Here is a 55,638-nt window from a genome sequence, read left to right as displayed (position 1 = left end):
GCCGCGCGGCGATCGCCGCCGGGTCGGGGCCGGTCACCGCGAACGCCTCCAGCGTCAGCGCGGGCAGACCCGCCGCCGTCGGATGCGGGGTGGCGCCCCAGTCGAGGAGGAACGGGGTGGTGGTGCCGCCCGCGCACGGCGGCGTCAGCTCCCAGGAGATCCGACGGCCGTCCGGGGTGCGGCGGCCCATCGCCGCCGCGTCGCCCGGGTCGTACCCGGCCGCCCGCGCCCGCGCCACCCGGTCCGGCAGGCCCGTGGCCCGTACCGCCCAGGTGACCAGCCGTGGGCCGGTCAGCGCGTCGATGCCGAACCAGCGGGGACCGTCCGGCTCCGGCTGCTCCGGGTCCGGGCCGATCAGCTCCAGATACGCCCCGGCGCCGAACGGGCCGTCCAGCGCCAGCAGGCAGTTACGGGTGCCCCGGCCCGGATGGCTGCCGCCGGTCACCGGCCGCACCCCGGTCAACTCCGCCAACTCCCCGGCGGCGGCCGCCAGATCCGGCGCCGCGTACACCAGGTGGTCGAGGACGGCCGGTGCCGTGGCGGCGCTCATCGCGCGCCCGCCGCGGCCGTCACCAGCCGGGTGGCCAGCGACGGCGTCGCGGCCCAGTGGACGTGCAGATACGACGCGTGCACCCCGCCCGCCACGAAGCCCTCCATCCGCCGCGCGGGGTGCGTGACGCCCCACGCCGGGGACGCGCCCGCGCCCGGCTCCACGGCGGTGCGGTGGAACTCGTGGCCGCGCACCCGGGTGCCCGCCGTGGCCAGCGCGTTGTCCGCCAGCGCCACCGCCTCCCGGTAACCGAGCGTCAGCCGGTCCGTCATCCGGGCGTCGGCGGGCAGCACCCCGCACATCGGCCGCCCGTCCAGCGACCGGGACAGATACAGCAGCCCGGCGCACTCCGCCGAGACCGGCGCGCCCGACGCCGCCAGTGCGGCCACCGCCGCCCGCAGCGGCGCGTTCGCCGACAGGTCCGGGGCGTGCACCTCCGGGAAGCCACCGCCGATCACCAGCCCCCGGACGCCCTCCGGCAGCCGCTCGTCGTGCAGCGGATCGAACGGCACGACGTCGGCGCCCGCCGCCCGCAGCAACTCGGTGTGTTCCGCGTACGAGAAGGTGAACGCGGCGCCACCGGCCACCGCGATCACCGGCCGGCCCGCGGCCGGGCCCCCGGCCGCGGCGACCTCCTCCGCCGGGTCCCACACCGCGTCCGGCAGCTCGCCCGCGCTGCGCGCCAGCGCCAGCAACGCCTCCAGGTCGCACCCCGCGCGCACCCGCGCGGCCAGCTCCCGTACCGACTCCACCGCCTCCGTACGGCGTTCGGCGACCGGCACCAGGCCCAGGTGGCGGGAGGGCACGTGGACCGTGCCGGTACGGCGCAGCGCGCCCAGCACCGGGACGCCGGACGACTCCATCGCCTCCCGCAGCAGCGCCTCGTGCCGGTCCGAGCCGACCTTGTTGAGGATCACCCCGGCCAGCCGCACGCCGGGGTCCCAGGACGCGAAGCCGTGCACCAGCGCGGCCACCGACCGGGACTGCGACGACGCGTCGACCACCAGCACCACCGGCGCCCGCAGCACCTTGGCGATCTGCGCCGTCGACGCCAGCTCGCCCTGCCCGGACGCGCCGTCGAACAGCCCCATCACGCCCTCGACCACGGCGAGGTCGCAGCCCCGCGCGCCGTGCCGGAACAGCGGCGCGATCCGCTCCGTCCCGCACAGGTAGGCGTCGAGGTTGCGGCCCGGGCGGCCGGTGGCCAGCGCGTGGTAGCCCGGGTCGATGTAGTCCGGGCCGACCTTGTGCGGGGAGACCGCGAGGCCCGCCTCGGCGAACGCGGCCATCAGGCCCGTCGCCACCGTCGTCTTGCCCGCCCCGGACGCGGGCGCGGCGATCACCAGCCGGGGGATCATCCCGCCGCTCATGCCGCGCTCACCATTCGATGCCCCGCTGGCCCTTCTGGCCGGTGTCCATCGGGTGCTTCACCTTCGACATGTCGGTGACCAGATCCGCGAAGTCCACCAGCGCCTGCGGCGCGTTCCGCCCGGTGATCACCACATGCTGGGTGCCGGGCCGGTCGCGCAGCGCGGCGATCACGTCCTCGGTGTCGATCCACCCCCAGTGCAGCGGATAGGCGAACTCGTCCAGCACCAGCAGCTGGTACGTCTCGGCGGCCAGATCCCGCTTGACCTGCTCCCAGCCCTCGCGCGCCGCCTCCTCGCTGGAGGCCATATCGCGCTGGACCCAGGACCAGCCCTCGCCCATCTTGTGCCAGGCGACGGTGCCGCCCTCGCCGGTCTCCCCGAGCACCTTCAGCGCCCGCTCCTCGCCGACCTTCCACTTCGCCGACTTCACGAACTGGAACACCCCGACCGGCCAGCCCTGGTTCCAGGCCCGCAGCGCGAGCCCGAACGCCGCCGTCGACTTGCCCTTGCCGACGCCGGTGTGGACGAAGACCAGCGGCCGGTTGCGGCGCTGGCGGGTGGTGAGCCCGTCGTTCGGTACGACGGACGGCTGTCCCTGCGGCATTACGCGACCTTCCTGGAATCCTGGATGTGGTGTGCGGCGGACGCTCCCCGCCCGCCGCGGAGGTCCCGGACGAGCCCCGAGACGCTGTCCGCGCGCAGCTCGTCGAGGGTGACGGCGGCGCCGCCCAGCTCCCGGGCGAGCGCCCCGGCGAGCCCCAGCCGCACCGGACCGCTCTCGCAGTCGACGACGACCGACGCGACGCCCTCGGCGCCCAGCAGCCGCCCGGCGCGCGCCGCCCGTTCCAGCGGCGACGGCGCCCCGGAGCCGGTCGCCCGGCCGTCCGTGACGACCACCAGCAGCGGCCGCCGCGAGGCGTCCCGCAGCCGCTCCACCCGCAGCACCTCATGGGCCTTGAGCAGCCCCTCGGCGAGCGGGGTGCGGCCACCGGTCGGCAGCGACGCCAGCCGCGCCGCCCCGGCCTCCACCGACGAGGTCGGCGGCAGCGCCAGCTCCGCCTCCCGCCCCCGGAACGTGATCATGCCGATCTTGTCGCGCCGCTGGTACGCGTCGAGCAGCAGCGACAGCACCGCGCCCTTGACCGCACTCATCCGCTTCCGCGCCGCCATCGACCCGGAGGCGTCCACCACGAACAGCACGAGGTTGCCCTCCCGCCCCTCGCGGACCGCCTCCCGCAGATCGTCGCGGCGCACCACCAGGCCCGGGCCGCGCCGCCCGCGCGCCCGCTGGTGCGGCGCGGCCGCGTGCAGCGTCGCCGCCAGATGCAGCTTGCCGAGCGCGCCGCGCGGCCGCCGCGCCCCGGTCGTCCGGCCGTGCGCGGTCCGCGCCCGCGACCGGCGGCCGTCCACGCCCGCGCCCAGCCCCGGCACGTCCAGCCGCCGGGTGGCGAACGGCTCGCCCGCGGCGACCGCCGCCTGCTGCGCCGCCGGGGCCCCGGCCGGACGCCCGTCGGGCTCGCCGCCCGGCTCCCCGCCGTCGCCGTCCCGGCCCGGCGCGGGCTCCGTCTCCTGCTCGCGCGGCCCCGGCACGGTCTCCTCCCGGGGCGGCGGCGCGCCACCACCATCGGGACCGCCGCCGTCCGGGCCACCGCCGTCCGGGCCACCGCCGTCCGGCCCGCCCTCCGGGCCGTCCGGCCCTTCCGGGCCCGACGGGGGTTCGTCGTCCTGCGGGCCGGGCGGCTCCGGGTCGTCCTCCGGGGCGGACTCCTCCAGGATCCGGTCCAGCTTCTCCTCGTCCAGGCCCGGCGCGTCGAACGGCGCCCGCCGCCTGCGGTGCGGCAGCGCCAGCAGCGCCGCCTGCCGCACGTCCTCGGTGGCCACCTCGGTCCGCCCGGCCCACGCGGCCAGCGTCGTCGCCGTCCGCGCCATGACCAGGTCCGCGCGCATCCCGTCGACCTCGAACCCCGCGCAGACCGAGGCGATCTGCCGCAGCACCCCGTCGCCGAGCCGCACCGACGGCAGCAGCGCCCGCGCGGCGGCGATCCGCCCCCGCAGCGCCGTCTCGTCCGCCGCCCAGCGCGCCGCGAACGCCGCCGGAGCGTCGTCGAACGCCAGCCGCCGCCGGACCACCTCCACCCGCCGCTCCGGATCCCGGTCCGCCGCGACTTCCACGGTCAGCCCGAACCGGTCGAGGAGCTGCGGCCGCAGCTCGCCCTCCTCCGGGTTCATCGTCCCGACCAGCAGGAACCGCGCCGCATGCCGGACGGAGACGCCCTCCCGCTCGACGTAGGACGCGCCCATCGCGGCGGCGTCCAGCAGCAGATCGATCAGATGGTCGTGGAGGAGGTTGACCTCGTCGACGTAGAGCAGTCCGCGGTGCGCCCGGGCGAGCAGGCCCGGCTCGAAGGACTTCACGCCCTCGGCCAGCGCCCGCTCGATGTCCAGGGCGCCGACCAGCCGATCCTCGGAGGCGCCCACCGGCAGCTCCACCATGCGGGCGGGCCGGTGCGCCGCCTCCGCCGCGCCGTGCGGCCCGTCCGGGCACCCGGGGTCCGGCGCGGCCGGATCGCAGCTGAACCGGCAGCCACCGACGACCGCCACCTCCGGCAGCAGCTCCGCCAGCGCCCGCACCGCGGTGCTCTTGGCGGTGCCCTTCTCGCCGCGGACGAGGACGCCGCCCACCGCCGGGCTGACGGCGTTCAGCAGCAGCGCCAGCCGCAGGTCGTCCATTCCGACGACGGCGGTGAACGGATAGCGGGCGCTCATGTGGCGATCACTCCTTCGTAACGACCCAGGTCATCTGGCTTGCGGCCGTCCCCGGCCGACCGGTCCGTGCCCTCGGGCACCCTTGCGTGGCGTCCTACGGATCCGCGCGCCCTCACGGCGCCCCCGGCGGGACGAACGGCAGCCCCGGCGGGACGCCCTCCTCGATCAGCCGCAGCAGCGCACCGGTGTCGGCGTGCTCCTCGATCAGATCGCCGAGCCGGTCCAGCTGCTCCTCGCGCAGCGCGCCGAAACCGGTGTCCGGCGCCGGGACGAACGCCCGCCCCGCGTCGGCCGCCACCCGGCTCAGGAACGCCCGCCGGAACGCGTCGCTCTCCAGCGACCCGTGCCAGTGCGTCCCCCACACCGCGCCCGACCGGCAGCCGTCCAGCGGCCGCCCGTCGGCGTCGGTGAAGAACGGCTCCCCGCCGCCGACCTCGGCTACACCGTGGTGGATCTCGTACCCCTCGGCCGGTGCGCCGAGCGCCGTGCCGACGGGCCGGGCCAGCGTCTTCTCCGCCGCGAACCGCACCCGTACGGGAAGCAGCCCCAGGCCCGGCACGGTGCCCGCCCGCGACTCCACCTCGTCGTCGATCACCTCGCCGAGCATCTGGAACCCGCCGCAGATCCCCAGCACCGGACGGCCCTCGGCGGCCCGCCGGGCGACCGCGTCGGCCAGCCCCCGCTCCCGCAACCAGGCCAGCGCCCGCACCGTGCCGCGGGTGCCCGGCAGCACCACCAGATCCGCGTCCGCCAGCTCCTCGGCGCGGTCCACGAACCGCACCACCACGCCCGGTTCGGCGGCCAGCGCGTCCACGTCCGTGAAGTTCGACATCAGCGGCACCGCCGCGACCGCCACCCGCAGCACATCGGCGCCGTGCGGCGGCGCCACCACGCTCTCGCGGACCGCGCCGCGCAGCGACACCCGCAGCCCGTCCTCCTCGTCGATGCCCAGCCCGTGCGCGAACGGCAGCACGCCCAGCGACGGCCGCCCGGTCAGCTCCCGCAGCATGTCCAGGCCCGGCTCCAGCAGCGCCACATCGCCGCGGAACTTGTTGACGAGATACCCGGCGACCAGCGCCTGGTCCTCCTTCGACAGCAGCGCCGTGGTCCCGAAGAACGACGCGAACACGCCGCCCCGGTCGATGTCGCCGACCACCACCACCGGCAGCCGCCCGGCCCGCGCGATGCCCATGTTGACGATGTCGGTCCGCCGCAGGTTGATCTCCGCCGGGGAGCCCGCGCCCTCGCAGATCACCACGTCATGGGCGCGCCGCAGCTCCGCCAGACAGTCGGTGACGGTGGCCAGCAGCTCCGCGCGCCCGCCGGGCCGCGCCCCGCTCCCGGGGCGCCCGAAGTACCCCTGCGCGCTCATCTCGCCGACCGGTTTGCCGAGCAGCACCACCTGGCTGCTGCGGTCCCCGCCGGGCTTGAGCAGCACCGGGTTCATCAGCGCGGACGGCTCCACCCGGGCGGCCGCCGCCTGCATCGCCTGCGCCCGGCCGATCTCCGCGCCGTCCCGCGTCACGAACGAGTTCAGCGACATGTTCTGCGCCTTGAACGGCGCGACGTTCACGCCCTGCCGCACCAGCCAGCGGCAGATCCCCGCGGTCACCACGCTCTTGCCCGCGTCGGAGGTGGTCCCCGCGATCAGCAGCCCGCCGCCCGTCACCGGATCCTGCCCTTCCGCCGGGCGAGGGCCGGACGCACCGCGCCCGCCAGCAGCCGCCCGGCCACCGTCGTCGTCAACGCCAGCACGCTCACTCGGCGCGAGAGCCGCACCGCCCGCGCGATGTCCTCCGTCGCCACCGGCCGCCCCGCTTCGTTCAGCCGCGGCCGGTGCTCGACGCGCCCGCCGTACGCCAGCGTCCCGCCGAGCCGTACGCCCAGCGCCCCCGCGAACGCGGCCTCCACCGGGCCCGCGTTGGGGCTCGGATGCGCTCCGCCGTCGCGCCGCCAGGCCCGCGCGGCGCCGCGCGGGTCCGGGGCGGCGAACACGGTGAGCGCGGCGGTCAGCCGGGAGGCGGGCCACCCGGCCACATCGTCCAGCCGCGCCGACGCCCAGCCGAACCGGCGGTAGCGGGGCGACTTGTGACCCACCATCGCGTCGAGGGTGTTCACCGCCCGGAACGCGACCAGGCCCGGGACACCGCCGACGGCGCCCCACACCAGCGCGCCCACCACGGCGTCCGAGGTGTTCTCCGCGACCGACTCGACGACCGCCCGCGCCATCTGCGGCCCGTCCAGCGCCTGCGGATCCCGGCCGCACAGATGCGGCAGCCGCCGCCGCGCCCGCGCCAGGTCCCCGGCGGCCAGCGCATCGCCGACGGCCCGCGCCTCCCGGCCCAGCGAGGTGCCGCCCAGCACCGACCAGACGGTCGCGGCGGTCAGCGCGGTGGTGGCGGCGGTACGGGCGGCGGAGGGGACGGGCGCGGGGCCGCGCACCGCGCGCCGCAGCAGGGCGGCACCAGCGGTGGCACCGCCCGCGCAGAGCAGGGCGTGCACGGCGCCGTGGCCGCGGTGGTCGCGCCAGAGCCGGGCCTCGACGGCCGTCGAGGCGCGCCCGAAGGCGGCCACCGGATGGCCGCGCCGCGGGTCGGCGGCGAGCAGATCACCGAGAAAGCCCAGGGCCGCACCGCACGCGTAGGTGGCGTGTTCGGCACGCATCGGATCAGACCGCCGTCACGCCTCGACGGATCACCGAAGGCACACGGGAGACTCTGAGCGGGCTGCCGGGCATGGGGTATGTCCTCACTCAGGGTCCGCGCCCTGGTTCGACGTGACGGCGACAGGAGTCTCCTGGCTCCCCGGATCGGCGTTTCCCCCGGCCTTCCAGCCCTGGCGTGCGCCCGTCGGGCGTGCACGAGGCGGACCGTGGCCTTCGTCGGAGGAACGCTCCCCGGTGACAGTGGCGGGACCGCGCCGGATTCGCACCGGACTTCCTCTGCTGTCGCCGATTGGCGTGGGAAGTCCACCACGCCCCGCCAACCCCGTCAACTCGCCCGTGACCTGCGACGCCGCGGTACCGCACGGCCTGTGGCCCACACCACAGGGCCCTCACAACGCACGGCGCCCGGTCACCGCGGAGCTGCGGTGACCGGGCGCCGTGCGCGTACTGCCGGACGGGTCAGGCGGCGACGATCAGATAGAGGCCGTACGCCACCGCGGCCGCGCAGACCGCGTACGCGGCGAGGCCGCCGATCCGCGCGCCGGTGCTCGGGGCGCCCGCCGTGGCGGCCGCGCCCTCCTGCCGGAGGCGGGCCGTGCCGACGATGCCGACCGTGAACAGGCCCACGATCCCGACCGTCACCACCAGGGTGACGCCGAAGACCTGGCCGAGAGCTGCCCAGTCGATGCTCATGCTGCGGTTCCTCAGAGTCGGGCGGTCAGCCGGCGGCTGTCGCGGTCGTGGCGCGCGGGGCGCTCGCGGCGAGGGCGGCCTCCTCGCCCTCGGCGGGCGCGAGCGACCCGGCCGGGGGAGGGGCGACCGTCTGGAGGGCCGCGGTGACCACACCGGGCGGCTCCGTGGCCTCGGCCTCGTTGACGTTGGTGTGGTCGATGGGCTTGCGGCGGGACGCGGCCCAGATGGCGCCGCAGATGCCGAGCGCGAGGACGGCGACGGCGGTGATGCCCCAGTCGCCCTGGTCGGCCAGGAGCGCGGCACCGGCGGAGACCAGGCCCGCGGCCGGGAGCGTCAGGCACCAGGCGACGACCATCCGCACCGCCGTCGACCAGCGCACCACGCCGCCCTTGCGGCCCAGACCCGAACCCATCACCGAACCCGAGCAGACCTGGGTGGTGGAGAGCGCGAAACCGAGGTGCGAGGAGGCCAGGATGGTGGCCGCGGCGCTGGTCTGGGCGGCGAAGCCCTGCGGCGGCTGGATGTCGGTGATGCCCTTGCCCATCGTGCGGATGATCCGCCAGCCGCCCAGGTAGGTGCCGAGGGCGATGGCCAGACCGGCCGAGGCGATGACCCACAGCGGCGGGTCGGCGTGCGGGGCGACCACACCGCCGGTGATCAGCGCGAGGGTGATCACGCCCATCGTCTTCTGCGCGTCGTTGGTGCCGTGCGCCAGCGAGACCAGCGCCGCCGAGGCGATCTGCCCGGCGCGGTACCCCTTGGCCGTCTCCTGCTCGTCACGGCCCCGGGACAGCCGGTACGTCAGCCGGGTCGCGGCCATCGACGCGATACCGGCGACCACCGGGGCGGCCACGGCCGGGATGAGGACCTTCATCACCACGGCGCCGCCGTGCACACCGTTGGTGCCCACGGACACCAGCGTGGCGCCGATCAGACCGCCGAACAGGGCGTGGGAGGAGCTGGAGGGGAGGCCGGCGAGCCAGGTGAGGAGGTTCCAGACGATCGCGCCGACCAGACCGGCGAAGATCACTTCAGGTCTGATACCGGCGCTTTCGTCGATGATCCCGCCGGAGATGGTCTTGGCGACCTCCACGGACAGGAACGCGCCGACGAGGTTGAGGACCGCCGACATCGCCACCGCGATTTTGGGCTGTAGCGCGCCGGTGGAGATGGTGGTGGCCATGGCGTTGGCCGTGTCGTGGAAGCCGTTCGTAAAGTCGAACACCAAGGCCGTGACGATCACGATCCCGATGAGAAGCGTGATGTGTTCCATTCACCCAGGCAATCAGTTCGAAGGTCAGTGACGCCGGAAACGTACGAAGGGTGGGTGAACGGGAGGTGAACGTGGCCGGGCGCAGTAATGACGCCGCCGCAGTGTTCGAGAGGAGGTATCTCACACGTCACTTCCACCCCATCTGTACGTGGCTCGAATGTGCTGCTGCGCGACCCGATTCCGGCTTGTTCCACGACGCGTGAACGGCATGCGAACGACCCCGTCGCGGTGCGTCACCCCGCTGGTGAAGGGCGCGGGAGTCATCCCGGCGACCGCCCGGGCCCGGCGCGACCCCGTGACCCCCGCCCGGCCTGCGGACATGGCCGGAAGGCCGGGCCCGGCGCCCGTCCCCGAGGGCGCCCCGGTGTTCGAGCGCGGCGACGCCGGACGACGGCCCACGCTTCCGTACGCCCGGCCCGTACGGCGACGGACCACCGCGCGCACGGGCCTCCCGGAGCGGCCGCGCCGACCCGCCCGGCCCGTACGGTGACGGCACCCCGAACCGCCCGCACCCCGGAGGAACCCGTGACCCGTACCGGCGTCCCCGCCCCGCACCCGGACCGGCCCGGCGCCGACGCGCTCGCCGCCGCCTGGGACGGTGTCGTCGCCACCGCCCGCCGCACCGTCGCCGACGGCCTCGTCGTCGGCACCTCCGGCAACGTCTCGGCCCGCGTCGGCGACACCGTCCTCGTCACCCCCAGCGGCGTCCCCTACGACCGCCTCGGCCCCGGCGACCTCACCGCCGTCGACCTCGACGGGCACCAGTGCGCGGGCACCCTCCCGCCCACCAGCGAACTGCCCATGCACCTCGCCGTCTACCGCGCCACCGACGCCGCCGCGCTCGTGCACACCCACGCCCCGCACGCCACCGCCGTCTCTGTCCTCGTCGACCGACTCCCGCCGGTCCACTACATGACCGCCGCCCTCGGCGGCCCCGTCCGCGTCGCCCCCTACGCCCCCTACGGCAGCGACGAACTGGCCGCCCACGCCCTCGCGGCGCTGCGCGACCGCACCGCCTGCCTCCTCGCCCACCACGGCACGCTCGCCCACGGCGCCACCCTCGGCCAGGCCCTGGACCGCACCGCCCAGCTGGAGTGGATGTGCCGGGTCTGGCTCCTCGCCTCCTCCGTCCCCGGCCGCACCCCGGCCCTCCTCTCCGCCGCCGACCTCGCCGAGACCGCCACCCGCCTCCGCGGCTACGGGCGCCACCCGCAGGAGTAGCCCCGCGAGTTGCGCCCCGCACCCCGGACGGCGGGCGCGTCACCCGCTCGCCCCGCCCGCTGGCCGCCCCCGGCACCCCGCTCCACACTGAAGGGGTGCGCCTGGCTACTGCGGCGGCTGCGGCCGCCACCACCGTGATCGGTGCCGGGGCGGCCGCGGTGGCGGCCGGCCGGTACGCCGGGGGCGTCGCCCTCCGGCCCTCACCCCAGGTGCCGTTCCCCGGGGATGCGCGCCTGACCGTCCACGCCACCGGCGACGAGACGGTCACCCTGACCCGCAGCCTGGCGTCGCTGCGCCCCGGCACCTACGGCCTCGCCGGCCCCGGCTGCCACGCGATCGTCGGCCCGGTGGTGCAGCACACCCCGCACCCCGCCGATACCGTCGTGCGCCGCCTGGAGCGGATCACCCACGGCACGCTCCCGCCCGGCACCCGGGTGCGCATCACCCCGCAGGTGTACGCCGGAAACCCCCGCGACGCCCTCGGCCTGACCTGCGCCGACGTCGACGTCCCCGGCGAACTCGGGTCGCTGCCCGCATGGTTCCTGCCGGGCGTGCGCGACACCTGGGTGATCACCGTGCACGGCATCGGCACCACCCGCGAACACCCGATGGTCCTCATGCCGTTCCTGCACCGCCACCGGCTGCCCGTCCTCGCCCTCGCCTACCGCAACGACGCGGGCGCCCCGCAGACCCCGGACCGGCTGCATCACCTCGGCGACTCCGAATGGCGCGACCTGGACGCCGCGATCCGCTACGCCGTCCGCTACGGCGCCCGCGACGTCGTCCTCCACGGCTGGTCCGCCGGGGCCACCATGGCGCTCCGCGCCGCCGCCCGCTCCGGTATGCGCGACCGCATCCGCGGCCTCGTCCTGGACTCGCCGATCCTCGACCGGCACGCCACCGTCCGCGCCCTGGCCGCCGCCCGGAACGTCCCACGCGCCCTGCTGCCGCTCGCGGTCCGCGCCGCCGAGGGCCACACCGGACTCCCCGTCGACCGCCCCGGCGACGCCGTCGACCCGGACACCCTCACCGCCCCCACCCTCCTCTTCCACGGCCCGGACGACACCCTCGCCCCCTGGGCCGCCTCCCGCGCCCTCGCCGCGCGCCGCCCGGACCTCGTCACCCTCCGCCCCGTGCCGCACGCCCCGCACGCCGCCATGTGGAACGCCGCGCCCGCCGCCTACGAGGAGGCCCTGCGCCGCTTCCTGACCCCGCTGATGTAGCCGCCCGGCCCCGGGCGCTCCCTTCGCGCGCGTACGAGGGAGCACGGCGCGCGGGCGTACGGGGGGACAACTCCCCACAACCGTGATGGGTCGCCTGGGTGAACCCCGCTGAGCGGGCCGTTTCCCGTCGTCCGATTGGGTTTTCGGGCCGTCAGCGGCAAGACTGCCCCTGTGACGTCCCGTACCCCGCGCGACTCCCGGCTCCGACTCGTCCCCAGGCAACCGATTGCCGCCGCCCGCCGGGCGGTGAGCACCCGGGCCGCCCGTCCGGCCCCGCGCCCGCCCGAGGGCACCCCGCCGCCCGCGGAACTGGCGCGTCAGGCCCGCGCCGCGCTCTCCGGCGCGGCCCGGCTGGCCCGCTGGGCCGACGGCGCCACCGCCGGACTACGGGCCGGGCGCGACGGCGCCCTCCCGGCGGCCGACGTCGACCGCGCCGCCGAGGCCCTCGGTCTGCCCGCCGCGCAGGTACGCGCCGACTGGGACCGCGCCCGCCTCGCCGGACTGATCGAGCTGCACGGCGGGCTGGCCCGCGCCGGCTGGCGGCTGCGCGCCTGGGACCGCGACGACACCGCCGCCCTTCGTGGCTGGGTCGCCCTCTTCGACGCCTGGTCGCTGGCGCTGCCGTCGCCCGGGGGCGCCGGGCCCGCCATCGTCGGCGAGGTCGTCGAGGCCGTGCCGCAGCTGCTGTCGCTGCTCCATCTGTCGGCCGGTCCCGTACGGCTCCAGGCGCTGCTGGACATGCTCGAACAGCGCGTCGCCGAGCTGCGCACCGAGCGCTGCGAGGTGCCGTACGGCCCCCGCGCCGAGTCCGCGGACGGCGACCCGGCGGGTGAGGACGGACAGGCCCCGCTCACCGCCCTGCTGGACTGGGCGCTCGCCGCGCTGACCGCGGTCGGCGCGCTGGTGCCCGGCGACGGGACGGCGGTCCCGGCCCCCGCCCCGGACGGGGACGACGACGGCCGCGAGGCGCAGCTGACGCCGCTGGGCCACTGGTCGGTGTGGGTCAAGCTGGAGCAGATCTGCGTCGCGGCGCAGAGCCCGGCGGGCAACATCGAGCAGACCGCCGCCGCCATGCTCCGCGGCTGCGCCCGGCTCACCCCGGGCCCGGCCCGCGCGGAGTACCGCGCCTGGCTCGCGGCCCGCTCCGTGGGCTCGGCCGTCGAGGAGCTGCTGACCGTGGCGCGCGGCGAGGACGCGCTGCTGCGCGGGCTGGCCTTCGAGGCGCTGCGCGCCGTCGGCGCCCCGGCCGAGGCCGCCGTCCGCGCCGCCGCCGACGAGGCGGCCCTGCGGCCGTACGTCCTGCTGTGGCTCTTCGAGCACGAGGGCGGCGACCCGGAGAACGCCCCCGACGTGCTCACCCGCGAGGAGTCGACCTGGCTGTGGGTGGACACCGCCGCGGCCGTCGCCGACCACGGCGAGAGCCAGCTGCTCATCCGCCACCTCGACTCGGCGGTCCAGGGCTCCGTCCCGCGCCTCCTCGAAGAGGTACGCGCCGTGGGTCATCCGCGCACCGTCCAGGTCCTGGTGGCGCTCGCCGCGGCGCACCCCGACCCGGCGCTGGCCAAGGCCGTCCGCCGGGCGGCGTTCCAGGTGCACACCGGCGGCGTCTGAGCCCCGGAAACCGCCGTGCCATCGCGGCCCGGTGGCCCGCCGCCGGGCCGCGGCCGATCACCGGACGCCCCGGCCCGCCGCCCGCGCGGGCGGCCATGAGATCTGCCTCACAGTCCGCCGGTGACCGCCGGCACCGCCCCCGCGGCAGCTGTGCACGCCACCGCGCCGGACGGGCCGCGGTGGGTGCCTGTGGCCCGTCCGGCGACCGGGAAAACCAGTTGCGCGGCACCGTTAGACTGCCCGCATGGCAGTTCCCCTCTGGGTTCATTAGACGGCGTAGACCGCTCTCGGACCGTCCCGTCCAATCCGCCGTCACCCTGCCCTGGAGTTTTTCCGTGATCACCGCTTCCGGCCTTGAGCTGCGCGTCGGCGCCCGCGTTCTCATCGATTCCGCTTCTTTCCGCATCGCCAAGGGCGACCGCGTCGGTCTCGTCGGCCGCAACGGCGCCGGGAAGACCACCCTCACCAAGGTCCTGGCCGGTGAGGGCATCCCCGCCGCCGGTTCCGTCGCCCGCTCCGGCGAGGTCGGCTACCTCCCGCAGGACCCGCGCACCGGCGACATGGACATCCTCGCCAGCGACCGCATCCTCTCCGCCCGCGAACTGGACACCGTCCTGCGCAAGATGCGGGAGAACGAGGACCGGATGGCGAACGGCAAGGGCGCCACCCGCGAGAAGGCGATGCGCAAGTACGAGCGCCTGGAGACGGAGTTCCTGACCAAGGGCGGATACGCCGCCGAGGCGGAGGCCGCGACCATCGCCGCCAGCCTGGGCCTGCCCGACCGGATCCTCGCCCAGCCGCTGCACACCCTCTCCGGCGGTCAGCGCCGCCGCGTCGAGCTGGCCCGGATCCTCTTCTCGGACGCCGACACCCTGCTGCTCGACGAGCCGACCAACCACCTCGACGCCGACTCCATCGTCTGGCTGCGCGACTACCTCAAGACGTACCGTGGCGGCTTCATCGTGATCTCCCACGACGCCGACCTCGTCGAGACCATCGTCAACAAGGTCTTCTACCTCGACGCCAACCGCGCCACGATCGACGTCTACAACATGGGCTGGAAGCTCTACCAGCAGCAGCGCGAGGCCGATGAGAAGCGCCGTCGGCGGGAGCGGCAGAACGCCGAGAAGAAGGCCGCGGCCCTCAACTCGCAGGCCGACAAGATGCGCGCCAAGGCCACCAAGACCGTCGCCGCGCAGAACATGGCCAAGCGCGCCGAACGCCTGCTGGCCGGTCTTGAGGATGTCCGCGCCGCCGACAAGGTCGCCAAGCTGCGCTTCCCCGACCCGGCGCCGTGCGGCAGGACGCCGCTCACCGCCGAGGGCCTGTCGAAGTCGTACGGCTCGCTGGAGATCTTCACCGACGTCGACCTCGCCATCGACAAGGGCTCCCGGGTCGTCATCCTGGGCCTGAACGGTGCCGGTAAGACCACCCTGCTGCGGCTGCTGGCCGGGGTGGAGACCCCCGACACCGGCGAGGTCCGCCCCGGTCACGGCCTCAAGCTCGGCTACTACGCGCAGGAGCACGAGACGCTCGACCCGGACCGCACGGTCCTGGAGAACATGCGCTCCGCCGCCCCGGACATGGACCTCGTCGCCATCCGTAAGACGCTGGGTTCCTTCCTGTTCTCCGGCGACGACGTCGACAAGCCCGCCGGGGTGCTCTCCGGCGGCGAGAAGACCCGCCTGGCGCTGGCCACGCTGGTCGTCTCGTCGGCCAACGTCCTGCTGCTGGACGAGCCGACGAACAACCTCGATCCGGCCAGCCGAGAGGAGATCCTCGGCGCGCTGCACACCTTCACCGGCGCCGTCGTCCTCGTCTCGCACGACGAGGGCGCGGTGGACGCCCTGGAGCCGGAGCGGATCATCCTGCTGCCCGACGGCGTCGAGGACCTGTGGGGTCAGGAGTACGCGGACCTCGTCGCGCTGGCGTGACCGGCGGCGGGCGGCCAGGTCCGCGTATCGATCATTCGGCCGACGGGTGATCCATCATCTGAGTGAGAGCGGCTCGTACACCGGCGAGCCTCCGAGACGGAAGCCGGGCCCCCGCGGCCCGGCTTCCGTCGTTCCCGGCACACCCCTGCTGACCTGCGGTTTCCGGGACGGTGTGCGAGATGGCGCGGCGATTTCGGCGGGTGTCGGAGGCCCTTGGCCAGATTGTCCGGACACGGACGGCCTCGGACGGCTCACCACAGACCTTGCCGAATGGGTGGCCAGGAACGCGAGGAGGGGTGATCATGAGAGTCCAGAGCGCACTTCCCACGAGGAGGCACGGGTGGCCGAGACTCTGAAGAAGGGCAGCCGGGTGACCGGCGCCGCGCGCGAAAAGCTCGCGGCAGACCTGAAGAAGAAGTACGACTCCGGAGCGAGCATCCGGGCGCTGGCCGAAGAGACCGGACGCTCCTATGGATTCGTCCACCGGATGCTCAGCGAATCCGGTGTGTCCCTGCGCGGTCGGGGCGGAGCAACGAGGGGCAAGAAGGCCACCTCGGCCTGACGACCGCGACTCCGACGGATGTCCCCCCGGTCGGTCGGGCAGACGACCGGGAGGTTACCGTTCAGTCACTTACGCACGCTGGTGTGCGACGGCTGACTCGGAGGCACTCTGATGACTCTGCTCGACAAGGACGGTGTGCGGCTCACCGTGGACGACGCGCTCGCCACGGTGACCCTCACCAATGCGGCCAAGCGCAACGCCCAGTCGCCCGCCATGTGGCGGGCGCTGGCCGAGGTCGGCACGCTGCTGCCGGGGAGCGTCCGCGTCGTGGTGCTGCGGGGCGAGGGCACGTCCTTCTCCGCGGGCCTCGACCGGCAGGCGTTCACGCCCGAGGGTTTCGACGGCGAGCCGTCGTTCCTCGACATGGCGCGCGGCCCGGAGCACGAGATGGACGCGCTCATCGCCTCCTACCAGGAGGCGTTCACCTGGTGGCGACGGAACGACCTGGTGTCGATCGCCGCCGTCCAGGGTCATGCGATAGGCGCCGGATTCCAGCTGGCGCTCGCCTGTGACCTGCGGGTGTGTGCCGAGGACGCGCAGTTCGCGATGCGCGAGACCAGCCTCGGCCTGGTGCCCGATCTGACGGGTACCCATCCGCTGGTCCATCTGGTCGGCTACGCCCGGGCGCTGGAGATCTGCGCCACCGGGCGCTTCGTCCACGGCGACGAGGCGGGCCGGATCGGCCTGGCCAACCTCGTGGTCCCCGGCGACGAACTGGACGCCGCGGTCGCCGACCTGATCACCGCTCTCCTGGCCCCGCCGCGCGACGCCGTCATCGAGACCAAGGCGCTGCTGGCCGGGGCCGTCGGCCGTGGCCTGGAGGAGCAGCGCGCCGCCGAGCGTGCCGCCCAGGGCCGCCGCCTGCGTGACCTGGCGGGCCTCGGCGAGTGAACCCGTAGCGTTCCCGCGACGCCGTGCCGGAGGGCGTCGCGGGCCGGGCGGCCCCAGGTCACCTCTCGTCCACAGCCGTGACCAGCACCGCCACGGCCACCGCCGGGGTGCGGGCCGTGCCCGCCGCCGCGCGCACCGCACGGGCCACCTCCGACACGCGGTGACCTGGGCCGGTCGCCACCTGGACCAGCAGCCCGCCCGGTACCTCCCGCACCGGCCGGGACGTACCGCCGAGGGTGGCGGCGAGCCGCGCCACGCCGGGTACGGCGAGCGCCGCGTCGGCCACCGGGTCCGGGACACCGGCCTCCTGCGGGCTGAGCCCGATGCCCGGCCCGGGTGGCGCGGGCCGCTCCCGGTCCGGCGCTTCCGGGGTGTCCAGTACGCCGGTGACCTGGAGGTCCACGGCCGTCACCGGCAGCCCGAGTGTCCGGTCGGCGGTCTCCAGCAGGGCCGTGCGCAGCTCTTCGGCGGTCCGGGGCAGCGGACGGTCCGGGGCCGCCGCGAGGTCCGCGGTGATCCGCAGCGGGCCCGGCGGCAGCGCGCCGGGCGGGGCCGGTGCGGGCGGCCGCGGGCCGTGGCCGCCCGCCGGGCCGATCCGTAGCGCGCCCAGGCGCAGGCCGGGCAGGGTGGTGGCGCGGGCCCGCAGCACCCGTGCCGCGGCCTCCTCGGTGATCCAGCAGCCGTCCGCCGGGGCGCCCAGTGGCAGCACCCGGCCGGTCCCGAGCTCCCGGCGCACCCTGTGCGCCCACTCCGTCGCGGCCACCGCGTCACCCCTGGGGTCTGTCGTCACGCTGCCCTCCCAGCCTGCCGCAGCCGGACCCGTGCGGCAGGGCGGTGCGGCCGGGGCGCGCGGGGGCGCAACCCGGGTGCCGCAGCAGACCGGGCGGGGCGGGGCGGGCGCCCCTAGCGTGGGTGTGGAGCGGTGGAAGCTTCCTCTCGGAAAGGGACGATCGGCGATGGCGGACGAACAGTGGAACCGGACCGACCTCTCAACGGGCGGGGCCCCGGAAACGAAGATCTCGGGCGGCAAACGCGGCGGGGGTGACCCCGCGACCCGCGGGCGTACCACCATCGCCGACGGCGTCGTGGAGAAGATAGCCGGGCTCGCCGCGCGGGACGTGATGGGCGTCCACGCCATGGGCAGCGGCCTGGCCCGCACCCTCGGCGCGGTCCGCGAGCGGGTGCCCGGCGGCTCCCGCTCCGCGCCCGTCGCCCGCGGCGTGAAGGCCGAGGTCGGCGAGGTGCAGACCGCGCTCGACCTGGAGATCGTGGTGGAGTACGGCGTCTCCATCGCCGAGGTGGCCCGCGACGTACGGGAGAACGTGATCTCCGCCGTGGAGCGGATGACGAGCCTGGAGGTCGTCGAGGTCAACATCGCGGTCAGTGACGTCAAGCTGCCCGACGAGGAGGACGAGGGCGAGGGGCCGGAGAGCCGGCTCCAGTAGACGGGCAGCGGCTTCGGCCGGAGCGGGCAGCGAAGGAGCACACGATGAACATGGCCGTGGTCGGCCTTCTGACCGGAATGGCGCTGGGCTTCGCCGGGTACTTCGGCGGCTTCGGGGCCTTCGTCCTGGTGGCGGCGCTGGGCGCGATCGGGTTCGTCGCCGGACGGTTCCTCGACGGGGACCTGGAGGCGGGCGACTTCTTCCGGCCCCGGGCCCGCGACGACCGGCGGCGGTGAGCGTGGCGACGGCGTCGACGGCGCCCGGCGCGGCGGCCGTCGCCGAGGTGCCGCGAGGGGAGCGGGGCGCGACCCGCGTCGCGGACCGGGTGGTCGCGAAGATCGCCGCGGCGGCGGCCCGCGAGGCGCTGCGCGCCGCGGCCGAAGGCGCCCGCACCGGCGCCCACGCGACCGTCACCGTCCGGCGGCGGGATGGGCGGCTGCCGTTCGGTGAGGCCCATGTGCACGTCACCGTCGAGCTGGGCCACCCCACCCCGATCGGCGCGCGGTGCGGCGCGGTACGCCGTCAGGTCACCGCACGCGTACGGGAGTTGGCGGGGATGGACGTGTCCGAGGTGGCGGTAGAGGTGGAACGGCTGCACTCGCCGCTGGAACGGGACCGGGAAAGGCTGCGATGAGCGACGACGCACGCGCCGCCCCCCGGCGGACGGTGACCCTGGAGAAGGACCCGGAGCCCGCGCCCGCCGCTCCCGGCCACGGCAGGGCGCGCCGGTTCTGGTCCGCCCGCCGCCTCCCGTCCGCCGTGGTGGCGCTGCTTGCGCTGGCCGGGGCGGGACCGCTGCTCTACGACGTGGCGGCGGTGCGCGCCGACAGGCCCGCGATGGTGTGGCGCCGACGCCTCGCCGACGAGCTGGCCACCCGTCCTCTCGACGACCCCTGGGTGCTGGGCGGCGCCGCGGCGGCGATGGCGGTCGGCCTGTGGCTGCTGGTGCTGGCGCTCACGCCGGGGCTGCGCAAGGTGCTGCCGATGCGCCGCGCCACGCCCGATGTGCGGGCCGGCCTTGACCGGGCGGCCGCCGCGCTGGTGCTGCGGGACCGGGCGATGGAGGTGTCCGGTGTGCAGTCCGTCAAGGTGACGGCCGGGCGCCGCAAGGTGAAGGTGGCGGCCGTCTCGCACTTCCGGGAGCCGGACCGGGTGCGGGCGGATCTCGACGCGGTGCTCGGCGAGGGGATGCACGGGCTGGGGCTGGCCCGGCCGTTGCGGCGTTCCGTCCACGTCCGCCGCCCGAAGAAGAGGTGAGCGAGCGATGCGCAGGGTCCGGCGCGGCGTCAACCGCGTACTGCTGGGGCTGATCGGCGCGGTACTGCTGGGCGGCGGCGCCGCGGTGCTCACGGCCGGTCTCGGGCTGCCGTCGGCGTGGCACTTCGCGCTGCCCGCCGACTGGCCCTGGTCGCGCAGCGACGGGGTGCTGCTGCCGGCGGCGGACCGCACCCGCTTCACGGACCGCGGCTGGTGGTGGCCGGTCGTCATCGCCGCGCTCGCCGTCGTGGTGCTGCTGCTCCTGTGGTGGCTGCTGGCGCAGCTCCGGCGCCGTCGGCTCGGGCAGATCATGATCGACAGCGGGGACGGCGAGGGCGCTTCGGTCCGCGGCCGGGCGCTGGAGGACGTGGTGGCGGTGGAGGCCGGGGCGCTCGACGGGGTGGAGCGCGCGGACGCGCTGCTGTGCGGCCGCCGGACCGCGCCCCAGCTCCGCGCCGTGGTGGCGCTCGCCCCGCACGCCGACCCCGGCGCCGTACTGCTGCGCCTGTCGGACGGGGCGGTGACGGACGCCCGGACCTCCACGGGGCTGGCGCGGCTGCCCGCCGAGATCCGGTTGCGGGCGGTGCGGCACCGGGCGGAACGCGTGAGTTGAGGGCGGGCGGTTGTTGCGTACGGGGGAGGGGCAGGCCGCGCGCCGGGTGGCCCGGACGCCGCCCCGTCCCCCTCCTCTCAGAACCCCCGGCGCGCCCCGCCGTCCACCGGCACCATCACACCGGTCAGGTACGACGCGGCGGGCGACAGCAGGAACGCCGCGGTGCGGCCGAACTCGTCGGGCTCGCCGTAGCGGCCCAGCGGGATCGTCGCGCAGTTGCGGGCGCGGTTGGCCTCGGGGTCGCCGGAGACCGCGTCGAGCTGCGTCATCCGGTCGGTGGCGATCCGTCCGGGCAGGACGCCGACGACGCGGATGCCGCGCGGCCCGACCTCGTCGGCGAGCGACTTGGCGAACCCGGCGAGCCCGGGGCGCAGCCCGTTGGAGACGGTCAGCCCGCCGATCGGCTCGTACACCGAGCCGGACAGCACGAAGCCGATGACGCCGCCCTCGCCCAGCTCGGCGGCGACCGCGCGGGCCAGCCGGACCGCGCCGAGGAAGACGGTCTCGAAGCCGTCGCGCCACTGGTCGTCGGTGAGGTCGGTGGTGCGGCCGGGCGGCGGGCCGCCGACGCTGATGAGGATGCCGTCGAGGCGTCCGAAGCGCTCGCGGGCGGTGGCGATCAGGCGTTCCGGCGTCTGGGGGCCGGCGTTGTCGGCGGCGACGCCGACGGCCCGTTCGCCCAGTTCGGCGGCGGCCGCGGCGGCGCTCTCCGCGGTGCGGCCGGTCAGTACGACGCGCGCGCCGTCAGCGGTCAGCGCCCGGGCGGTGGCGAGGCCGAGGCCGCGGGTGGCGCCGGTGACGAGATAGGTCCGGTCGGTGAGTCCAAGGTCCATGGGGCTAGTCTGCACCGGCCTCACCGAACAGCGTGAAGGCGGTTCCGACCAGGCCGATGTGGCTGAACGCCTGCGGGAAGTTGCCGAGTTGCCGTCCGCCCGCCGGGTCGTACTCCTCGGCGAGCAGACCGACGTCGTTGCGCAGTGCGAGGAGGCGGGAGAACAGGTCGCGGGCCTCGCGCCCGCGGCCCGTCAGGTGGAGCGCCTCGGCGAGCCAGAAGGAGCAGGCGAGGAACGTGCCCTCGTCGCCGGGCAGTCCGTCGACCGCGTTGTCGCCGGTGGCGTAGCGGCGGACCAGGCCGTCCTGGGTGAGCGTGGCGCGGACCGCGTCGACGGTGCCGATGACGCGGGGATCGTCGCCGGGCAGGAAGCCGAGGCGGGGGATGAGCAGGGTCGCGGCGTCCAGCGCGGTGGAGCCGTAGAACTGGGTGAAGGTGGACCGGGCGGCGTCGTAGCCCTGCGCGCAGACCTCGCGGTGGATGGTGTCCCGCAGCTCCCGCCAGCGCCGCAGGTCGCCCCGGGCCCCGGGGACGGCTTCGAGGGTGCGGACCGCGCGGTCGACGGCGACCCAGGCCATGACCTTGGAGTGGACGAAGTGGCGGCGCGGGCCGCGGATCTCCCACAGGCCCTCGTCCGGTTCGCGCCAGGTGGTGGCGAGGTACTCCACCAGTGCGCGCTGGATGTTCCAGGCGTGCGGCTGAGACGGCAGCCCGGCGACGCGGGCGCCGTGGAAGGCGTCCAGCACCTCGCCGTAGACGTCGAGTTGCCGCTGGTCGACGGCGGCGTTGCCGAGCCGGACGGGCGCGGAGGCGGCGAACCCGGACAGCCAGGGCAGTTCGGCCTCCGGCAGCCGCCGCTCGCCCGCGACGCCGTACATGATCTGCAGGTCCTCGGGGGCACCGGCGACCGCGCGCAGCAGCCAGTCCCGCCAGGCCGCCGCCTCGTCGAGATAGCCCGCGCCGATCAGGGAGGTGAGGGTCAACGAGGCGTCGCGCAGCCAGCAGTAGCGGTAGTCCCAGTTGCGGACGGAGCCGAGCGCCTCGGGCAGCGAGGTGGTGGGCGCGGCGACGATGCCGCCGGTGGGGGCGTACGTCAGCGCCTTGAGGGTGATCAGCGACCGCAGGACGGCGTCGCGGTGCGGTCCGGTGTAGCGGCACCGCGCCGACCAGGCGTGCCAGTCGTCGAGGGTGCAGTCGAGGGCGTCGTACGGGTCGATGATCCGCGGGCGCGGACGGTGAGAGGGGTGCCAGGTCAGGACGGAGGCGTAGCGCTCGCCGGGCCGCACGGTGAACTCCGAGCGGGTGCTGAAGTCCTTGCCGTACGTGGTGACCTGGGGTTCGGTGCGCAGCCAGACGGCGTCCGGACCGGCGACGGCGGCCCGGCAGCCCTCGGCGCGGCGCATCCACGGCACCACCCGGCCGTAGTCGAACCGCAGCCGCAGCACGCCGCGCATCTCGACGTGGCCGCGCAGTCCCTCGACGATGCGGACGACGTCGGGGGCACGGTCGCGCTGCGGCATGAAATCGGTGACCTTGACACAGCCGTCCGGGGTGTCCCAGACGGTGTCGAGGACGAGGGAGTCGCCGCGGTAGGAGCGGGTGGCGCGGGCGTCGGGGTGGACGGGGGCCATCCGCCAGTGGCCGTTGTCCCGGTCGCCGAGGAGCGCGGCGAAGCAGGCGCCGGAGTCGAAGCGCGGCAGGCAGAGCCAGTCGATCGACCCGTCGCGGCCGACGAGGGCGGCGGTCTGCAGATCGCCGATGAGCGCGTAGTCCTCGATGCGTGGGGGCACCCAGCGGGCTTTCCCGCCGGGCGGCGCCGCTATTCGGGGGCCGCGGCCGTCCGGGCTACAGGGGCGTCCGCGGGCGGGGCGTCCGTGGCGTCCGCCGGGTCCGCGTCCGTGGCGTCCGGTTCCGTCGCGGTGGTGTCCGCTCCCGCCGCCGCGGCCGCCGCCCGGTCCCGGCGCTCCCGGCGGACGAGGACGACCCAGCCGACCGGCACCGCCGCGGCGAACAGCCACCACTGCACGGCGTACGCCATGTGCGGGCCGATGCTGTCGTGGTCCGGCTCCGGGACCAGCTCGGGGGTGTGGTGCGGGGTGTTCGGCGCGTTCTGCTCGATGTACCCGGCGAGCACCGGGCGGTGCAGCAGCTTCGCCTGCTGGGCGCTGTTGATGAGCATGACCTGGCGGTCGGGCAGGCCCTGCCGGTCCTTGATCCCGCTGCCCTCGGTGGTCTCGTCGGCCATCATCCGGCCGGTCACGGTGACCGTGCCGCGGGGCGCCGCGGGCACGTCCGGGAACTTGGTGAGGTCGCCCCCGGCCGCGATCCAGCCGCGGTTGACCAGCACCGTCCGGCCGTGACCGAGGTCGAGCGGGGTGAGGACGTAGTAGCCGATGGTCGATTCGTCGGCGGCGGTGCGCTGGCGGACGACGACCTCGTGGGCGGCGTCGTACGTGCCGGTGGCGGTGACCGTGCGCCACATGTCGCCGCGGGGCAGGGCGCGCCCCGGGGAGGTCAGCTCGGTGACCGGTACCGGCTTCGCGTGGAGGTTGCGGTCGATGAGCTGGTTCTGCGCGACCCGGTGCTCATGGCGATGGAGCTGCCAGAAGCCCAGCTTGACCATGGCCGGGATCAGGACGAGGCCCACGAGGGTGAGGATCACCCATTGCCGGGACAACAGGAAGCGGTACACGGCTTCGACGGTACCTGGCGTGCGAACGCCCCCGAGCGGCGGGGCCGCCGGGGGCGATGCCGGGCGGCGGCGGGGCTCACACCCGGTCGACGATGCCCTGTTTCCCCGCGGCGCGGGCGCAGTGGGCGCCGCAGAACCACTGCCCGGAGGCCTCGACGCCCTGGCCGATGATCTGGACCCGGCAGTGTTCACAGATGGGCGCCATGCGGTGGATGGCGCAGGAGAAGGAGTCGAAGACGTGCCGCGCCCCGTCCTGCGTCTCCACGTAGAAGGCCAGGTCGTAGTCGTTTCCGCATACCTCGCAACGAGTCATGCGCCGCATCGTGCGGACCGCGGCGCGGCGGAGCAAGGCCATCGGGCCGGGTCGTCGGCGCGGCACCCGACCGGCGCAGCGACGGCCGGGCCGACCGGCGGTGTCACCCGGCGGGGGGCCGGACGTCCTGGAGGAGCTGCATGAAGGCCGCCTCGTCGATGACGGTGGTGCCGAACGTGCGGGCCTTGGCGGTCTTGGACGTCTGCGCGTCCGGGTCGTTGGTCACCAGCAGGCTGGTGAGGCGCGACAGGCTCGTCGCGACATGCAGCCCGGCCTCGATCGCGCGGTCCTCCAGCAGCTCACGGTCGACGGAGGTGTCGCCGGAGAATGCCACCCGCATGCCCTGCACCAGCTTGCCCCCGGCCTCGTACCGCCCCGGGTTGGGGTACGGGCAGGCCGGGCGCTTACGGGCGGGACGCCAGGAGGCGGTGGGACGGTACGACGAGGCGCCCGGATACTGCCGGGGCGCCGGGGTGTCGGACCACTCGGTGAGCGGCTGGCAGGCCAGCAGCGGCAGCCGCAGGTTCTCCCGGGCGGCGCGCCGCAGGCTCGGCCGGAACGTCTCGGCCAGCACCCGGGCGTCGTCCAGCGCGTGGTGGGCCTGCTCCTGGACCACGCCGTAGTGGGCGGCGAGGGTCTCCAGCTTGTGGTTGGCGAGCGGCAGGCCCAGCTCCTTGGAGAGGGCGATGGTGCACAGCCGGCGGTTCACCGGGGCGACCGCCGTGGCGCGGGCGTACTCGCGGGCGATCATCGACCAGTCGAACATGGCGTTGTGGGCGACCAGGACGCGGCCCTCCAGCCGCCGGGACAGCTCGGGCACGATCTCCGGGAAGAGCGGCGCGTCGGCCAGCACCTCGCTGGTCAGGCCGTGGATCCACACCGGCCCGGGGTCGCGCTCCGGGTTGACGAGGGTGTACCAGCGGTCCTGGAACTCGCCCCGGGCGTCGAGCTGGTAGACGGCGGCGGAGATGATCCGGTCGTCACGGGCGAGGCCGGTGGTCTCGACGTCGACCACGGCGTACCCCTCGGGGTAGGCGTCCGGCCAGGGGACCGGCGGGGTCTGCGGGCCCGGCTGCTGCCCGATCCTCGGCGCGATCGGGTCGGCTGCTGTGTGGTCTTCGAGCATGGTCCCTGAGGATACGGGCCGCCACTGACAGCCACCGCACCGCCGTCGGCCCCGTGGCCGGACTCGGCCCGTGGGCGCAGCTGCCGGGCCAACGACGGCCACCACAACGGAAAGCGGGCGAATGTGCATCAAGAGGGAGGATTTCTCAACGGTTCGTTACCGGCGGTATCCCCGGGCCGGAAACTGACACCCCGTCTCACATACTTCTCGGTAACCACCTCTAGCCGCGCCCCCGGCACCGCACTTATCGTGCCGGACATGCCGCACCTTCCCGATGTCGTGCTGTGGTCCGTCCCCGCCTTCCTCCTGCTCACCGCCGTCGAGGTGGCGAGCTACCGCCTGCGCCCCGACGAGGACGCCGCGGGCTACGAGGCCAAGGACGCGGCCACCAGCGTCGGCATGGGACTGGGCAGTCTCGCCTTCGACGCCCTGTGGAAGATCCCGATCGTGGCGATCTACTCCGCCGTCCATGCGCTGACCCCGCTGCGGGTGCCGGTGCTGTGGTGGACGCTGCTGCCGATGCTCCTGGTGCAGGACTTCCTCTACTACTGGTCGCACCGCGGGCACCACGTCATACGCGTCCTGTGGGCGTGCCACGTCGTCCACCACTCCAGCCGGAAGTTCAACCTCACCACCGCGCTGCGGCAGCCCTGGACGAGCTGGACCGTCTGGCCGTTCTACCTGCCGATGATCGTGCTCGGCGTCCATCCGGCGGCCGTCGCCTTCTGTTCCGGCGTCAGCCTCGTCTACCAGTTCTGGGTGCACACCGAGCGGATAGGCAAGCTGCCGCGGCTTGTCGAGTTCGTCCTGAACACGCCCTCCCACCATCGGGTGCACCACGCCTCGCAGGGCGGCTACCTGGACCGCAACTTCGGCGGCATCCTGATCATCTGGGACCGGATGTTCGGCTCCTTCGTCCCGGAGACCGAGCGGCCCGTCTACGGCCTCACCAAGAACATCGCCACCTGCAACCCGCTGCGCGTCGCCACCCACGAGTACGCCGCCCTCGCCCGCGACCTCCGCGCCGCCACCGGCTGGCGCGAACGGGCGGGCCGGATCTTCCGCGGCCCGGGCTGGCAGCCCACGGCCCGGCCCGCGACCGTTGCCGACGCGGGCGCCCCCGGGGGCGGCGCACCGGGCGGCCCACCCGGGGGCGGCCCCGTGGCCGCGCTCACCGGAGGCACCACGGTCGCGCCCACCGGAGGCCCGGCCCCCGGCCCGTCCACCACCGCCGCGTCCATCGCCGCGCCCACCGTCAAGAGAGGTGCCGCGTGAACCCGACGCGCCCCCGCCCCCGCGCCGCCCGCGCGCTGCTCGCCGGGTTCGCCGTGCTGGTCGCCGTCCACCTCGTCGCGCTGCTCGTCCGTACCGCCGCCGGATCCGGCAGCGGCGCGGGTGCCGTCGCCCACGCCGCGGTCCTGGCGACCAAACCGGCCCTGATGCCGGTCCTCGCCGGGTACGCCCTCGCCCGGGGCGGCCCGCCGCTGATGGCCGGAGCGCTGCTCCTCGGCTGCTGCGGCGACACCCTCCTGCAGATCGGCGGCGACCTCCTCTTCCTGCTGGGTATGGCCGCGTTCGCCGCCGGACACGTCTGCTATCTCGTCCTCTTCGCCCGGCACGGCACCGCGCCCACCCGCGCCCGCACCGCCGCCGCGGCGTACGCCCTCGCCTGCGCGACCCTCGTCGTCCTGCTGTGGCCCGGCCTCCCGGTGGACCTGCGGGGCCCGGTCGCCGGGTACAGCCTGCTGCTGACCGGCATGGCCTTCGGTGCCCTGCGCGCCGGGGCGCTCGCCGCCGTCGGCGGGCTGCTCTTCCTGCTCTCCGACAGCCTCATCGCCACCGGGATCGCCGCCTGGCCCCAGGCGCCCGCCCCGCACTTCTGGGTCATGCTCACCTACGTGGCAGCCCAACTCGCCCTCACCCTGGGGCTGTTGCGGACCGCCGGGCGTACGGTCCCGGCCGCCTCCGCCGCACCGCACCCGGTCCGCGTCTGAACCCACCGGCGCCGACGCCGTACCGGGCGGGCCGCACGCCACTTCGCCCGGTACGCGGCCGCGACCGGCGGGCCGCCCCGCCGCGGGGCCGTGCCCCGGCTCGTCGGCGCGAGCGGGATCACCTCCGGCGCAACGAAGCGCCCGCCCCGCGGTGGCGCCCGCCGCACCCCCGAGCGCCCCCTACTCCCGCGAATTTCCCCCAACAACCCCTGTCGCCGGGCCCGCACCCCCTCTACGATGCGTGATCCACATCACTTACGTTCCCTTTACCATCGGGTCCGCCGTCGGACACCACGCGTCAGGAGAATCCGTGAGCAGCGCACCGCCCACCGGCCCCGGGCCGCAGGAACCGCCCGGCTCCGCCGGGCCCCCGGTCACCACCGCCCCGCCCGCCGGCGACGCGGACCCGGGACGCGCACCGCACCCGTACGCCGAGGTCCAGCAGAGCGCGGAATTCGGCGAACTGCGCCGCGGCCACCGCGCGTTCGCCTTCCCCCTCACGATCGCCTTCGTCCTCTGGTACCTCGTCTACGTCCTGCTGTCGAGCTACGCGGGCGGCTTCATGGCGGTCAAGGTCGCCGGGAACGTCAACGTCGCCCTCGTCCTGGGCCTCGCGCAGTTCCTGACGACGTTCCTCATCGCCTGGTGGTACTCCCGCCACGCCGCGAGGCGTCTCGACCCGAAGGCCGAAGCCATCAAGAACCGTCTGGAGGGCGACGCATGACCGCCGCGCACCCGCTCGCCCTGCCGCTCGCCGCCGGAGGCGCGGGCGAGCACCGCACCCTGATCATCAGCCTCTTCGCCCTCTTCGTCGCCGCCACCTTGGTCATCACCCTCTGGGCCGGGCGGCAGACCCGCAACGCCGAGGACTTCTACGCCGGGGGACGCCAGTTCAGCGGCTTCCAGAACGGCCTCGCCATCTCCGGCGACTACATGTCCGCCGCGTCCTTCCTCGGCATCGCCGGGGCCATCGCCCTCTCCGGCTACGACGGCTTCCTCTACTCCATCGGCTTCCTCGTCGCCTGGCTCGTCGCGCTGCTCCTGGTCGCCGAACCGCTGCGCAACTCCGGCCGTTACACCATGGGCGACGTCCTCGCCTACCGGATGCGTCAGCGTCCGGTCCGCACCGCCGCCGGGACCTCCACCATCGTCGTCTCGATCTTCTACCTGCTCGCCCAGATGGCCGGCGCCGGTGCCCTCGTCACCCTGCTCCTCGGCATCACCAGCGAGACCGGAAAGATCCTCGTCGTCGTCCTCGTCGGCATCGTGATGGTCCTCTACGTCTCCATCGGAGGGATGAAGGGCACCACGTGGGTGCAGATGGTCAAGGCGGTCCTGCTGATCGCCGGGACGCTGCTCATCACGTTCCTCGTCATGCTGAAGTTCCACTTCAACATCTCCGCGCTGCTCGGCGCCGCCGCCGAGAACAGCGGCAAGGGTGCCGCCTTCCTCGAACCGGGCCTCAAGTACGGCGTCACCGCCACCTCGAAGATCGACTTCATCTCCCTCGGCCTCGCCCTGGTCCTCGGCACCGCCGGACTGCCGCACATCCTCATCCGCTTCTACACCGTCCCCACCGCCAAGGCCGCCCGGAAGTCGGTGAACTGGGCGATCGGCATCATCGGCGTCTTCTACCTGATGACCATCGCCCTCGGCTTCGGCGCCGCGGCGCTCCTCAAGCCCGCGGAGATCACCGCCGCCAACAAGGCGGGCAACACCGCCGCCCCGCAGCTCGCCGAGGTCATCGGCGGCGGCGCCGGATCCACCGGCGGCGCGGTCCTCCTCGCCGTCATCTCCGCCGTCGCCTTCGCCACCATCCTCGCCGTCGTCGCGGGCCTCACCCTCGCCTCCTCCTCGTCCTTCGCCCACGACATCTACGTCAATGTGATCCGCAAGGGGAACGCCACGGAGAAGGAGGAGGTCGGTGCGGCCCGTTGGGCGACCGTCGGCATCGGCGCCGTCGCCATCGTCCTCGGCGTCTTCGCCCGCGGCCTCAACGTCGCCGGTCTCGTCGCCCTCGCCTTCGCCGTCGCCGCCTCCGCCAATCTCCCCACCCTCCTCTACAGCCTCTTCTGGAAGCGGTTCACCACTCAGGGCGCCCTCTGGTCCATCTACGGCGGGCTCACCGCCTCCGTGCTCCTGGTCCTCTTCTCGCCCGTCGTCTCCGGCAAGGAGACCTCGATGTTCCCCGCCGCCGACTTCGCCTTCTTCCCGCTGGAGAACCCCGGCCTGATCTCCATCCCGCTGGGCTTCCTCCTCGGCTGGCTGGGCTCCCTGCTCTCCTCGGAGGAGCCGGACGCCGACAAGTACGCCGAACTGGAGGTCCGCTCCCTGACCGGCACCGGAGCGCACTGAACCACCCGCCGGGGCGGCGGCGTCGTAGGGATCTACGACGCCGCCGCCCCGGCCCCGTGCATCTCACGCCTGCCCGGTGTCACCCCCATCGCGTAGGCTCGAAGGAGCGACGAACACCATAGGACCGCACCCGGGGAGGGGCCTCGTGCTCATCGACACCTTCGGACGTGTCGCTACCGACCTGCGCGTTTCCGTCACGGACCGCTGCAATCTGCGGTGCACGTACTGCATGCCGGAAGAGGGCCTGCAGTGGCTCGCCAAACCCGATCTGCTCACCGACGACGAGATCGTCCGCCTCATCACCCTCGCCGTCGACCGCCTCGGCATCGACGAGGTCCGCTTCACCGGCGGCGAGCCCCTGCTGCGCCCCGGACTGACCGGCATCGTCGCCCGCGTCGCTCAGCTCGGCAATCGCCCCAGGATGTCCCTGACGACCAACGGCATCGGCCTGGAGCGCACCGCCGAAGCCCTCCGCGACGCCGGGCTCGACCGCGTCAACGTCTCCCTGGACACCCTCCGCCCGGACGTCTTCCAGACCCTGACCCGCCGCAAGCGCCACGCCGACGTGCTCCGCGGTCTGGCCGCCGCCCACGCCGCCGGGCTCAACCCCGTCAAGATCAACGTCGTGCTGATGCCCGGCCGCAACGACGACGAGGCCCCCGACCTCCTCGCCTGGGCCATGGAGCACGACTACGAGCTGCGGTTCATCGAGCAGATGCCACTCGACGCCCAGCACGGCTGGCACCGCGACGGCATGATCACCGCCGACGCCATCCTCACCTCGCTGCGCACCCGCTTCACCCTCACCCCCGAAGGCGAGGAACAGCGCGGTGCGGCGCCCGCCGAACGCTGGATCGTGGACGGCGGTCCGCACCGCGTCGGCGTCATCGCGTCCGTCACCCGCCCGTTCTGCCAGGCCTGCGACCGCACCCGCCTCACCGCCGACGGCCAGATACGGACGTGCCTGTTCGCCACCGAGGAGACCGATCTGCGCGCCGCCCTGCGCTCGGGGACCCCGGACGACGAACTGGCCCGTATCTGGGAGCGCGCGATGTGGGGCAAGAAGGCCGGGTCGGGTCTCGACGATCCGTCGTTCCTCCAGCCGGACCGCCCCATGTCGGCGATCGGCGGCTGACCTCCGCGGCCGTCCGCCGGGCCGCGCGGCACGCTCAGCCGTCGCGGTCCGCGGACTCCCATTCCTCCAGCGTCACCACGTCCTTGAGGAATCCGCGGACGCCGAGGAACTGCGACAGATGCTCCCGGTGCTCCTCGCAGGCGAGCCAGGTCTTGCGGCGCTCGGGCGTATGCAGCTTCGGGTTGTTCCAGGCCAGCACCCACACGGCGGGGGCACGGCAGCCCTTCGCGGAGCAGATGACGGCGCTGTCGCCGGAGTCCGGCACGTTCGGGGAGTTCACGCTCTTCACCCTACGTTCCGCGGACCGCCCCGGCGGAGGCGCGTGCGGCGGGGCCACCGGAGGGCGTCAACTCCCGTGCCACGGTGGCGAAGACAGGACGACGCCGGGCAGCCACGGGGGGAGCCGCCCGGCGTCGGTCCATCGCTCCGACGGGGGATGCGGAGCGCGTACGCAGTATGTCACGCGCCGGTAGCCGGGGTGCACCGGAACGGAATGATTGATCTGAGGTTTTCTTGAGCTTGCGCGCGGTGTGATGCCCCCGTTCGTGGTGCCCCGCAGGTCAGTCGGTGGAGGCGCCCCGACCGGTCCCGTCCGCCGTCGGTGCCTCGTCCCCCGGATCGGCCGCCGGCACACCGCCGCCTCCGGCTGCGAGCGCCGGACGCGTCGGCGCGGCGACGAAGGTCGACGGCAGCGAGGTCACGTTCTCCCGGCCCGCGTTGGCGACGACCACCGCAACGTACGGCAGCGCGAAGCCCAGCACCAGCGTGGCGACGGCGATCGGCCGCTCGACGTTCCACAGCACGACGGTGAGCACCACGGCCAGCGTCCGCAGGGACATCGAGATCACGTAGCGCCGCTGCCGCCCGCGCACATCCTCCGACAGCCCCCGCCGGGCCCCCGTGATCCGGAAGGTCTCGGCGCCGCTCTGCTTCCGCATCCCGCTCCACCATCTGCTAGGCCGTGTCCGCAACGTCCCGCCCGGGCGCGCGGCCCCGTCCGGGTGTCCCGTCGTCCGCCGAGGCGTCACGGTGTGGGCGGGACGGTGCGGACGCGACCGGAGTCCCGCCGGAGTCTCCCTGATTCCGGACACTGACACGGTACGCCGCACCCGCGCCGCGGACGAGACCGGGGCCGCCACCGGAGTCCGGCCCGCCGCCGTCCGCGCCCGGCTCCGCGTGCGGTGTGGCGGGGGCGGCGTGACACTGGCGGGGCACGGTCCGCTCCCGCGCCGAACCAGGAGGCGACATGCATTGGTTGTGGGCCCTCATCGTCGGCCTGATCCTGGGGCTGATCGCCAAGGCCATCATCCCCGGCAAGCAGCACATCCCGCTCTGGCTGACAGTGATCTGCGGTCTGATCGGCAGCGTCCTGGGCAACTGGGCCGCCACCGGCCTCGGCGTCAACGAGACCAGAGGCATCGACTGGATCCGCCATCTCCTCCAGCTGATCGGCGCCATCATCCTCGTCGTCATCGGTGAACGCATCTGGATCACCGTACGCGGCAACCGCAGCCGCCACACCCGCACCTGACCCGCCCACCGAACGCCGCGGCGCCGCGGCGCCCGGAAACGCACGGACGGCCGGTGCGCGCGATGCGTACCGGCCGTCCGGGGCGGCGGGGGAGAGGCCCGTCAGACGCCGTCGATCCTGGCGAGCTTGCGGCCCGCCTTGAGGTACACGCCCTCACCGGCCGGGGCCTCGGCGACCACCTCGGCGAGCGGCCGCACCGCGTCCGCCTCGGCGATCACCACCGTCTGCTGCCCGTCGGCGCCCTCGACGACCAGCTTCAGCGCGTTCTGCTTCGCCAGCCGCCGGGCAGCCGAGGCGCTCGGCGTGAACTCCAGGACCTTCGTCAGCACCGCCGCGACCGTCTCCGCGCCGTGCGCCGCGACATCGACGGACGGCAGCGAACCGACGTCCGTGAACGACTTCTTGGAGAACTGCGCGGTGAACCCGGCCCGCGCGGCCATCGCCGCCTCCAGGCCGTACAGCGCGGTCACCACCTCACCTGCGAGGATCTTCTTCAGATCCATCGGGTGCAGCGACCGCTCCTCGACCCGCTTCAGGGCGAGGGTGATCTCGTCGTCGGTCCACTCCGTCCACGCCTTGAGGTACGGCTCCATGAGACGGTCCGGCACCGACATGATCTTGCCGAAGACGTCGTCGGCGGGGGCGCTGAGGCCGACGTAGTTCCCCTTCGACTTCGACATCTTGGCGCCGGTGCCGTCGGTGCCCTCGATCAGCGGCATCGTCACGACCAGCTGCGGCTGCTGCCCGCGCAGCTCCATCAGCTTGCGGCCCATCTGCAGATTGAGCAGCTGGTCCGAGCCGCCCAGCTCGACATCGCACTCCAGCGCCACCGAGTCCAGGCCCTGCGCGATCGGGTACAGCAGCTCCGTCATCGTCAGCCCGGAACCGGCCGCCAGCCGGTTGCGGAAGTCCTCACGCTGGAGCAGCTGCGACGCCGGGACCTGCGAGAGCAGCGACAGCAGCTCCGGGAAGGTGTACGGCGCCAGCCACTCGCTGTTCTGCCGGAAGCTGACGTGCTCGAAGTCGAAGAACGGCCGGACCTGCTCGCGGTAGGTGGCGAGGTTGGCCGCGATGTCGTCGTCGGTCAGCGGCGGCCGCTCGGCGGTCCGGCCCGACGGGTCACCGATCTTGGCGGTGAAGTCACCGATGATCAGTGTGACGGAGTGGCCCAGCCGCTGGAACCGGCTCAGCACGATCAGCGGCACCGCGTGCCCGAGGTGGACATCGGTCGCCGTCGGGTCGATGCCCAGCTTGATGTGGAGACCGTGGCCCGCCGCACGGCGTTCCTCGATCCGCCCCGCCAGTTTCTCCACGCCCGGCAGCACCTCGACGGCGCGCCCCGCGATCAGCGCCGCCTGCTCCTTCGGCGGCAGGTCCGTCAGGTCGAGAGAGCGCCGCGCGCCCGTCTCCCGGAGCAACTCCTGGACGGTGGCGTCCGTGGAGAGGTCGGCGGAGAGCAGGGTCGTGGCGCGGGCGACGGATTCGCCGAGGCGTGTCATGGCGTTCCTGATCGGTTGTGGTTCCCGAAGGGGAGGACGAGGAGACAGTCTATTCGCTGCGTGTCCACCGCCTTCGCCTCCCCGGGCGACCGGCCGTTCGCCCTCCCGCACGGGCCCGGGGCCCGCTACGTCGTCCCGCCCCGCGGCGGGGCGCGCCTCGCCGATCGAGCGCCCCGGCGGCGGATTGGAGGGATCCACCACGGGGCGGTCCGCGCCGGGCTCCGGACGGGCGGCGCGACGCTCACCGCGGACGGCGCGGACGGCCCTTTCTGTAGGGACCTGACAGCGACGGCGCACCGCCCCTGTGCGGCCTCGATTCTCCGTACAGGCCCGGTGACCGATAGTTTCGTACCGAACGCAGGATGGATCAGGAAAGAAAGGGTGATCTCGTGAGCCGCTCGGTTCTGGTCACCGGAGGCAACCGCGGCATTGGCCTCGCCATTGCCCGTGCCTTCGCCGAGGCCGGCGACAAGGTCGCCATCACGTACCGATCGGGCGAGCCCCCCACGGGGTTCTTGGCCGTGAAGTGCGACATCACGGACGCCGAGCAGGTGGAGCAGGCGTACAAGGAGATCGAGGAGAAGCACGGTCCGGTCGAGGTGCTGGTGGCCAACGCGGGTGTCACCCGCGACCAGCTGCTGATGCGGATGTCCGAGGAGGACTTCACCTCCGTCCTCGACACCAACCTCACCGGCGCCTTCCGGGTGGTCAAGCGCGCCAACCGCGGCATGCTGCGGGCCCGTAAGGGGCGCGTCGTGCTGATCTCGTCCGTGGTCGGCCTGCTCGGCGGCGCGGGCCAGGCGAACTACGCTGCCTCCAAGGCGGGTCTGGTGGGCTTCGCCCGCTCGCTCGCCCGGGAGCTGGGCAGCCGTAACATCACCGTCAACGTCGTCGCCCCCGGGTTCGTCGACACCGACATGACCCGTGTGCTCACCGACGAGCAGCGGGAGGGCATTGTGAAGCAGGTGCCGCTGGCGCGCTACGCGCAGCCCGAGGAGATCGCCGCCTCGGTTCGCTTCCTGGCCTCCGACGAGGCCGCGTACATCACCGGAGCCGTCATTCCCGTGGACGGCGGATTGGGCATGGGTCACTGATCAGCATGAGTGGAATCCTCGCAGGCAAGCGCATTCTGGTCACCGGCGTGCTGACCGAGTCGTCGATCGCGTTCCAGGCCGCCAAGGTTGCCCAGAACGAAGGCGCCGAGGTCATCCTCACCGGCTTCGGCCGTCTCTCCCTCGTCGAGCGGATCGCCAAGCGGCTCCCCAAGGAGGCGCCGGTGATCGAGCTGGACGTCACCAACAAGGAGCACCTGGACGGCCTCGCCGACAAGATCCGCGCGCACCAGGGCGAGGACGCCCGTCTCGACGGCATCGTGCACTCCATCGCCTTCGGCCCCCAGGGCGCCTTCAACTTCCTGGCGGCGGACTGGGAGGACGTCGGCACCGCGGTCCACGTCTCCGCGTACTCCTACAAGGCGCTGGCCATGGCCTGCCTGCCGCTGATGGGGAGCGGCGGCGCGCTCGTCGGCCTCACCTTCGACGCGCAGATCGCCTGGCCGAAGTACGACTGGATGGGCGTGGCCAAGGCGGCGCTGGAGAGCACCAACCGCTACCTGGCGCGCGACCTCGGCCCCAAGGGCATCCGCTGCAACCTCGTCTCGGCCGGTCCGATCAAGTCGATGGCCGCGAAGTCCATCCCCGGCTTCGAGGATCTGGCGGACGTGTGGAACCACCGCGCCCCGATCGGCTGGGAGCTGACCGACCCGGAGCCCGCCGGCCGCGGCGTCGTCGGCCTGCTGTCCGACTTCTTCCCCCGCACCACCGGCGAGATCGTGCACGTCGACGGTGGCGTGCACATGATGGGCGCCTGACCGCACCCACCCGCGCCGCACGGCGCCCGGACGGGCCCTGATCATCCGTCAGTAGCCCGTGCCCGCCTTGCCTCCTGCCCGTTCCGGTTCGCGCCGGGGCGGGCAGGACGCGTTGCGGGGCGTATGGCCCGCGCGGGTGCGTCAGCCGGTGCCCCGCAGCGCGGCCCGGCAGCCGAACGGCAGGGTGCTCGCCTCGGCGGCGGCCCGCTCGTCGTCGCCCTCGCGGATCGCCGCCACCAGCCGGGCGTGGTCCATATGGGACTCGGGACGCAACTCCTCGCCGACGTCGGCGCGCAGGAAGTCGCGCAGCACACCCCCGAGATCGGCGTAGATCTCCGCCAGTACGTCGTTGTGCGAGGCCGCCACCACGGCCATGTGCAGCGTCGCGTCCGCCTCGACGAACGCGTCCGCAGCCCCCGACTCCCAGGCGCGTTCCCGGCGTTCCAGCAGCGCGTCGAGCTGCCGCAGATCGTGCGCCGTGCGGTGGCGGGCGGCCAGCCGCGCCGCCGATGCCTCCAGGGCGCTGCGCACCTCGGCGATGTCCCCGGGGTCGGCGTCGGCGAACCGGCGGTTCATCACCCCGGCCAGCTCACTGGTGGCCACCACATACGTGCCGGAACCCTGCCGGATGTCCAGCAGCCCGTTGTGCGCCAGCGCCCGTACGGCCTCCCGCACGGTGTTGCGGGCCACCCCGAGCTGCTCGACCAGCTCCGGTTCGGTGGGGATGCGCGCGCCGACGGGCCATTCGCCCGAGGTGATCTGGGCACGCAACTGCGCGATCACCTGATCCGCCAGCGCGGAGCGGCGGGGGGAGGTCAGGGGCATGACTGTGCTCCGGGGCGCGGGGAGAGTGCGGCGGCGGGCGGCGCCACCGGGACGGGGCCGGGCGGGCGGCCCGGGAGGGGGCGACCGCCGATAACTGGACAGGCAATCATCCTATGATTCTATGATGTGGCCATGGCAGAAGACGACCTGGCGACACTCCGCGCCGCCAACCGGCCCGCCCCGGACGGCGCACCCATACCGGCCACTGACCGCACGGCCGACAACGACCGCCCCACACCGACCACACCGACCACCGCACCCCGCTGGCTCAACGGCGTCGTCATCGCCGGACTCGTCCTCGCCGCCCTCAACCTCCGCCCCGCCATCACCAGCCTCGGCGCCCTCATGGAAGAGGTACGCGCCGGACTCGGCATGAGCGGCACCGTCGCCGGACTCCTTACCTCCGTCCCCGCACTCTGCTTCGCCGCGTTCGGCATCGCCGCCCCCCGCCTCGCCAGACGCCGGGGCCCCGGCACCGTCGTCTGCGCGGGCATGGCCGCCATTGCCGTCGGCGTCGCCGTACGCCCCTTCACCGGCGGCACCGCGGGCTTCGTCACCGCCAGCGCCCTCGCCCTCGCCGGCATCGCGGTCAGCAACGTCCTCCTGCCCGTCATCATCAAGAACTGGTTCCCCGACCGCGTCGGCCCGATGACCGGCATCTACTCCATGGCCCTGGCCCTCGGCACCTCCCTCGCCGCCGCCACGACCGTGCCCCTGACCAGCGCACTCGGCGGCTGGCGCCCCGGCCTCGCCGTGTGGGCCGCACTCGCCGTCGCCGCGGTACTTCCCTGGGCCCTGGTCCTGCGCCGCCGCGCCACCACCCCCGTACCCGGCGCCGCCCACCGCACCGAGGACCGGCCGATCCGCATCGCCGCCTCCCCGACCGCCTGGTCCCTGGCGGTCTTCTTCGGCCTCCAGGCCACCGCCGCCTACATCACCATGGGCTGGATGCCGCAGATCTTCCGCGACGCCGGGGTGTCCGCCGGTACCGCGGGCGTCCTGCTCGCCGTCACCATGGCCCTCGGCGTCCCGCTCTCCTTCGTCCTGCCGCGCCTCGCCACCCGCATGCGCCACCAGGGACCGCTCGCCGCGGGCCTCGGCCTCTGCGGACTCGCCGGATACACCGGCCTCTGGCTCGCTCCCGCCTCCGGCGCCTGGCTCTGGGCCCTCCTCATGGGCGTCTCCAACTGCGCCTTCCCGCTGGCCCTCACCATGATCGGCATGCGCGCCACCAGCGCCGCCGGCGTCGTCAAGCTCTCCGCCTTCGCCCAGAGCGTCGGCTACCTCATCTCCCTCCCCGGACCCCTCCTCGTCGGCGCCCTCTACCAGCACAGCGGCGGCTGGGGCATCCCGATCGCGCTGATGGCCGGCCTGATGGTGCCGCAGATCGCCGTCGGCGTGCTCGCCGGACGGGACCGCCGCATCGAGGACGAGACCTGAGTGCGACACTGACCCCATGCCTGTACTCGAACCGAACCCCCAGGGCGGCCAGAAGAAGCTGCTCACCGTCCTCGGCGTGATGCTCGCCGTGACCGTCGTGATCGCCGTTGTGGCGAGTATCGCCGCCAACTGACGTACGGGGTGCGGCCTGCGGGGATGCGCCTGAGAGTGCGACGCGGGGCGGCAGGGTGACGTGCCGCGGGGTGCCCTGCGGTCGGGGTGATGTCCTGCCGGGCGCTCCGGGGCATGGGCTCGCCTCCGCGGCAGGGCTCGCGATCCGGCCGGGACGCTTCCGGCCGGGACGCTTCCGGCCGGGCCCTGCGCTGACGTCGCGGCCGGGTCCAGGACCGGCTCGGCACCGCGGGCGCGTGCCCCGTCCGCTCGAACGCCCCGGACGAGCCCCGACCGGCCGGTCCACGAGATCCCCTAGGGGATCATCCTCAGGGATCAGTGGGGGCTTTCCCGGATAGGAACGCCCAGCCCTCCCCCGTACCTTCGAAGAACACCGCACCCCGCGGAAACGCGCCGCCCCACAGCGGCGGCGCGCTTCGATCCGTCACGGAGGCAACCATGCCCACCGCGTCCCGCCGCACCGCCGGACCCGTGCCCCCGCGCGACGCCGCCCGGCCTGCGCCGCGCACCGGGACCATGCGGAGACAGTTGCCGTGGTGGGCGCTGGCACTCCCCGTTGCCACCTTCGCGATCCTGCTCGCCCTCCCGGCGACCTCCACCGCACCGGCCCCCACCGCGCTGATGCGCCTCCTGGAGATAGCGGCCCGCACCCTCTCCGCCTGACCCGTCACGGACCACGGGAACCCCCGGAGGGACCCTCCCAACACCCCGCGCCCCGCGCCGCCTTTCATGCGAAGCTGGGACGCATGAGCGCCGATACACCTCGCCGGATCGTCCTCCTGCGACACGCAAAGGCCGAATGGACACAAGAGAGCGACCATGAGCGCCCGCTCGCCGAGCGCGGCCGGATGGACGCCCCGGCAGCCGGACGCCGGCTGGCCGGAGCCGGGATCACTCCCGACCTCACCCTCTGCTCAAGCGCCGCCCGCACCCGTGAGACCTGGAAGCTCTTCGTCGGCGAACTGCCCCAGCGCCCCAAGACCGTCTACGACGACCGGCTCTACGAGGCGTCGCTCGGCGAACTGATCGCGCTGCTCAACGAAACCTCCGACGAAGTGACCAACCTGCTCGTGGTCGGCCACAACCCGGCCATGCACGCACTCGCCGACGCGCTGGCGGGCGAGACAGAAGGAGACCTGCTGGCGCGCATGAACCGCGGGGGGTTCCCGACCTCGGCGATGGCCGTCATCGAGTTCAACGGTTCATGGAAGTCCGTCGAGCACGGCGTGGGACGCCTCACCGCGTACTGGCCGCCCCACGAGTGACCTCCGCGGGCCATGCGCCTGCGAGAGAAGCGGGCCATGCGCCTGAGACGGGCCATGCGCCCGAGAAGTGCGAGGGCCGGCCGTCGGTCCGTTCGAACCAGCGGCGCCGACGACCTGACCGCTTGGGGGAGGGATGGGGAGGGTGGGGGGAGGGGGAGCCCCCCAAGAGGGCCCTTAGGCCAAGCCCCCCAGCCCACCCCGGCCAACCCCCTACCTGGCTCCCCCCGGCCCAGGCCCCACCACGTCCCCCTGGCACCAGCCACGGGTACTCACCCCGTGGCTCGTAGCCCCTCACCCCACATGCGTCTCCGCAGCCTCGACCTCTTCGCGGGTGATGCCCAGCAGGTACAGCACGGTGTCGAGGAACGGCACGTTCACCGCCGTGTGGGCCGCCTCGCGGACCACCGGCTTGGCGTTGAAGGCGACGCCGAGTCCCGCGGTGTTGAGCATGTCCAGGTCGTTGGCGCCGTCGCCGATGGCGACGGTCTGGGCCAGCGGCACCCCGGCCTGGTGCGCGAAGCTGCGCAGCAGCCGTGCCTTCCCGGCCCGGTCCACGATCTCGCCGGTGACCTTGCCGGTGAACTTCCCGTCCACGATCTCCAGGGTGTTGGCGGCGGCGAAGTCCAGCCCCAGCTCCTCCTGCAGCGCGTCGGTGACCTGCGTGAACCCGCCGGAGACGACGCCGACCTGGTAGCCGAGCCGCTTGAGGGTGCGGACGAGGGTGCGGGCGCCCGGCGTGAGCCGTACCTCCTTGCGTACCTTCTCCACGACGGACGCGTCGAGACCGGCCAGCAGCGCGACGCGGGCGTGCAGCGACTGTTCGAAGTCCAGCTCGCCGCGCATCGCCCGCGCGGTGACCTCGGCGACCTCCGCCTCGCACCCGGCGTGCGCCGCGAACAGCTCGATGACCTCGTCCTGGATCAGCGTCGAGTCGACGTCCATGACGACCAGCCGCTGCGCCCGGCGCTGGAGCCCCGCCGACACCACGGCGACATCGACGCCGAGGAGGGCCGCCTCCGGTGCCAGCACGGAGCGCAGCGCGTCCGTGGCGGCGCCGGACACAGCGAACTCCACGGCCGTCACCGGGTACTTGGCGAGCCGGAAGATACGGTCGATGTTGCCGCCGCAGGAGGTTATGGCGGCGGTGATCGCGGCGGTGCACTCGGCGGTCAGCGGATGCCCCAGCACGGTGATGTGGGACCGTCCGGTGCCGCGCGGACGGTTGTCGCCCCGGCCGGAGATGATCTCCGCCTGGAGGTTCAGCGAATCGGCCCAGCTGTGGACGGTGGCCCGCAGACCGCCTTCGGAGGCGCCGTCGGCCCCGGTGGCGGGCGCGGTGATCAGCGCGCACAGCACTATGCGGCCACGGGTCACGACCTGCTCGATGTCGACGACATCGACGGAGTAGGCGGCGAGGGTGTCGAAGAGACCTGCGGTGATGCCGGGCCGGTCCTTCCCGAAGATCTTCACGAGGAGGGTCGGTACGTCATCGCCCGGTACGGCGGTGGCAGGCGGGATCTGCGATGCGCTCATGGTGCCTTTACGGTAACCGCCCGCCGCGTCCGCCCGTACACCTGTCCGTCGTTCGGACCGCCACACGCGGCGCCCCGATCACGGCCCCGGCCCCGCGGCGCCCGGCCTGGGCACCCGCTCGCCGCCCCCGCCCGGACAGCCTCTGGACCGCCGACCCATGATCGTTATGGACTCGTGTCCGCACCCCCTTCCGGTGCTTTCCGGACCCTCCCGGCGGCCGGAAAGGAGCGCTCCGGGGCCGGTCACGGTGCACGGTTTCGCCGCTCCCGTGTGGTTTGACGGGTGCCGTCCGGGCCCTCGTACGGACGTGCCGTACGCAGTGTGCGCCGGCCCCGCGTCCCGGTTTCCGGTAGGCGGGCCGAGCCTGAAATAGTTCCCCACGATGTTCGCCATCCCTGGATTCCCATACAGGGCGTCACTCGGGGGACTATGTAATGGGGCATGGAGTGCCTGAACTCGTACTGGAATTGAAGGGTAGGACCTGGACGCTCGACCCGTCCCGGTCCTACATCGTGGGCCGTGATCCGCAGGGCGACATGGTGCTCGACGACGCCAGGGTCTCCTGGCGGCACGCAGTCCTGCGGTGGGCCGGACACAGCTGGGTCATCGAGGACCAGGGCAGCACCAACGGCACCTACGTCCAGGGTCAGCGGATCCAGCAGGCGGAGATCGGTGCCGGTTCGGCCGTCCACCTGGGCAACGCCACCGACGGCCCGCGGATGACCCTGTCGGCCGCCGCCGCACCGGCCACTGCACCGGCCGCCGGTGCCTACGGTGCGCCCGCGGCGCCGCAGCAGGCCGCCGCCCAGGGCTGGCAGCAGTCGCCCGCCGCCCAGCAGCCGCCCGTCCCGCAGGGTCAGCAGTCGCCCGCCGGGGCCGGACAGCCCTACGTCCCGCCGCAGCAGGCCCAGCAGCCCCCGCAGCAGCCCTCTCCCCGGGCGGGCGCCGCCCCGCAGGCCCAGGGCGACCGCAGCCCCACCACGTTCCACCGCCTGGAACTCGACCGGGTCATGCGCATCGGTCGTGCGCTGGAGAACGAGCTGGTCGTCTCCGATCTCCAGGTCTCCCGCCACCACGCGGAGTTCCACGCCACCCCCGACGGCCGCTTCGAGATCCGTGACCTCGGCAGCCACAACGGCACCTACGTCAACGGCCAGCCGGTCCCCAGGTCCGGCTCCGCCGACATCGGCCCGAACGACATCATCGGCGTCGGCCACTCCACGTTCCGCCTGGTCGGCGACCGGCTGGAGGAGTTCGTCGACACCGGCGACGTCTCCTTCTCGGCCCGCCACCTCACGGTCACCGTCGACGGCGGCAAGCAGATCCTCAAGGACGTCTCGTTCGGCGTCCCGGAGAAGTCGCTGATCGCCGTCATCGGCCCCTCCGGCTCCGGCAAGTCGACCCTCCTCAAGGCGCTCACCGGCTACCGCCCCGCCAACCAGGGCGACGTCCTCTACGACAACCGGAACCTCTACAAGCAGTTCGCCGAGCTGCGGCAACGCATCGGTCTGGTCCCGCAGGACGACATCCTCCACAAGGAGCTGACCGTCCAGAAGGCGCTGCGGTACGCCGCCAAGCTCCGCTTCCCCGGCGACACCGCGGAGGCCGAGCGTGAGGCCCGTATCGACGAGGTGCTGCACGAGCTGAAGCTCCATGTGCACCGGGAGAAGAAGGTCACTTCCCTCTCCGGTGGTCAGCGCAAGCGCGTCTCGGTCGCCCTGGAGCTGCTGACCAAGCCGTCGCTGATCTTCCTCGATGAGCCGACCTCCGGCCTCGACCCGGGCATGGACCGCGACGTCATGCAGCTGCTGCGCGGCCTCGCCGACGACGGCCGTACCGTCCTGGTCGTCACGCACTCCGTCGCTGAGCTGGCGATCTGCGACAAGCTGCTGGTCATGGCGCCGGGCGGCGGCGTCGCCTACTTCGGCCCGCCCGAGGAGGCGCTGAACTTCTTCCAGTACGAGACGTGGGCCGACGTCTTCTCGGCGTTCGAGAACTACCGCGACTACGACTGGATGGGCCGCTGGCGCGGCTCTCCGCACTACCAGATGTACGCGGCGGACATCGACGCGGTCGCCCCGCAGTCGGTGCAGATCCAGTCGCCGCCCGCCCGGATGCAGAAATCGCAGAGCTGGGGCTCGCAGCTGTGGACGCTGATGCGCCGCTATGTCTCGGTGCTCGCCTCCGACCGCGGTTTCCTGGTCCTGATGCTGGCGCTGCCCGCGGTCCTCGGCATCGTCTCGATGCTGATCCCCAGCGACTACGGCTTCGGGTACGGGCCGGACAACCGGCACGGCGCGAACCGCGACGCGTCCACGATCATGTTGATCCTCGCGGTCGGCATGTGCTTCTCCGGCGCCGCCAACTCCGTACGTGAGCTGATCAAGGAGCGGGTCATCTACGAGCGTGAACGGGCCACCGGCCTGTCGCGGTCGGCGTATCTGATGTCCAAGGTGATCGTCCTGGGCGTGGTCACCGCCTTCCAGGGCGTGATCATCTCGGTGATCGGCTTCTGCACCCGGACGATGCCCGCCGAGGGCGTGATCCTCCACAACCTGCCGGGCGTCGAGATGACGCTGGCGGTCATCGCGCTCGGCTTCACCTCGATGATGTTCGGCCTGATCATCTCCGCGCTGGTCAAGACCGCCGAGAAGACCATGCCGCTGCTGGTCATGTTCGCCATCGTCCAGGTCGTCTTCACCGGCGTCCTCTTCCAGCTGTTCGACACGATCGGCGTCGCGCAGTTCTCCTGGCTGATGCCGTCGCGCTGGGCCGTCGCCGCGATGGGCGCGACCGCGGACATGAACCGTCTGCTGCCGTGGGAGCCCGCCAACCCGGCCAAGGGGACGCCCGCCAACCCCGATCCGCTGTGGCAGCACCAGCCCGGCGTCTATGTGATGGACATGATCATCCTGATCGCGCTCGGCGTCGCCCTCGCCTTCGTCGTGGCCCGCCTGCTGCGCCGCCACGAGCCGGAGATCATGCGCAAGTGACCCGGCGTCCGTAGCGCACCACCGCTGAGGGGCGGCACCCGTGGTCGGGTGCCGCCCCTCGGCGGTGCGGACGCGGTCCGCTCAGTAGGCCGAGTTGACGTTGTCCATCGAGCCGTACTTGTTGGCCGCGTAGTTGCAGGCGGCGGTGATGTTGGCGACCGGGTCGTAGATGTCCCAGGAGGTGCCGTTGACGTGGTACGTCTGGAAGGTTGGGGCGATCACCTGGAGCAGGCCCTTGGACGGCACGCCGTTGATGGCGTTGATGTCCCAGTTGTTGATGGCCATCGGGTTGCCCGCGGACTCCCGGATGATGTTGCGGTGGATGCCGTCGTACGAGCCGGGGATGCCCTTGCTGGCCATGATGTCGAGCGACTCGCGGATCCAGCCGTCGAGGTTGTTCCCGTAGGTCTTGACCGGGGTCTTCGCGGCGGTGGGCAGCGCTGCGCGGTCGGTGGACCGGCTGGCGGCCTGCTGCGCGGCGCGCTCCTTGGCGGCCTTCGCCTCGGCCTTGGTCTTCGCGGCAGCCTTTGCCTTGGCGGCGGCCTCGGCCTTGCCGGCCTTCGTGGAGGCGTCCGCCTGCTTGGCGATGGTGGCCTGCTGGGTCTGCGCCGCGCTGCCGACGGTGCTGCTGAAGGCGACCGGCTGCACGTGTGCGGCCGTGGCCTGGCTCGTGTTCTGCCCGGCGTCGGCGCCCGGCACGATGGTGAAGGCGAGGGCGGCGGCACCGGCCGCGGCGATCCCGGCGGCGGAGAGCTTGTGGGTCCGCGTCAGGCGGTCAAGGCCGAAAAGGGCGTGCTTGGGCATGGCGAAGTAGACCTTCCGGAAGGGGAACGCCGCAGGGAGCCGTTGGTGGCGGAGTACGCCGGGTGGAGACCACGGCGCCAAGCGACGGGAGCCATTCTTAGCGGCCGTAAATTCACCGGGCAACGAGGTGACATACGACCCCGAATAGTGGAACCGGGGTGCCCGACCCTGCGTCCGCCGGGAAAGAACCCCAGCTCACGAGGGTTTGCCGGGCGACTAATGCCCGTCGTAGGTGACCTGCGCCCTATGCGCGGCGTCACACCCGGAGAAGGTTTGCCTCGCCGGGTGTGATCGCAGTTGCACAGTACGTATGGGGCGAATGCGCCTCAGACCTCGACCAGTACCTGATCAAGGGACTTTCGGGTCAAAGCCGGCACTTCGCAGTCCTCGGCCGGGTAGCCCACGGGGATCACGGCGAACGCCTTCTCGTTGGCCGGACGCCCCAGAACCTCCCGCAGGAACCGCATCGGGCTCGGCGTGTGCACCAGCGCCGCCAGCCCCGACAGATGTAACGCGGACAGCAGCATCCCGACCGCGATGCCCACCGATTCGTCGACGTAGTAGTGCTTGCGCTTGCTGCCGTCCTCGCCCAGCCGGTGCCGCTGCTGGAACACCACGATCAGGTGCGGCGCATCGGTCAGATGGGGCTTGACCGCGTCGGTCCCCAGCGGGCGCAGTGCGGCCAGCCACTCCTCGCCCAGTCGCCCCTCGTAGGAGACGCGCTCCTCCTCTTCCGCCGCCGCCCGGATCCGCCGCCGTACGTCGGCGTCCTTGACCAGTACGAACGTCCACGGCTGCTGATGCGCCCCGGACGGCGCGGTCGCCGCGCAGGCGATGGCGTCCCGTACGACCTGCTCGGGCGCCGGGTCGGTGGAGAACTGCCGTACGGTCCGCCTGCCGTCCATCCGCTCCCGTAGCTCCGCCGCGCGGGCGAGCGACTCCGCCGCCGGTATCCGCGCGGGACGGTACGGAACGGCCCGGTAGGGGTCGCCGTGGGTCGGGGTCCAGGCCCTCGTCGCTTCTGTCGTGCGCCGAGTCTGGAACCGGACGCGGCTCCCCGGGGCGCGGACCGCCGAATCCACGGACTTCGGCCCGATCCGCACGCTCGACAGAGAGGGGGATTGGCGGAATTATATGTGTAATGCCCCTATATAGGGGTCCGAGGTGACATTTGAATGGAGTGCGAAGAATAGGCAGTACGCCGGAAATCGACACGGTCCGCCCTAGGTCCGTAGACCGAGGACCGGCACGGCGGCGGACCGATATGGTCCTCGCCGGACGCCGGTACCGTGAAGCCATGACCAACGGACCGGGAGCCGGCATCCCCGCGGTGAGCAGCGCGATCCTTGCGATGAGCCGGCATCTGGAGGTGCGGGACGTCCTCAAGACGATCGTGGCCTCGGCCCGGGAACTGCTCGACGCCGAGTACGCAGCCCTCGGCGTGCCCGACGATCACGGCGGCTTCGCCCAGTTCGTGGTGGACGGCGTAAGCGAGGAGCAGTGGAAGGCCATCGGCCCGCTGCCCCGCCAGCACGGCATCCTCGCCGCGATGCTCCACCACGCCACCCCCGAGCGTCTCGCCGACGTCCGCGAGGACCCCCGCTTCGGCGGCTGGCCCGCCGCCCACCCGGACATGTCCGACTTTCTGGGCCTGCCGGTCGCCGACGGCGACGAGATCCTCGGCGCCCTCTTCCTCGCCAACAAGCGCTGCCCCAAACCGGCCGGTGGCTGTGGCTTCACCGCCGAGGACGAACGCCTGCTGGGGATACTCGCCCAGCACGCCGCCATCGCCCTCACCAACGCCCGCCTCTACGAACGCAGCCGCGAGCTGACCATCGCCGGGGAACGCGCCCGCCTCGCCCACGAGCTGCACGACGCCGTCGCCCAGAAGCTCTTCTCCCTCCGGCTCACCGCCCAGGCGGCCACTGCACTCGTCGACCGCGACCCGGACCGTGCCAAGTGCGAACTGCACCAGGTCGCCGCGCTGGCCGCCGAGGCCGCCGACGAGCTGCGCGCCGCGGTGGTCGAACTGCGGCCCGCCGCCCTCGACGAGGACGGCCTGATCGCCACCCTCCGCTCACAGGCCCAGGTCCTCGACCGCGCCCACAGCGCCCGCGTCACGTTCGGTGCCCAGGGCGTTCGCGCCCTGCCCTCCTCCCAGGAGGAGGCGCTGCTCCGCGTCGCCCAGGAGGCGCTGCACAACGCGCTGCGGCACAGCGGCGCCGGGCACGTCGAGGTCACCCTCACCCGGCACGGCCAGGGCGCGCTGCTCCGGGTCGCCGACGACGGCTGCGGCTTCGACACCGGAGCGGTCCGGACCGCAGGCCGTCACCTGGGGCTGGTGTCGATGCGCGACCGCGCCAACGGCGTCGGTGGCGTACTCACCGTGAAATCGGAGCCCGGCCAGGGCACCGCTGTAGAGATGGAGGTGCCCGGTGGCTGAGAACGCCGGAATCGGCAACCGCGACGAACAGGCCGACGGCCGCGAGCGGCGCGGCGTCCCCCCGGGCGGCGACCCCGCGCCCGGCACCGACGACGCGCTGACGGAGACCGGAGACGGCGCCGGGACCATCCGGGTGCTGCTGGTCGACGATCACCAGGTGGTCCGCCGTGGTCTGCGGACGTTCCTGGAGATCCAGGACGACATCGAGGTCGTGGGCGAGGCGGCCGACGGCACAGAAGGCATCGCCGCCGCCGAACGGCTGCGCCCCGACGTCGTCCTGATGGACGTCAAAATGCCCGGCACGGACGGCATCGAGGCGCTGCGCACCCTGCGTGAACTGGCCAACCCCGCCCGGGTGCTGATCGTCACCAGCTTCACCGAACAGCGCACCGTCGTCCCCGCCCTGCGCGCGGGGGCCGCCGGATATGTCTACAAGGACATCGACCCGGAGGCGCTGGCCGGCGCCATCCGCTCCGTTCACGCCGGGCATGTGCTGCTCCAGTCGGAGGTGGCCGGCGCCCTCCTCACCCAGGACGAGGGCGGCAACGGACAGGGCCGCGGCACCACACTCACCGAGCGGGAGAGCGAGGTGCTGGGCCTGATCGCCGACGGACGCTCCAACCGCGAGATCGCCCGTGCGCTCGTCCTCTCCGAGAAGACCGTCAAGACCCATGTCTCCAACATCCTCATGAAGCTGGACCTCGCCGACCGCACCCAGGCCGCCCTCTGGGCCGTCCGCCATGGGGTGGGCGGCTGATCCACCGGGCGGCTGATCCACCGGGCGGGCCGGTACGCATGCCCGATACGGCACGGCGCCGCCACCCCCGACCGGCGCCGTGCCCGGCACAGCCTGCCGGGCACCCGGCCCTCACCGCTCCCCGCGCCCCCTCACGGCCTCCCCGGCGAGCGCGCCCGCCCTCACCCCTCTACGCCCGCACACCCCTCACCCCCGCCGCTCCCGCTCCTCCACCGCCGCGTTGTACGCCGCGACCTGCGCCCGCCGGGCCGTGCGCTCCACCGGGCGCAGCGCCTCCGTACGGGCCGCGATCTCCGAGGAGCTGACCGCTCCGCCGTGCTCCCGGCCGTCTCCGCCCGCGCTCCGCGCGATGGCGAGCAGCGCCCCCACCCGCTGCGCCAGTTCCAGCACCCGCACCGCGCGCGGCGGATACCCCGGCGCCAATACCTGACGCCCGGCCTCGGCCCGCGCCCGGTACGCCTCCAGCGCGGCCTGCGCCACCGGGCCGGAACCGGCCACGTCCAGCCGCATCAGCGCCTCGGTCGCCTCCCGCAGCGCCTCCGCCAGCTCCCGCTCCGCCTCGCCGAGCGACGGCACATCGGCGGGCGGCGCTTCACGTACCGGCAGGCACTCCCACACCACCTCGAGGTGCACATCCGGCCCGGCGCCGCCGTCCGGGCCCGCCCGGTGTATCTCCGGGACCAGGCCGACCCCGGCGCCCGTGGCCAGCACCGCCTCCCCGGCGTCCAGCGCCCGGGCGTTGAACTCCGGCGGTCCGCTCAGCCCCAGCGGATGCCCCGGCGCGGGCAGCGCGACCCGCAGCCCCACCGCGCCCATCGCCCGCAGGCGGCCGAGCGCCAGCGTCAGCCCCACCGGCGCGGCCTCACCCGGCAGGCCCCGCACACGGTGCACGGCATCGTCGTCCGCGATCTGCTCCGCGGCGTCATCAAGCGAGACAAGTCCGGCCAAAAGGGCATTTCCCCATGCCGCCAACCGTCCCGAACGAGGTTCATCGAGCATGGTCCCCAGCCTAGGGAACGGCACTGACATCGAGTGGCGTAGGTTTGCACGGGGGAGGCGCCCGCAGGCGCACGTGACGACCGAGAAGCAATGGGAGACAGGGCACTCATGAGCGATGTGCTGGAGCTGGTGGACGTATCCGTGGTCCGCGAAGGGCGGGCTCTGGTGGACCAGGTCTCCTGGTCGGTGAAGGAGGGGGAGCGCTGGGTCATCCTCGGCCCCAACGGCGCCGGCAAGACCACCCTGCTCAACCTCGCCTCCAGCTACCTCTTCCCCACCAAGGGCCGCGCCACCATCCTCGGCGAACGCCTCGGCAAGGTCGACGTCTTCGACCTCCGCCCGCGCATCGGCATCGCCGGTATCGCCCTCGCGGACAAGCTCCCCCGCAGCCAGACCGTCCTGCAGACCGTCCTCACCGCCGCCTACGGCATGACCGCCCACTGGCAGGAGCGCTACGAGGACATCGACGAGCAGCGCGCCCGCGCCTTCCTCGACCGCCTCGGCATGACCGAGTACCTCGACCGGAGGTTCGGCACCCTCTCCGAGGGCGAGCGCAAGCGCACCCTCATCGCGCGCGCCATGATGACCGACCCCGAGCTGCTCCTCCTCGACGAGCCCGCCGCCGGTCTCGACCTCGGTGGCCGCGAGGACCTCGTCCGCCGCCTGGGCCGCCTCGCCCGCGACCCGTACGCCCCCTCGATGGTGATGGTCACCCACCACGTCGAGGAGATCGCCCCCGGCTTCACCCACGTCCTGATGATCCGTCAGGGCAAGGTGCTGGCCGCCGGTCCCCTCGACCTCGAACTGACCTCGGCCAACCTCTCCCGCTGCTTCGGCCTCCCCCTGATCGTCGAGCGGAACGGCAGCGACCGCTGGACCGCCCAGGGACTGCCCCTTTCCTGACGCTTTACGCCCTGTTCCCGCGGAGCGCCCCCGCCCTACCATGAAGCGGTGGACGCATGGGTGTGGTGGCTGATCGCCGCCGTGGGGCTGGGAATTCCGCTCGTCGTGACCGCGATGCCCGAGTTCGGGATGTTCGCGGTCGGCGCCGTCGCAAGTGCCGTCACCGCAGCGCTCGGTGGCGGCACGGTCATACAGTTCCTCGTCTTCGCCGCGGTCTCCGTCGCCCTCATCGCCGTCGTCCGCCCCCTCGCCAACCGTCTCCTCACGCAGCAGCCCGGCTTCGCCTCCGGCATCGACGCACTCAAGGGAAAGAGCGCCACGGTCCTGGAGCGCGTCGACGGCGCCGGGGGCCGCATCAAGCTCGGCGGTGAAATCTGGTCGGCCCGCGCCCTCGACGGCGACCGCGCCTACGAACCCGGAGCGCAGGTCGACGTCGTGGAGATCGAAGGCGCCACCGCTGTGGTGATCTGACCGGAAAACGTTGTGGTCATCTGACCGGAACGCGCTGACGACGCACCACGGGTCTGAAAGACTCGATCAACACCCAAGCCGGCCACGGCCGGAGGATCAAACGAAGGGCACGGGAGTCGCAGTGGCACCGATCATCATCGTCCTGATCATCCTGGTGGTGCTCGTGTTCATCGCACTCATCAAGACGATCCAGGTCATTCCCCAGGCGAGCGCCGCCATTGTCGAGCGCTTCGGCCGTTACACCCGCACCCTCAACGCGGGCCTCAACATCGTCGTCCCGTTCATCGACTCGATCCGCAACCGCATCGACCTCCGCGAACAGGTCGTGCCGTTCCCGCCGCAGCCGGTGATCACCCAGGACAACCTCGTTGTCAACATCGACACCGTCATCTACTACCAGGTCACCGACGCCCGCGCCGCGACCTACGAAGTCGCCAGCTACATCCAGGCGATCGAGCAGCTCACCGTCACCACGCTCCGCAACATCATCGGCGGCATGGACCTGGAGCGCACCCTCACCTCCCGCGAGGAGATCAACGCGGCGCTCCGCGGCGTCCTCGACGAGGCCACCGGCAAGTGGGGCATCCGCGTCAACCGCGTCGAGCTGAAGGCCATCGAGCCGCCCACCTCCATCCAGGACTCGATGGAGAAGCAGATGCGCGCCGATCGCGACAAGCGCGCAGCCATCCTCCAGGCCGAGGGCACCCGCCAGTCCCAGATCCTCACCGCCGAGGGTGAGAAGCAGTCCGCCATCCTCCGCGCCGAGGGTGAGTCCAAGGCCGCCGCGCTCCGCGCCGAGGGTGAGGCCCAGGCGATCCGTACGGTCTTCGAGTCCATCCACGCCGGTGACCCGGACCAGAAGCTGCTGTCGTACCAGTACCTCCAGATGCTCCCGAAGATCGCCGAAGGCGACGCCAACAAGCTCTGGATCGTGCCTAGCGAGATCGGCGACGCCCTCAAGGGCCTCGGCGGCGCCCTCGGCAACTTCACCCCCGGCGGCGGCAAGGGCGACCCGCTCGCCAAGTCCCCCACGCCCCGCCAGGCACCGCCCATCGACTGACCCACCTGCCCTCAGGGGGTGTCTCCCCGGTCACGCGGACCGGGAAGGCGCCCCCTGTTGCATGATCGACCGCATCCGCTACCGCACGATACGGGGGCTCGCGTGACCACATGGGAAGCACTCGCCGTCCTCGCCGCGGGCCTCGGCGCCGGGACCATCAACACCATCGTCGGCTCCGGCACCCTCATCACCTTCCCGGTGCTGCTGGCCGTCGGCCTCCCGCCGATCACCGCGAACGTCTCCAACTCCCTCGGCCTGGTGCCCGGTTCGCTCAGCGGCGCCTTCGGCTATCGCCGCGAACTGACCGGGCAGCGCTCCCGCATCCTCCTCTTCGGCACCGCCGCCCTCCTCGGCGGCACCGCCGGCGCGGTCCTGCTGCTCGCCCTGCCGTCCGCCGCCTTCGACGCGATCGTCCCCGTGCTCATCGGCATCGCGCTCGTCCTCGTCGTCATCCAGCCCCGTCTCGCCGCGGCCCTCCGCGCCCGCCGGGCCCGCAACGGCACCACACCCCGCCGCCACGGCGGCCCCGTCCTCTTCACCGGACTGATGCTCGCCAGCGTCTACGGCGGCTACTTCGGCGCGGCCCAGGGCGTCCTCTACCTCTCGATGGCGGGCCTGGCGCTCGACGAGACCCTGCAGCGGCTCAACGCCCTCAAGAACGTCCTCACCCTGCTCGTCAACGCCGTCGCCGCGGTGCTCTTTCTCTTCATCGCCCACTTCGACTGGACGGCCGTCGCCCTCCTCGCCACCGGCTCCGCGCTCGGCGGCCGCATCGGCGCGACCATCGGCCGCCGACTGCCGCCCGTCGCGCTGCGCACCCTCATCGTCATCGTCGGCGTGGTGGCCATCGTCCAGCTCGTCCGCTGAGCCGCCGCACCCCGCGGACCACCGGCGATGGCCACCCCGCCCGGGCCTCACGCCGCCGGGGACGCCCACCCCGGCAACTCCTCACGCACCGACACCCCGAGCGTCGACAGCATCGCCTCCGCGGGCGTCGGCTCGAACGGCCGCCGCAGCAGCCGCATCCCGGCCTGCTCCGGCGTACGGTCCGCCTTCCGGTGGTTGTCCTCCGTACAGGAAGCGACGGTATTCAGCCATGTGTCACCGCCGCCGTGCGACCGCGGTACGACGTGATCGACGGTCGTCGCCCGCCGCCCGCAGTACGCGCACCGATGCTGATCCCGCACCAGCACGCCCCGCCGCGACCACGGTGCCCATCTTCGGAACGGCACCCGTACGTACCGGCTGAGCCGGATCACCTGCGGCACCGGCACCTCCACCGAAGCGGCTCGGATCCGCAGCCCCGGATGCGCGTGCTCGACGACGGCCTTCTCCTGCATCACCAGCACGACGGCCCGACGTGACGTCACCGTCGACAGCGGCTCGAAGCTCGCGTTGAGCACCAGCGTCTCGCGCATTCCGCCCACCTCCCGGCCCGTTCGCCCCCGCGGCGAAGTGGCTCCACTGTGCAGGGGAAGCTTTTCCCGCAACAACGCAATTTCCCCATGCCGCAAGGGAAATGACGAGTAATCAACAAGGGAAGGGAAAGCGACGCGCTCGGGCGCGCGAAGGGCCCGGAACACCACGGGCGACAAGGACGTACGGAATCCCGGACACGGCCCGCCCAAGGGGCCGCACCCGCGGAACGGGGGAGTGCGCCCCGGATCCCACCCCCGTGTACCTCTCGGATCCGGAGCGTACGGCGACCGGCGAGGTGACCGGACGCACCACGCGCCCGGCCCCCGGCGAACGGGAGGCGACACACCTGCGCCCCGGCGCTCCCGCCACGGCGGTACCGGCTGCCCAGCGACTCGAACGAGCCACCGACCGGAACCACCCTGCGTGCGAGGAACACCGGGGCGCAACGCAATTACGGGCCTCAGCCCTCCGCAGGCACCTCGAACTCGGCCACCAACTGGGCCCGCCCGAGCGTGTGGAACCGCAGATTGAAGCCGACCACCGCGGGCGACGCGTCACCGTCGGGCCCCAGCTTCTCCTGGTCGACGGCGTACACCGTGAAGACGTACCGGTGCGGCCCGTCCCCGGGCGGCGGCGCGGCACCGCCGAAGTCCCGCGTCCCGTAGTCGTTACGGACGTGTACCGCACCCTCGGGCAGCCCCGCCATCGCACCGGACCCGGCACCCGCCGGCAGCTCCGTCACCGACGCCGGGATGTCGAACACCGACCAGTGCCAGAAACCGCTGCCGGTCGGCGCGTCCGGATCGAAGCAGGTGACGGCGTAACTCTTCGTCCTCGCGGGCGCACCCTCCCACCGCAGCTGCGGCGAACGGTTGCCCTCGGCGTACACCTGCGCGGAACCCAGCGTCCCGCCCGGCGCCACCTCGTCGCTCGCCACCGTGAACTCCGGTACCTGCGGGTGGAAATCGTGCGGGAGCGGCCGCCGCTTCAGCTCGGACACCTCGACACCTCCTGGTCGCTTGCTGACACCTGTCCGGCCAGGTTAGAGCCAGTTCCGCTTCCCGCCGACCTCGGCCAGCCAGTGGTTCAGATACCCCGCCCAATCGGTCTGCTGATAGTCGTGCAGCCCCACCGTGAACGACCGGTACGTGTCCGACCCGTCGGTGAGCAGCCCGCCCTTCTTGTCCATCTCCAGCACCACGTCCATCTCCCGGTCGTCTGCGACGAACGACAGCTCGACCTCGTTGAGCCCGCGGTACTGCTGCGGCGCGGAGAACTCGATCTCCTGATAGAAGGGCAGCCGCTGCCGCGTCCCCCGAATGTGGCCCTGCTCCAGATCGGCCGCCTTGAAGCGGAATCCCAGCTGCCCGAACGCGTCCAGGATCGCCTGCTGCGCCGGAATCGGGTGCACGTTCACCGGGTCGAGGTCCCCGGAGTCCACCGCCCGCGCGATGGCCAGCTCCGTCGTCACCCCCACGCTCATCCCGCGCAGATGCTGCCCGAGGAACGTGGTGATCGGCGTCTCCCAGGGAATCTCCAACCCGAACGGCACGGTGTGCGCGGCACCGGCCTGCACCTGGAACGCCCCGCCGAGCTGCACCGAAGTGAATTCGACGTTGCGCTTGTATTCCTCGTCGCCGCTTTCCACCTCGACGCGCGCCTGCAATCCGACCGACAGCCCCTGGATGTCCTGGGTCACCGACCCACCCTGGATCCGCACCTCACCCTGGACGACGCCACCGGGCACGACGTTCTCCTCGAAGAGAACCGTCTCCACCGACGCGCCTCCGGCCCCCAAGCTCGCCAGCAGCTTCTTGAACCCCATGTCCGTCCTCCCCAGGCCCGACGCCTGACCTCGCTCCGGCCGCCGTGATCACGGCTTGCCTGCTACCAACGGGAACCGGCGGCCGCCGGTTCCCGCGCCCCAGCCTCCCAAGGGCGCCCGCCCGCGCCACGTCGCCCCCCTCTTGACTGCACTACTCTGGGCCGACATGACCGACGTACCGGAACGTATGCCGCTCACGCACGCCTTCTTCGACCGTCCCGTCCTGGAGGTCGCCCCCGATCTCCTCGGCCGCACCCTTGTGCGCACCACCCCGGACGGCCCGATCGAACTGCGCCTCACCGAGGTGGAGGCATACGCCGGCGAACGCGACCCCGGCTCGCACGCCTACCGGGGCCGCACCCCGCGCAACGCCTCGATGTTCGGCCCGCCCGGCCACGCGTACGTCTATTTCATCTACGGCATGTGGTTCAGCCTCAATGTCGTCTGCGGCCCCGAGCACCACGCGAGCGGGGTCCTGCTGCGTGCCGGTGAGGTCCTCACGGGTACGCAGCTGGCCCGGGCCCGCCGCCCCAAGGCCCGCCGCCCCCACGAACTGGCCCAGGGCCCGGCCCGCCTCGCCACGGCCCTCGACATCGACCGCACCCTCGACGGCACCGACCTCTGCACCGGCCCCGGCGCCCCCCTCACCGTCCTCCACGGTCGCCCGCCCGCCCCGGAGCACGTACGGAGAGGCCCCCGCACGGGGGTGGGCGGCGACGGTGCGGCGCATCCGTGGCGCTACTGGATCGAGGGCGAGCCGACGGTCAGCCGCTACCGCCCGCATGTCCCGCGGCGCCGCATCGCCAAGGCCATGTGACCCGCACCGCAGCTCCTTGACTCGGTGACTCCGAACGTCTAACGTGGCCCGAGCCGCTGGAGATGGGCAGCGCTATCTGCGCAGCCGGTCAGTGGCACCACCACTACTGAAGCTCGATTCCCCAAACGGGGTCACTTTCGCGTTGCCGAAATTCGACCGCGTTGCTCGATTATGAGTTACCCGGGAAAACCGCTAATGTAGTGACCACGCCAAGGCGCCGCAAACGAAAGTAAGCGGACCGAGGCAAACCCCTCCGACGGGTAATCGGAAACGAATTCGGACCGGAAACGGCAGCGAATCGGATCTGATAGAGTCGGAAAGGCCGGAAAGCGAAAGCAAGAAGGCCAACCCCGCTCCGACAGGGGGCCGGAAACGCCCAGCGGATCTGGTAAGGTGGGAACCGTGGAAAAGCCGAAAGGCCGGACCGCACCGGCGAAAATCAGGGCCGAAAGGATCTGATAGAGTCGGAAACGCAAGACCGAAGGGAAGCGCCCGGAGAGCCTGGTGAAACAGGCACAAAGGAAGCGTCCG

The 55,638-nt window shown here is 73.2% G+C and carries 56 protein-coding genes and 1 riboswitch (1 of these 57 running past the window's edge); of the genes, 31 read left to right on the top strand and 25 right to left on the bottom strand.

The features are described from left to right. The 8 genes from OG422_RS06550 to OG422_RS06515 form a co-directional block, all read right to left on the bottom strand. Nucleotides 1-550: the 5' portion of a VOC family protein gene (locus OG422_RS06550; RefSeq protein ID WP_405740751.1), read on the bottom strand. It extends 122 nt beyond the left edge of the window; 550 of the gene's 672 nt are visible here — the first part of the coding sequence; the start codon lies at nt 548-550; its stop codon lies beyond the left edge, outside the window. Beyond that, nucleotides 547-1,920: a cobyrinate a,c-diamide synthase gene (locus OG422_RS06545; protein ID WP_405740748.1), complete on the bottom strand. Its 1,374-nt coding sequence runs from the start codon at nt 1,918-1,920 to the stop codon at nt 547-549. The genes OG422_RS06550 and OG422_RS06545 overlap by 4 nt, the downstream gene beginning before the upstream one ends. A 7-nt stretch (nt 1,921-1,927) precedes the next feature. Further along, on the bottom strand, nt 1,928-2,524 hold the full coding sequence (gene cobO / locus OG422_RS06540; RefSeq protein ID WP_143941808.1) for a cob(I)yrinic acid a,c-diamide adenosyltransferase: 597 nt from the start codon (nt 2,522-2,524) through the stop codon (nt 1,928-1,930). Next, nucleotides 2,524-4,686 (bottom strand): putative cobaltochelatase, encoded by a 2,163-nt coding sequence (locus OG422_RS06535; protein WP_405740745.1) that lies wholly within the window; start codon nt 4,684-4,686, stop codon nt 2,524-2,526. Before OG422_RS06535 ends, cobO begins: the two co-directional genes overlap by 1 nt. 112 nt (nt 4,687-4,798) lie before the next feature. After that, a complete protein-coding gene (locus OG422_RS06530) occupies nt 4,799-6,355 on the bottom strand; it encodes a cobyric acid synthase (RefSeq protein WP_405740742.1) in 1,557 nt (518 codons plus the stop codon). Continuing rightward, entirely contained in the window at nt 6,352-7,350 is a 999-nt protein-coding gene (locus tag OG422_RS06525) for a cobalamin biosynthesis protein (protein WP_405740739.1), read from the bottom strand. Before OG422_RS06525 ends, OG422_RS06530 begins: the two co-directional genes overlap by 4 nt. 125 nt (nt 7,351-7,475) lie before the next feature. Further along, nucleotides 7,476-7,629, bottom strand: a riboswitch (cobalamin riboswitch). A 181-nt stretch (nt 7,630-7,810) separates the two neighbouring features. After that, nucleotides 7,811-8,044 (bottom strand): hypothetical protein, encoded by a 234-nt coding sequence (locus OG422_RS06520; RefSeq protein WP_405740736.1) that lies wholly within the window; start codon nt 8,042-8,044, stop codon nt 7,811-7,813. A gap of 25 nt (nt 8,045-8,069) precedes the next feature. Continuing rightward, nucleotides 8,070-9,317, bottom strand: a complete 1,248-nt coding sequence (locus OG422_RS06515; protein ID WP_405740733.1) for an anion permease — start codon at nt 9,315-9,317, stop codon at nt 8,070-8,072. 525 nt (nt 9,318-9,842) lie between these two features. Between OG422_RS06515 and OG422_RS06510 the strand changes: the two genes are divergently transcribed. The 6 genes from OG422_RS06510 (at nt 9,843) to OG422_RS06485 (ending at nt 16,759) form a co-directional block, all read left to right on the top strand. Further along, nucleotides 9,843-10,538 (top strand): class II aldolase/adducin family protein, encoded by a 696-nt coding sequence (locus tag OG422_RS06510; RefSeq protein ID WP_405740730.1) that lies wholly within the window; start codon nt 9,843-9,845, stop codon nt 10,536-10,538. A gap of 95 nt (nt 10,539-10,633) precedes the next feature. Next, nucleotides 10,634-11,761: an alpha/beta hydrolase gene (locus OG422_RS06505; RefSeq protein WP_405740727.1), complete on the top strand. Its 1,128-nt coding sequence runs from the start codon at nt 10,634-10,636 to the stop codon at nt 11,759-11,761. A gap of 171 nt (nt 11,762-11,932) precedes the next feature. After that, nucleotides 11,933-13,372 (top strand): hypothetical protein, encoded by a 1,440-nt coding sequence (locus OG422_RS06500; RefSeq protein WP_143944100.1) that lies wholly within the window; start codon nt 11,933-11,935, stop codon nt 13,370-13,372. Between the two features lie 335 nt (nt 13,373-13,707). Beyond that, nucleotides 13,708-15,306 (top strand): ABC-F family ATP-binding cassette domain-containing protein, encoded by a 1,599-nt coding sequence (locus tag OG422_RS06495; protein WP_405740724.1) that lies wholly within the window; start codon nt 13,708-13,710, stop codon nt 15,304-15,306. A gap of 340 nt (nt 15,307-15,646) precedes the next feature. Continuing rightward, a complete protein-coding gene (locus tag OG422_RS06490; RefSeq protein WP_030283073.1) occupies nt 15,647-15,868 on the top strand; it encodes a helix-turn-helix domain-containing protein in 222 nt (73 codons plus the stop codon). A gap of 111 nt (nt 15,869-15,979) precedes the next feature. Continuing rightward, nucleotides 15,980-16,759, top strand: a complete 780-nt coding sequence (locus OG422_RS06485; RefSeq protein WP_405740721.1) for an enoyl-CoA hydratase/isomerase family protein — start codon at nt 15,980-15,982, stop codon at nt 16,757-16,759. A 58-nt stretch (nt 16,760-16,817) separates the two neighbouring features. Here OG422_RS06485 and OG422_RS06480 read toward each other — a convergent pair whose 3' ends face one another. Next, nucleotides 16,818-17,549, bottom strand: a complete 732-nt coding sequence (locus tag OG422_RS06480) for a hypothetical protein (RefSeq protein WP_405740718.1) — start codon at nt 17,547-17,549, stop codon at nt 16,818-16,820. Between the two features lie 166 nt (nt 17,550-17,715). Between OG422_RS06480 and OG422_RS06475 the strand changes: the two genes are divergently transcribed. Genes OG422_RS06475 through amaP form a run of 5 tightly spaced genes read left to right on the top strand, consistent with a single transcriptional unit; the run spans nt 17,716 to nt 20,074 of the window. Continuing rightward, entirely contained in the window at nt 17,716-18,204 is a 489-nt protein-coding gene (locus tag OG422_RS06475) for an Asp23/Gls24 family envelope stress response protein (protein WP_143944797.1), read from the top strand. A gap of 44 nt (nt 18,205-18,248) precedes the next feature. After that, the gene (locus OG422_RS06470) at nt 18,249-18,440 is read left to right on the top strand and encodes a hypothetical protein (RefSeq protein ID WP_143944796.1); all 192 of its coding nucleotides are present in this window, start codon (nt 18,249-18,251) and stop codon (nt 18,438-18,440) included. After that, nucleotides 18,437-18,838, top strand: a complete 402-nt coding sequence (locus OG422_RS06465) for a hypothetical protein (protein ID WP_405740715.1) — start codon at nt 18,437-18,439, stop codon at nt 18,836-18,838. Before OG422_RS06470 ends, OG422_RS06465 begins: the two co-directional genes overlap by 4 nt. Continuing rightward, the gene (locus tag OG422_RS06460; RefSeq protein WP_405740712.1) at nt 18,835-19,461 is read left to right on the top strand and encodes a DUF6286 domain-containing protein; all 627 of its coding nucleotides are present in this window, start codon (nt 18,835-18,837) and stop codon (nt 19,459-19,461) included. Before OG422_RS06465 ends, OG422_RS06460 begins: the two co-directional genes overlap by 4 nt. Before the next feature lie 7 nt (nt 19,462-19,468). Then, the gene (amaP, locus tag OG422_RS06455) at nt 19,469-20,074 is read left to right on the top strand and encodes an alkaline shock response membrane anchor protein AmaP (protein ID WP_405740709.1); all 606 of its coding nucleotides are present in this window, start codon (nt 19,469-19,471) and stop codon (nt 20,072-20,074) included. Nucleotides 20,075-20,151: 77 nt separating this feature from the next. Here the strand turns inward: amaP and OG422_RS06450 are convergent, their stop codons facing one another. The 5 genes from OG422_RS06450 to OG422_RS06430 form a co-directional block, all read right to left on the bottom strand. Continuing rightward, nucleotides 20,152-20,907, bottom strand: coding sequence for an SDR family oxidoreductase (locus OG422_RS06450; protein WP_405740706.1), 756 nt, complete (start codon nt 20,905-20,907; stop codon nt 20,152-20,154). A 4-nt stretch (nt 20,908-20,911) separates the two neighbouring features. Further along, nucleotides 20,912-22,696 carry a glycoside hydrolase family 15 protein gene (locus tag OG422_RS06445; RefSeq protein ID WP_405740703.1) on the bottom strand — a complete coding sequence of 595 codons (1,785 nt, stop codon included), beginning with the start codon at nt 22,694-22,696 and terminating at the stop codon, nt 20,912-20,914. Between the two features lie 29 nt (nt 22,697-22,725). Then, complete coding sequence (locus OG422_RS06440) at nt 22,726-23,598, bottom strand: SURF1 family protein (protein WP_143943805.1); 873 nt, start codon at nt 23,596-23,598, stop codon at nt 22,726-22,728. A gap of 76 nt (nt 23,599-23,674) precedes the next feature. Then, nucleotides 23,675-23,911 (bottom strand): hypothetical protein, encoded by a 237-nt coding sequence (locus tag OG422_RS06435; protein WP_143943804.1) that lies wholly within the window; start codon nt 23,909-23,911, stop codon nt 23,675-23,677. Nucleotides 23,912-24,014: 103 nt separating this feature from the next. Next, nucleotides 24,015-25,037, bottom strand: coding sequence for a DEDDh family exonuclease (locus OG422_RS06430; RefSeq protein ID WP_405740699.1), 1,023 nt, complete (start codon nt 25,035-25,037; stop codon nt 24,015-24,017). Nucleotides 25,038-25,295: 258 nt separating this feature from the next. Between OG422_RS06430 and OG422_RS06425 the strand changes: the two genes are divergently transcribed. The 5 genes from OG422_RS06425 (at nt 25,296) to moaA (ending at nt 30,521) form a co-directional block, all read left to right on the top strand. Continuing rightward, on the top strand, nt 25,296-26,312 hold the full coding sequence (locus tag OG422_RS06425) for a sterol desaturase family protein (RefSeq protein ID WP_405740696.1): 1,017 nt from the start codon (nt 25,296-25,298) through the stop codon (nt 26,310-26,312). Beyond that, on the top strand, nt 26,309-27,031 hold the full coding sequence (locus OG422_RS06420; protein WP_405740693.1) for a lysoplasmalogenase: 723 nt from the start codon (nt 26,309-26,311) through the stop codon (nt 27,029-27,031). Before OG422_RS06425 ends, OG422_RS06420 begins: the two co-directional genes overlap by 4 nt. 310 nt (nt 27,032-27,341) lie before the next feature. Then, nucleotides 27,342-27,755: a DUF485 domain-containing protein gene (locus OG422_RS06415; protein WP_405740690.1), complete on the top strand. Its 414-nt coding sequence runs from the start codon at nt 27,342-27,344 to the stop codon at nt 27,753-27,755. Further along, nucleotides 27,752-29,386: a cation acetate symporter gene (locus tag OG422_RS06410; RefSeq protein ID WP_405740687.1), complete on the top strand. Its 1,635-nt coding sequence runs from the start codon at nt 27,752-27,754 to the stop codon at nt 29,384-29,386. The genes OG422_RS06415 and OG422_RS06410 overlap by 4 nt, the downstream gene beginning before the upstream one ends. Before the next feature lie 145 nt (nt 29,387-29,531). Further along, the gene (gene moaA, locus OG422_RS06405; RefSeq protein ID WP_405740684.1) at nt 29,532-30,521 is read left to right on the top strand and encodes a GTP 3',8-cyclase MoaA; all 990 of its coding nucleotides are present in this window, start codon (nt 29,532-29,534) and stop codon (nt 30,519-30,521) included. A 34-nt stretch (nt 30,522-30,555) separates the two neighbouring features. Here moaA and OG422_RS06400 read toward each other — a convergent pair whose 3' ends face one another. Together OG422_RS06400 and OG422_RS06395 are read right to left on the bottom strand one after the other, a co-directional pair. After that, a complete protein-coding gene (locus tag OG422_RS06400) occupies nt 30,556-30,801 on the bottom strand; it encodes a hypothetical protein (RefSeq protein ID WP_143943413.1) in 246 nt (81 codons plus the stop codon). A 280-nt stretch (nt 30,802-31,081) separates the two neighbouring features. Beyond that, nucleotides 31,082-31,459: a DUF3099 domain-containing protein gene (locus tag OG422_RS06395; RefSeq protein WP_405740681.1), complete on the bottom strand. Its 378-nt coding sequence runs from the start codon at nt 31,457-31,459 to the stop codon at nt 31,082-31,084. A gap of 308 nt (nt 31,460-31,767) precedes the next feature. Between OG422_RS06395 and OG422_RS06390 the strand changes: the two genes are divergently transcribed. Next, complete coding sequence (locus OG422_RS06390; protein WP_143943411.1) at nt 31,768-32,052, top strand: GlsB/YeaQ/YmgE family stress response membrane protein; 285 nt, start codon at nt 31,768-31,770, stop codon at nt 32,050-32,052. 101 nt (nt 32,053-32,153) lie between these two features. On the opposite strand, the gene tyrS is transcribed toward OG422_RS06390, so the two are convergent. Then, nucleotides 32,154-33,551 carry a tyrosine--tRNA ligase gene (gene tyrS, locus OG422_RS06385; protein ID WP_405740679.1) on the bottom strand — a complete coding sequence of 466 codons (1,398 nt, stop codon included), beginning with the start codon at nt 33,549-33,551 and terminating at the stop codon, nt 32,154-32,156. A gap of 389 nt (nt 33,552-33,940) precedes the next feature. On the opposite strand from tyrS, the gene fabG reads away from it, so the two are divergent. Both fabG and fabI read left to right on the top strand, forming a co-directional pair. After that, nucleotides 33,941-34,645 carry a 3-oxoacyl-[acyl-carrier-protein] reductase gene (fabG, locus tag OG422_RS06380; protein WP_143943409.1) on the top strand — a complete coding sequence of 235 codons (705 nt, stop codon included), beginning with the start codon at nt 33,941-33,943 and terminating at the stop codon, nt 34,643-34,645. A 5-nt stretch (nt 34,646-34,650) separates the two neighbouring features. After that, nucleotides 34,651-35,421, top strand: a complete 771-nt coding sequence (gene fabI, locus OG422_RS06375; protein ID WP_405740676.1) for an enoyl-ACP reductase FabI — start codon at nt 34,651-34,653, stop codon at nt 35,419-35,421. A gap of 141 nt (nt 35,422-35,562) precedes the next feature. On the opposite strand, the gene OG422_RS06370 is transcribed toward fabI, so the two are convergent. Beyond that, nucleotides 35,563-36,246: a FadR/GntR family transcriptional regulator gene (locus OG422_RS06370; protein WP_143943407.1), complete on the bottom strand. Its 684-nt coding sequence runs from the start codon at nt 36,244-36,246 to the stop codon at nt 35,563-35,565. Between the two features lie 132 nt (nt 36,247-36,378). On the opposite strand from OG422_RS06370, the gene OG422_RS06365 reads away from it, so the two are divergent. The 4 genes from OG422_RS06365 to OG422_RS06350 all read left to right on the top strand — a co-directional run bounded on the left by OG422_RS06365 (nt 36,379) and on the right by OG422_RS06350 (nt 39,083). Then, on the top strand, nt 36,379-37,686 hold the full coding sequence (locus OG422_RS06365) for a CynX/NimT family MFS transporter (RefSeq protein WP_405740672.1): 1,308 nt from the start codon (nt 36,379-36,381) through the stop codon (nt 37,684-37,686). A 16-nt stretch (nt 37,687-37,702) separates the two neighbouring features. Further along, nucleotides 37,703-37,819, top strand: a complete 117-nt coding sequence (locus OG422_RS06360) for an SGM_5486 family transporter-associated protein (protein WP_251076762.1) — start codon at nt 37,703-37,705, stop codon at nt 37,817-37,819. Between the two features lie 437 nt (nt 37,820-38,256). Then, nucleotides 38,257-38,481, top strand: coding sequence for a hypothetical protein (locus tag OG422_RS06355; RefSeq protein WP_405740669.1), 225 nt, complete (start codon nt 38,257-38,259; stop codon nt 38,479-38,481). A gap of 83 nt (nt 38,482-38,564) precedes the next feature. Next, nucleotides 38,565-39,083 carry a SixA phosphatase family protein gene (locus OG422_RS06350; RefSeq protein ID WP_405740666.1) on the top strand — a complete coding sequence of 173 codons (519 nt, stop codon included), beginning with the start codon at nt 38,565-38,567 and terminating at the stop codon, nt 39,081-39,083. A gap of 291 nt (nt 39,084-39,374) precedes the next feature. On the opposite strand, the gene serB is transcribed toward OG422_RS06350, so the two are convergent. Beyond that, complete coding sequence (gene serB, locus OG422_RS06345) at nt 39,375-40,616, bottom strand: phosphoserine phosphatase SerB (RefSeq protein ID WP_143942190.1); 1,242 nt, start codon at nt 40,614-40,616, stop codon at nt 39,375-39,377. Nucleotides 40,617-41,050: 434 nt separating this feature from the next. On the opposite strand from serB, the gene OG422_RS06340 reads away from it, so the two are divergent. After that, the gene (locus OG422_RS06340; RefSeq protein WP_405740663.1) at nt 41,051-43,609 is read left to right on the top strand and encodes an FHA domain-containing protein; all 2,559 of its coding nucleotides are present in this window, start codon (nt 41,051-41,053) and stop codon (nt 43,607-43,609) included. An 81-nt stretch (nt 43,610-43,690) separates the two neighbouring features. Here the strand turns inward: OG422_RS06340 and OG422_RS06335 are convergent, their stop codons facing one another. Then, nucleotides 43,691-44,413, bottom strand: a complete 723-nt coding sequence (locus tag OG422_RS06335) for a transglycosylase SLT domain-containing protein (protein WP_405740660.1) — start codon at nt 44,411-44,413, stop codon at nt 43,691-43,693. Between the two features lie 326 nt (nt 44,414-44,739). Beyond that, complete coding sequence (locus OG422_RS06330; protein ID WP_405740658.1) at nt 44,740-45,318, bottom strand: nitroreductase family protein; 579 nt, start codon at nt 45,316-45,318, stop codon at nt 44,740-44,742. A gap of 392 nt (nt 45,319-45,710) precedes the next feature. On the opposite strand from OG422_RS06330, the gene OG422_RS06325 reads away from it, so the two are divergent. Further along, nucleotides 45,711-46,856: a GAF domain-containing sensor histidine kinase gene (locus tag OG422_RS06325; RefSeq protein WP_405740655.1), complete on the top strand. Its 1,146-nt coding sequence runs from the start codon at nt 45,711-45,713 to the stop codon at nt 46,854-46,856. Between the two features lie 97 nt (nt 46,857-46,953). Next, nucleotides 46,954-47,613, top strand: coding sequence for a response regulator (locus tag OG422_RS06320; RefSeq protein WP_405747663.1), 660 nt, complete (start codon nt 46,954-46,956; stop codon nt 47,611-47,613). A gap of 186 nt (nt 47,614-47,799) precedes the next feature. Here the strand turns inward: OG422_RS06320 and OG422_RS06315 are convergent, their stop codons facing one another. After that, entirely contained in the window at nt 47,800-48,612 is an 813-nt protein-coding gene (locus OG422_RS06315; RefSeq protein ID WP_405740652.1) for a hypothetical protein, read from the bottom strand. A gap of 108 nt (nt 48,613-48,720) precedes the next feature. On the opposite strand from OG422_RS06315, the gene OG422_RS06310 reads away from it, so the two are divergent. The 4 genes from OG422_RS06310 (at nt 48,721) to OG422_RS06295 (ending at nt 51,913) form a co-directional block, all read left to right on the top strand. Then, complete coding sequence (locus OG422_RS06310; RefSeq protein ID WP_405740649.1) at nt 48,721-49,515, top strand: ABC transporter ATP-binding protein; 795 nt, start codon at nt 48,721-48,723, stop codon at nt 49,513-49,515. A gap of 60 nt (nt 49,516-49,575) precedes the next feature. After that, nucleotides 49,576-49,986: an NfeD family protein gene (locus OG422_RS06305; RefSeq protein WP_143942204.1), complete on the top strand. Its 411-nt coding sequence runs from the start codon at nt 49,576-49,578 to the stop codon at nt 49,984-49,986. 121 nt (nt 49,987-50,107) lie between these two features. Further along, a complete protein-coding gene (locus OG422_RS06300) occupies nt 50,108-51,046 on the top strand; it encodes an SPFH domain-containing protein (RefSeq protein WP_143942197.1) in 939 nt (312 codons plus the stop codon). 102 nt (nt 51,047-51,148) lie between these two features. Next, nucleotides 51,149-51,913, top strand: coding sequence for a sulfite exporter TauE/SafE family protein (locus tag OG422_RS06295; protein ID WP_405740646.1), 765 nt, complete (start codon nt 51,149-51,151; stop codon nt 51,911-51,913). 47 nt (nt 51,914-51,960) lie between these two features. Here the strand turns inward: OG422_RS06295 and OG422_RS06290 are convergent, their stop codons facing one another. From OG422_RS06290 to OG422_RS06280, 3 genes are all read right to left on the bottom strand, one after another. Next, entirely contained in the window at nt 51,961-52,464 is a 504-nt protein-coding gene (locus OG422_RS06290; RefSeq protein WP_405740643.1) for an HNH endonuclease, read from the bottom strand. Nucleotides 52,465-52,925: 461 nt separating this feature from the next. After that, entirely contained in the window at nt 52,926-53,465 is a 540-nt protein-coding gene (locus tag OG422_RS06285) for a YbhB/YbcL family Raf kinase inhibitor-like protein (protein WP_405740640.1), read from the bottom strand. A 42-nt stretch (nt 53,466-53,507) separates the two neighbouring features. Further along, nucleotides 53,508-54,290, bottom strand: coding sequence for a sporulation protein (locus OG422_RS06280; RefSeq protein WP_143942201.1), 783 nt, complete (start codon nt 54,288-54,290; stop codon nt 53,508-53,510). A gap of 166 nt (nt 54,291-54,456) precedes the next feature. On the opposite strand from OG422_RS06280, the gene OG422_RS06275 reads away from it, so the two are divergent. Next, nucleotides 54,457-55,107, top strand: coding sequence for a DNA-3-methyladenine glycosylase (locus OG422_RS06275; RefSeq protein ID WP_405740637.1), 651 nt, complete (start codon nt 54,457-54,459; stop codon nt 55,105-55,107). Nucleotides 55,108-55,638: the final 531 nt, after the last annotated feature.

Origin of the sequence: Streptomyces sp. NBC_01525 (assembly GCF_045040405.1) — a bacterium.
Lineage (GTDB): Bacteria > Actinomycetota > Actinomycetes > Streptomycetales > Streptomycetaceae > Streptomyces > Streptomyces benahoarensis.
This window is presented reverse-complemented; position numbering and strand designations above follow the sequence as displayed.

Excerpts from the sequence above, each read along its gene's own strand:
- OG422_RS06545 (WP_405740748.1), bottom strand. The coding sequence starts at position 1,920 with ATGAGCGGCGGGATGATCCCCCGGCTGGTGATCGCCGCGCCCGCGTCC.
- cobO (WP_143941808.1), bottom strand. The coding sequence starts at position 2,524 with ATGCCGCAGGGACAGCCGTCCGTCGTACCGAACGACGGGCTCACCACC.
- OG422_RS06535 (WP_405740745.1), bottom strand. The coding sequence starts at position 4,686 with ATGAGCGCCCGCTATCCGTTCACCGCCGTCGTCGGAATGGACGACCTG.
- OG422_RS06525 (WP_405740739.1), bottom strand. The coding sequence starts at position 7,350 with ATGCGTGCCGAACACGCCACCTACGCGTGCGGTGCGGCCCTGGGCTTT.
- OG422_RS06520 (WP_405740736.1), bottom strand. The coding sequence starts at position 8,044 with ATGAGCATCGACTGGGCAGCTCTCGGCCAGGTCTTCGGCGTCACCCTG.
- OG422_RS06515 (WP_405740733.1), bottom strand. The coding sequence starts at position 9,317 with ATGGAACACATCACGCTTCTCATCGGGATCGTGATCGTCACGGCCTTG.
- OG422_RS06485 (WP_405740721.1), top strand. The coding sequence starts at position 15,980 with ATGACTCTGCTCGACAAGGACGGTGTGCGGCTCACCGTGGACGACGCG.
- OG422_RS06475 (WP_143944797.1), top strand. The coding sequence starts at position 17,716 with ATGGCGGACGAACAGTGGAACCGGACCGACCTCTCAACGGGCGGGGCC.
- OG422_RS06470 (WP_143944796.1), top strand. The coding sequence starts at position 18,249 with ATGAACATGGCCGTGGTCGGCCTTCTGACCGGAATGGCGCTGGGCTTC.
- OG422_RS06460 (WP_405740712.1), top strand. The coding sequence starts at position 18,835 with ATGAGCGACGACGCACGCGCCGCCCCCCGGCGGACGGTGACCCTGGAG.
- amaP (WP_405740709.1), top strand. The coding sequence starts at position 19,469 with ATGCGCAGGGTCCGGCGCGGCGTCAACCGCGTACTGCTGGGGCTGATC.
- OG422_RS06450 (WP_405740706.1), bottom strand. The coding sequence starts at position 20,907 with ATGGACCTTGGACTCACCGACCGGACCTATCTCGTCACCGGCGCCACC.
- OG422_RS06435 (WP_143943804.1), bottom strand. The coding sequence starts at position 23,911 with ATGACTCGTTGCGAGGTATGCGGAAACGACTACGACCTGGCCTTCTAC.
- OG422_RS06430 (WP_405740699.1), bottom strand. The coding sequence starts at position 25,037 with ATGCTCGAAGACCACACAGCAGCCGACCCGATCGCGCCGAGGATCGGG.
- OG422_RS06425 (WP_405740696.1), top strand. The coding sequence starts at position 25,296 with ATGCCGCACCTTCCCGATGTCGTGCTGTGGTCCGTCCCCGCCTTCCTC.
- OG422_RS06410 (WP_405740687.1), top strand. The coding sequence starts at position 27,752 with ATGACCGCCGCGCACCCGCTCGCCCTGCCGCTCGCCGCCGGAGGCGCG.
- OG422_RS06395 (WP_405740681.1), bottom strand. The coding sequence starts at position 31,459 with ATGCGGAAGCAGAGCGGCGCCGAGACCTTCCGGATCACGGGGGCCCGG.
- OG422_RS06390 (WP_143943411.1), top strand. The coding sequence starts at position 31,768 with ATGCATTGGTTGTGGGCCCTCATCGTCGGCCTGATCCTGGGGCTGATC.
- tyrS (WP_405740679.1), bottom strand. The coding sequence starts at position 33,551 with ATGACACGCCTCGGCGAATCCGTCGCCCGCGCCACGACCCTGCTCTCC.
- fabI (WP_405740676.1), top strand. The coding sequence starts at position 34,651 with ATGAGTGGAATCCTCGCAGGCAAGCGCATTCTGGTCACCGGCGTGCTG.
- OG422_RS06370 (WP_143943407.1), bottom strand. The coding sequence starts at position 36,246 with ATGCCCCTGACCTCCCCCCGCCGCTCCGCGCTGGCGGATCAGGTGATC.
- OG422_RS06365 (WP_405740672.1), top strand. The coding sequence starts at position 36,379 with ATGGCAGAAGACGACCTGGCGACACTCCGCGCCGCCAACCGGCCCGCC.
- OG422_RS06360 (WP_251076762.1), top strand. The coding sequence starts at position 37,703 with ATGCCTGTACTCGAACCGAACCCCCAGGGCGGCCAGAAGAAGCTGCTC.
- OG422_RS06355 (WP_405740669.1), top strand. The coding sequence starts at position 38,257 with ATGCCCACCGCGTCCCGCCGCACCGCCGGACCCGTGCCCCCGCGCGAC.
- OG422_RS06350 (WP_405740666.1), top strand. The coding sequence starts at position 38,565 with ATGAGCGCCGATACACCTCGCCGGATCGTCCTCCTGCGACACGCAAAG.
- serB (WP_143942190.1), bottom strand. The coding sequence starts at position 40,616 with ATGAGCGCATCGCAGATCCCGCCTGCCACCGCCGTACCGGGCGATGAC.
- OG422_RS06340 (WP_405740663.1), top strand. The coding sequence starts at position 41,051 with ATGGGGCATGGAGTGCCTGAACTCGTACTGGAATTGAAGGGTAGGACC.
- OG422_RS06335 (WP_405740660.1), bottom strand. The coding sequence starts at position 44,413 with ATGCCCAAGCACGCCCTTTTCGGCCTTGACCGCCTGACGCGGACCCAC.
- OG422_RS06330 (WP_405740658.1), bottom strand. The coding sequence starts at position 45,318 with ATGGACGGCAGGCGGACCGTACGGCAGTTCTCCACCGACCCGGCGCCC.
- OG422_RS06325 (WP_405740655.1), top strand. The coding sequence starts at position 45,711 with ATGACCAACGGACCGGGAGCCGGCATCCCCGCGGTGAGCAGCGCGATC.
- OG422_RS06315 (WP_405740652.1), bottom strand. The coding sequence starts at position 48,612 with ATGCTCGATGAACCTCGTTCGGGACGGTTGGCGGCATGGGGAAATGCC.
- OG422_RS06310 (WP_405740649.1), top strand. The coding sequence starts at position 48,721 with ATGAGCGATGTGCTGGAGCTGGTGGACGTATCCGTGGTCCGCGAAGGG.
- OG422_RS06290 (WP_405740643.1), bottom strand. The coding sequence starts at position 52,464 with ATGCGCGAGACGCTGGTGCTCAACGCGAGCTTCGAGCCGCTGTCGACG.
- OG422_RS06280 (WP_143942201.1), bottom strand. The coding sequence starts at position 54,290 with ATGGGGTTCAAGAAGCTGCTGGCGAGCTTGGGGGCCGGAGGCGCGTCG.
- OG422_RS06275 (WP_405740637.1), top strand. The coding sequence starts at position 54,457 with ATGACCGACGTACCGGAACGTATGCCGCTCACGCACGCCTTCTTCGAC.